This window comes from Hydrogenophaga sp. RWCD_12 (genome assembly GCF_046604225.1).
Taxonomy (GTDB): Bacteria; Pseudomonadota; Gammaproteobacteria; order Burkholderiales; family Burkholderiaceae_C; genus Hydrogenophaga.
Map to the genome: position 1 here is coordinate 388,340 of NZ_JBKIXC010000002.1, position 54,468 is coordinate 442,807.

56 protein-coding genes and 1 tRNA gene (2 of these 57 only partly in view) are annotated in these 54,468 nt (G+C 66.4%); 42 read left to right on the forward strand and 15 right to left on the reverse strand.

Features of this window, described 5'->3' with window-relative positions; genetic code table 11:
• Both ACLIJ1_RS08915 and ACLIJ1_RS08920 read left to right on the forward strand, forming a co-directional pair.
• Positions 1–1,958, forward strand: the 3' portion of a protein-coding gene (locus ACLIJ1_RS08915; RefSeq protein WP_411365157.1) for a methyl-accepting chemotaxis protein. The gene continues 295 nt to the left of window position 1, outside the view; only the last 1,958 of its 2,253 coding nucleotides appear in the window; its start codon lies off the left edge, out of view; the stop codon is at positions 1,956–1,958.
• Between the two features lie 26 nt (positions 1,959–1,984).
• Positions 1,985–8,200, forward strand: a complete 6,216-nt coding sequence (locus ACLIJ1_RS08920; RefSeq protein WP_411365158.1) for an Hpt domain-containing protein — start codon at positions 1,985–1,987, stop codon at positions 8,198–8,200.
• A 39-nt stretch (positions 8,201–8,239) separates the two neighbouring features.
• Here ACLIJ1_RS08920 and ACLIJ1_RS08925 read toward each other — a convergent pair whose 3' ends face one another.
• Positions 8,240–9,712: a cryptochrome/photolyase family protein gene (locus ACLIJ1_RS08925; protein ID WP_411365159.1), complete on the reverse strand. Its 1,473-nt coding sequence runs from the start codon at positions 9,710–9,712 to the stop codon at positions 8,240–8,242.
• Between the two features lie 69 nt (positions 9,713–9,781).
• On the opposite strand from ACLIJ1_RS08925, the gene ACLIJ1_RS08930 reads away from it, so the two are divergent.
• Genes ACLIJ1_RS08930 through ACLIJ1_RS08960 form a run of 7 tightly spaced genes read left to right on the forward strand, consistent with a single transcriptional unit; the run spans position 9,782 to position 15,471 of the window.
• Positions 9,782–10,372, forward strand: coding sequence for a YqgE/AlgH family protein (locus ACLIJ1_RS08930; protein WP_411365160.1), 591 nt, complete (start codon positions 9,782–9,784; stop codon positions 10,370–10,372).
• Positions 10,369–10,776, forward strand: a complete 408-nt coding sequence (gene ruvX / locus ACLIJ1_RS08935; protein WP_411365161.1) for a Holliday junction resolvase RuvX — start codon at positions 10,369–10,371, stop codon at positions 10,774–10,776. The genes ACLIJ1_RS08930 and ruvX overlap by 4 nt, the downstream gene beginning before the upstream one ends.
• Entirely contained in the window at positions 10,773–11,288 is a 516-nt protein-coding gene (pyrR, locus tag ACLIJ1_RS08940) for a bifunctional pyr operon transcriptional regulator/uracil phosphoribosyltransferase PyrR (RefSeq protein ID WP_411365162.1), read from the forward strand. Before ruvX ends, pyrR begins: the two co-directional genes overlap by 4 nt.
• Positions 11,242–12,246: an aspartate carbamoyltransferase catalytic subunit gene (locus tag ACLIJ1_RS08945; protein ID WP_411365163.1), complete on the forward strand. Its 1,005-nt coding sequence runs from the start codon at positions 11,242–11,244 to the stop codon at positions 12,244–12,246. Before pyrR ends, ACLIJ1_RS08945 begins: the two co-directional genes overlap by 47 nt.
• Positions 12,243–13,388 carry a histidinol-phosphate transaminase gene (hisC, locus tag ACLIJ1_RS08950; RefSeq protein ID WP_411365164.1) on the forward strand — a complete coding sequence of 382 codons (1,146 nt, stop codon included), beginning with the start codon at positions 12,243–12,245 and terminating at the stop codon, positions 13,386–13,388. The genes ACLIJ1_RS08945 and hisC overlap by 4 nt, the downstream gene beginning before the upstream one ends.
• Positions 13,385–14,722 (forward strand): dihydroorotase, encoded by a 1,338-nt coding sequence (locus tag ACLIJ1_RS08955; protein WP_411365165.1) that lies wholly within the window; start codon positions 13,385–13,387, stop codon positions 14,720–14,722. The genes hisC and ACLIJ1_RS08955 overlap by 4 nt, the downstream gene beginning before the upstream one ends.
• Positions 14,719–15,471, forward strand: coding sequence for a lysophospholipid acyltransferase family protein (locus ACLIJ1_RS08960; RefSeq protein ID WP_411365166.1), 753 nt, complete (start codon positions 14,719–14,721; stop codon positions 15,469–15,471). Before ACLIJ1_RS08955 ends, ACLIJ1_RS08960 begins: the two co-directional genes overlap by 4 nt.
• A gap of 6 nt (positions 15,472–15,477) precedes the next feature.
• Here ACLIJ1_RS08960 and ACLIJ1_RS08965 read toward each other — a convergent pair whose 3' ends face one another.
• Positions 15,478–16,125 carry a glutathione S-transferase family protein gene (locus ACLIJ1_RS08965; protein ID WP_411365167.1) on the reverse strand — a complete coding sequence of 216 codons (648 nt, stop codon included), beginning with the start codon at positions 16,123–16,125 and terminating at the stop codon, positions 15,478–15,480.
• 111 nt (positions 16,126–16,236) lie between these two features.
• Here ACLIJ1_RS08965 and ACLIJ1_RS08970 point away from each other — a divergent pair, with 111 nt between their 5' ends.
• The 14 genes from ACLIJ1_RS08970 (at position 16,237) to ACLIJ1_RS09035 (ending at position 27,361) form a co-directional block, all read left to right on the forward strand.
• Positions 16,237–16,620 (forward strand): DUF2946 domain-containing protein, encoded by a 384-nt coding sequence (locus ACLIJ1_RS08970; protein WP_411365168.1) that lies wholly within the window; start codon positions 16,237–16,239, stop codon positions 16,618–16,620.
• A 60-nt stretch (positions 16,621–16,680) separates the two neighbouring features.
• Positions 16,681–17,331 (forward strand): SCO family protein, encoded by a 651-nt coding sequence (locus tag ACLIJ1_RS08975; protein ID WP_411365169.1) that lies wholly within the window; start codon positions 16,681–16,683, stop codon positions 17,329–17,331.
• 40 nt (positions 17,332–17,371) lie between these two features.
• The gene (locus ACLIJ1_RS08980) at positions 17,372–17,848 is read left to right on the forward strand and encodes a copper chaperone PCu(A)C (RefSeq protein WP_411365170.1); all 477 of its coding nucleotides are present in this window, start codon (positions 17,372–17,374) and stop codon (positions 17,846–17,848) included.
• A gap of 35 nt (positions 17,849–17,883) precedes the next feature.
• Positions 17,884–18,291, forward strand: a complete 408-nt coding sequence (locus ACLIJ1_RS08985) for a DUF2946 family protein (protein ID WP_411365171.1) — start codon at positions 17,884–17,886, stop codon at positions 18,289–18,291.
• A gap of 78 nt (positions 18,292–18,369) precedes the next feature.
• Positions 18,370–19,005, forward strand: a complete 636-nt coding sequence (locus ACLIJ1_RS08990) for a hypothetical protein (RefSeq protein WP_411365172.1) — start codon at positions 18,370–18,372, stop codon at positions 19,003–19,005.
• Positions 19,002–20,408 (forward strand): PepSY-associated TM helix domain-containing protein, encoded by a 1,407-nt coding sequence (locus ACLIJ1_RS08995; protein WP_411365173.1) that lies wholly within the window; start codon positions 19,002–19,004, stop codon positions 20,406–20,408. Before ACLIJ1_RS08990 ends, ACLIJ1_RS08995 begins: the two co-directional genes overlap by 4 nt.
• 44 nt (positions 20,409–20,452) lie before the next feature.
• A complete protein-coding gene (locus ACLIJ1_RS09000) occupies positions 20,453–20,950 on the forward strand; it encodes a copper chaperone PCu(A)C (RefSeq protein WP_411365174.1) in 498 nt (165 codons plus the stop codon).
• Between the two features lie 11 nt (positions 20,951–20,961).
• Positions 20,962–21,459 carry a copper uptake system-associated protein gene (locus tag ACLIJ1_RS09005; protein WP_411365175.1) on the forward strand — a complete coding sequence of 166 codons (498 nt, stop codon included), beginning with the start codon at positions 20,962–20,964 and terminating at the stop codon, positions 21,457–21,459.
• A 20-nt stretch (positions 21,460–21,479) separates the two neighbouring features.
• Positions 21,480–22,604: an ABC transporter substrate-binding protein gene (locus ACLIJ1_RS09010; protein ID WP_411365176.1), complete on the forward strand. Its 1,125-nt coding sequence runs from the start codon at positions 21,480–21,482 to the stop codon at positions 22,602–22,604.
• A complete protein-coding gene (locus ACLIJ1_RS09015) occupies positions 22,604–23,680 on the forward strand; it encodes a FecCD family ABC transporter permease (RefSeq protein WP_411365177.1) in 1,077 nt (358 codons plus the stop codon). Before ACLIJ1_RS09010 ends, ACLIJ1_RS09015 begins: the two co-directional genes overlap by 1 nt.
• Positions 23,677–24,471 (forward strand): ABC transporter ATP-binding protein, encoded by a 795-nt coding sequence (locus ACLIJ1_RS09020; protein ID WP_411365178.1) that lies wholly within the window; start codon positions 23,677–23,679, stop codon positions 24,469–24,471. The genes ACLIJ1_RS09015 and ACLIJ1_RS09020 overlap by 4 nt, the downstream gene beginning before the upstream one ends.
• Before the next feature lie 48 nt (positions 24,472–24,519).
• Complete coding sequence (locus ACLIJ1_RS09025) at positions 24,520–25,128, forward strand: Crp/Fnr family transcriptional regulator (RefSeq protein WP_411365179.1); 609 nt, start codon at positions 24,520–24,522, stop codon at positions 25,126–25,128.
• A 41-nt stretch (positions 25,129–25,169) separates the two neighbouring features.
• Positions 25,170–26,216 carry a 6-bladed beta-propeller gene (locus ACLIJ1_RS09030; RefSeq protein ID WP_411365180.1) on the forward strand — a complete coding sequence of 349 codons (1,047 nt, stop codon included), beginning with the start codon at positions 25,170–25,172 and terminating at the stop codon, positions 26,214–26,216.
• Positions 26,217–26,398: 182 nt separating this feature from the next.
• Complete coding sequence (locus ACLIJ1_RS09035; RefSeq protein WP_411365181.1) at positions 26,399–27,361, forward strand: cytochrome c3 family protein; 963 nt, start codon at positions 26,399–26,401, stop codon at positions 27,359–27,361.
• A 42-nt stretch (positions 27,362–27,403) separates the two neighbouring features.
• Here the strand turns inward: ACLIJ1_RS09035 and ACLIJ1_RS09040 are convergent, their stop codons facing one another.
• On the reverse strand, positions 27,404–28,522 hold the full coding sequence (locus tag ACLIJ1_RS09040) for an ABC transporter ATP-binding protein (RefSeq protein WP_411365182.1): 1,119 nt from the start codon (positions 28,520–28,522) through the stop codon (positions 27,404–27,406).
• Between the two features lie 34 nt (positions 28,523–28,556).
• On the opposite strand from ACLIJ1_RS09040, the gene ACLIJ1_RS09045 reads away from it, so the two are divergent.
• Positions 28,557–30,167, forward strand: a complete 1,611-nt coding sequence (locus ACLIJ1_RS09045; RefSeq protein ID WP_411365183.1) for an ABC transporter permease — start codon at positions 28,557–28,559, stop codon at positions 30,165–30,167.
• A 640-nt stretch (positions 30,168–30,807) separates the two neighbouring features.
• Here the strand turns inward: ACLIJ1_RS09045 and ACLIJ1_RS09050 are convergent.
• The 5 genes from ACLIJ1_RS09050 to ACLIJ1_RS09070 all read right to left on the reverse strand — a co-directional run bounded on the left by ACLIJ1_RS09050 (position 30,808) and on the right by ACLIJ1_RS09070 (position 35,174).
• Positions 30,808–30,882, reverse strand: a tRNA-Arg gene (locus ACLIJ1_RS09050).
• Positions 30,883–30,936: 54 nt separating this feature from the next.
• Positions 30,937–32,868 carry a YhgE/Pip family protein gene (locus tag ACLIJ1_RS09055; RefSeq protein ID WP_411365184.1) on the reverse strand — a complete coding sequence of 644 codons (1,932 nt, stop codon included), beginning with the start codon at positions 32,866–32,868 and terminating at the stop codon, positions 30,937–30,939.
• A 13-nt stretch (positions 32,869–32,881) separates the two neighbouring features.
• The gene (locus tag ACLIJ1_RS09060; protein ID WP_411365185.1) at positions 32,882–34,069 is read right to left on the reverse strand and encodes a vWA domain-containing protein; all 1,188 of its coding nucleotides are present in this window, start codon (positions 34,067–34,069) and stop codon (positions 32,882–32,884) included.
• A 21-nt stretch (positions 34,070–34,090) separates the two neighbouring features.
• Positions 34,091–34,315 (reverse strand): hypothetical protein, encoded by a 225-nt coding sequence (locus tag ACLIJ1_RS09065; protein WP_411365186.1) that lies wholly within the window; start codon positions 34,313–34,315, stop codon positions 34,091–34,093.
• 4 nt (positions 34,316–34,319) lie between these two features.
• Positions 34,320–35,174, reverse strand: a complete 855-nt coding sequence (locus tag ACLIJ1_RS09070; protein WP_411365187.1) for an AAA family ATPase — start codon at positions 35,172–35,174, stop codon at positions 34,320–34,322.
• 127 nt (positions 35,175–35,301) lie between these two features.
• Here ACLIJ1_RS09070 and ACLIJ1_RS09075 point away from each other — a divergent pair, with 127 nt between their 5' ends.
• Positions 35,302–35,970 (forward strand): c-type cytochrome, encoded by a 669-nt coding sequence (locus tag ACLIJ1_RS09075; RefSeq protein ID WP_411365188.1) that lies wholly within the window; start codon positions 35,302–35,304, stop codon positions 35,968–35,970.
• Positions 35,971–36,031: 61 nt separating this feature from the next.
• Here ACLIJ1_RS09075 and ACLIJ1_RS09080 read toward each other — a convergent pair whose 3' ends face one another.
• A complete protein-coding gene (locus tag ACLIJ1_RS09080) occupies positions 36,032–36,469 on the reverse strand; it encodes a DUF1841 family protein (RefSeq protein ID WP_411365189.1) in 438 nt (145 codons plus the stop codon).
• Between the two features lie 38 nt (positions 36,470–36,507).
• Between ACLIJ1_RS09080 and pcaF the strand changes: the two genes are divergently transcribed.
• The 4 genes from pcaF to ACLIJ1_RS09100 all read left to right on the forward strand — a co-directional run bounded on the left by pcaF (position 36,508) and on the right by ACLIJ1_RS09100 (position 39,646).
• Positions 36,508–37,710, forward strand: a complete 1,203-nt coding sequence (pcaF, locus tag ACLIJ1_RS09085) for a 3-oxoadipyl-CoA thiolase (RefSeq protein WP_411365190.1) — start codon at positions 36,508–36,510, stop codon at positions 37,708–37,710.
• Positions 37,707–38,468, forward strand: coding sequence for a sulfite exporter TauE/SafE family protein (locus ACLIJ1_RS09090; RefSeq protein ID WP_411365191.1), 762 nt, complete (start codon positions 37,707–37,709; stop codon positions 38,466–38,468). Before pcaF ends, ACLIJ1_RS09090 begins: the two co-directional genes overlap by 4 nt.
• 30 nt (positions 38,469–38,498) lie before the next feature.
• Positions 38,499–39,116 (forward strand): ParA family protein, encoded by a 618-nt coding sequence (locus tag ACLIJ1_RS09095; protein ID WP_411365192.1) that lies wholly within the window; start codon positions 38,499–38,501, stop codon positions 39,114–39,116.
• Positions 39,117–39,190: 74 nt separating this feature from the next.
• On the forward strand, positions 39,191–39,646 hold the full coding sequence (locus ACLIJ1_RS09100; protein WP_411365193.1) for a MaoC family dehydratase: 456 nt from the start codon (positions 39,191–39,193) through the stop codon (positions 39,644–39,646).
• A 12-nt stretch (positions 39,647–39,658) separates the two neighbouring features.
• On the opposite strand, the gene ACLIJ1_RS09105 is transcribed toward ACLIJ1_RS09100, so the two are convergent.
• The 3 genes from ACLIJ1_RS09105 to ACLIJ1_RS09115 form a co-directional block, all read right to left on the reverse strand.
• Positions 39,659–39,946, reverse strand: coding sequence for a hypothetical protein (locus ACLIJ1_RS09105; RefSeq protein ID WP_411365194.1), 288 nt, complete (start codon positions 39,944–39,946; stop codon positions 39,659–39,661).
• Positions 39,947–40,142: 196 nt separating this feature from the next.
• Positions 40,143–40,616: a tRNA (uridine(34)/cytosine(34)/5-carboxymethylaminomethyluridine(34)-2'-O)-methyltransferase TrmL gene (trmL, locus tag ACLIJ1_RS09110; RefSeq protein WP_411365195.1), complete on the reverse strand. Its 474-nt coding sequence runs from the start codon at positions 40,614–40,616 to the stop codon at positions 40,143–40,145.
• Positions 40,617–40,720: 104 nt separating this feature from the next.
• Positions 40,721–41,431 (reverse strand): phosphoribosyltransferase family protein, encoded by a 711-nt coding sequence (locus ACLIJ1_RS09115; protein ID WP_411365196.1) that lies wholly within the window; start codon positions 41,429–41,431, stop codon positions 40,721–40,723.
• 69 nt (positions 41,432–41,500) lie between these two features.
• Between ACLIJ1_RS09115 and ACLIJ1_RS09120 the strand changes: the two genes are divergently transcribed.
• From ACLIJ1_RS09120 to ACLIJ1_RS09150, 7 genes are all read left to right on the forward strand, one after another.
• Positions 41,501–42,409, forward strand: coding sequence for a methyltransferase domain-containing protein (locus ACLIJ1_RS09120; protein WP_411365197.1), 909 nt, complete (start codon positions 41,501–41,503; stop codon positions 42,407–42,409).
• Between the two features lie 276 nt (positions 42,410–42,685).
• Positions 42,686–43,840 carry a cytochrome c oxidase subunit II gene (gene coxB / locus ACLIJ1_RS09125; RefSeq protein WP_411365736.1) on the forward strand — a complete coding sequence of 385 codons (1,155 nt, stop codon included), beginning with the start codon at positions 42,686–42,688 and terminating at the stop codon, positions 43,838–43,840.
• A 40-nt stretch (positions 43,841–43,880) separates the two neighbouring features.
• Complete coding sequence (gene ctaD / locus ACLIJ1_RS09130) at positions 43,881–45,509, forward strand: cytochrome c oxidase subunit I (RefSeq protein WP_411365198.1); 1,629 nt, start codon at positions 43,881–43,883, stop codon at positions 45,507–45,509.
• A gap of 7 nt (positions 45,510–45,516) precedes the next feature.
• On the forward strand, positions 45,517–45,630 hold the full coding sequence (locus ACLIJ1_RS09135) for a cytochrome oxidase small assembly protein (protein WP_411365199.1): 114 nt from the start codon (positions 45,517–45,519) through the stop codon (positions 45,628–45,630).
• A 21-nt stretch (positions 45,631–45,651) separates the two neighbouring features.
• Entirely contained in the window at positions 45,652–46,269 is a 618-nt protein-coding gene (locus ACLIJ1_RS09140; protein ID WP_411365200.1) for a cytochrome c oxidase assembly protein, read from the forward strand.
• Entirely contained in the window at positions 46,266–46,475 is a 210-nt protein-coding gene (locus ACLIJ1_RS09145; protein WP_411365201.1) for a DUF2970 domain-containing protein, read from the forward strand. Before ACLIJ1_RS09140 ends, ACLIJ1_RS09145 begins: the two co-directional genes overlap by 4 nt.
• A gap of 64 nt (positions 46,476–46,539) precedes the next feature.
• On the forward strand, positions 46,540–47,421 hold the full coding sequence (locus tag ACLIJ1_RS09150) for a cytochrome c oxidase subunit 3 (RefSeq protein ID WP_411365202.1): 882 nt from the start codon (positions 46,540–46,542) through the stop codon (positions 47,419–47,421).
• Positions 47,422–47,479: 58 nt separating this feature from the next.
• Here the strand turns inward: ACLIJ1_RS09150 and ACLIJ1_RS09155 are convergent, their stop codons facing one another.
• Positions 47,480–47,731 carry a twin transmembrane helix small protein gene (locus ACLIJ1_RS09155; RefSeq protein WP_411365203.1) on the reverse strand — a complete coding sequence of 84 codons (252 nt, stop codon included), beginning with the start codon at positions 47,729–47,731 and terminating at the stop codon, positions 47,480–47,482.
• Between the two features lie 68 nt (positions 47,732–47,799).
• Here ACLIJ1_RS09155 and ACLIJ1_RS09160 point away from each other — a divergent pair, with 68 nt between their 5' ends.
• From ACLIJ1_RS09160 to ACLIJ1_RS09180, 5 genes are read left to right on the forward strand one after another with little or no spacing between them, the layout of a single operon-like run.
• Positions 47,800–48,537 (forward strand): SURF1 family protein, encoded by a 738-nt coding sequence (locus ACLIJ1_RS09160; RefSeq protein ID WP_411365204.1) that lies wholly within the window; start codon positions 47,800–47,802, stop codon positions 48,535–48,537.
• On the forward strand, positions 48,518–49,204 hold the full coding sequence (locus ACLIJ1_RS09165; protein ID WP_411365205.1) for an SCO family protein: 687 nt from the start codon (positions 48,518–48,520) through the stop codon (positions 49,202–49,204). The genes ACLIJ1_RS09160 and ACLIJ1_RS09165 overlap by 20 nt, the downstream gene beginning before the upstream one ends.
• 9 nt (positions 49,205–49,213) lie before the next feature.
• Complete coding sequence (locus ACLIJ1_RS09170) at positions 49,214–50,368, forward strand: COX15/CtaA family protein (protein ID WP_411365206.1); 1,155 nt, start codon at positions 49,214–49,216, stop codon at positions 50,366–50,368.
• The gene (gene cyoE / locus ACLIJ1_RS09175) at positions 50,365–51,270 is read left to right on the forward strand and encodes a heme o synthase (protein WP_411365207.1); all 906 of its coding nucleotides are present in this window, start codon (positions 50,365–50,367) and stop codon (positions 51,268–51,270) included. Before ACLIJ1_RS09170 ends, cyoE begins: the two co-directional genes overlap by 4 nt.
• 2 nt (positions 51,271–51,272) lie before the next feature.
• Positions 51,273–51,875, forward strand: a complete 603-nt coding sequence (locus ACLIJ1_RS09180) for an SCO family protein (protein ID WP_411365208.1) — start codon at positions 51,273–51,275, stop codon at positions 51,873–51,875.
• Between the two features lie 13 nt (positions 51,876–51,888).
• Here ACLIJ1_RS09180 and ACLIJ1_RS09185 read toward each other — a convergent pair whose 3' ends face one another.
• A complete protein-coding gene (locus tag ACLIJ1_RS09185) occupies positions 51,889–52,917 on the reverse strand; it encodes a CDP-6-deoxy-delta-3,4-glucoseen reductase (protein ID WP_411365209.1) in 1,029 nt (342 codons plus the stop codon).
• 96 nt (positions 52,918–53,013) lie between these two features.
• Between ACLIJ1_RS09185 and ACLIJ1_RS09190 the strand changes: the two genes are divergently transcribed.
• On the forward strand, positions 53,014–53,958 hold the full coding sequence (locus tag ACLIJ1_RS09190; protein ID WP_411365210.1) for an SDR family oxidoreductase: 945 nt from the start codon (positions 53,014–53,016) through the stop codon (positions 53,956–53,958).
• Here ACLIJ1_RS09190 and ACLIJ1_RS09195 read toward each other — a convergent pair.
• On the reverse strand, positions 53,944–54,468 hold the 3' portion of the coding sequence (locus ACLIJ1_RS09195) for a calcium/sodium antiporter (RefSeq protein WP_411365211.1). It continues 483 nt past the right edge of the window; 525 of the gene's 1,008 nt are visible here — the last part of the coding sequence; its start codon lies beyond the right edge, outside the window; its stop codon occupies positions 53,944–53,946. The two genes, ACLIJ1_RS09190 and ACLIJ1_RS09195, sit on opposite strands and share 15 nt — an antisense overlap.

The window sequence follows — 54,468 nt, forward strand, 5'->3', positions numbered from 1 at the left end:
TCGTCCTGAACAAGACTGAGAAGCTGGGTCAGCAGGTGGCGGCCAGCGGTCAGGCGCTGATGCAGTCGCAACGTTTGGCCAAGAGCGTGTCGCAGGCACTGGTGGGCAATCCGGCGGCCTTCTCCGAGGTGAAGGAAAGCGCCAATGTGCTGGCCCGCAACGTGCGCGGCTTCAAGGATGGCGCCACCGAGATCGGCCTGGCGGCACTCGGACCGGAATACGAATCGCAGCTGGGTGAGTTGATGCCCAAGGTGGATGGCGCGGAGCGCAACGCCAACGTCGTGCTGTCACAGCAGAAGATCCTGACCCAGGTGGGTGATGCCCTTCGCTCGATCAACCGCCAGTCGTCCGATCTGCTCGAGATCGCAGAGACCGTGTCGTCGCTCAAGCTTCAGTTGGGCGCTCCGCCGACCGAAATTTCCGCGTCCGGTCAGTTGGTGATGCTGACGCAGCGCATCGGCAAATCGGCCAACGAATTCCTGACGATGGAAGGCGTGAGCCCCGAGGCCGTGTTCCTGCTGGGCAAGGACTTGAACACCTTCAAGGAAATCGCGGAAGGCCTGCTCAATGGCAGCGCCGAACTTCGGCTGAAGTCCACCAGCGACGCACAGGTCCGCGAACGCCTGGAAGCGCTGCTCAAGCTGTACGAGCAGACCCGCACCGACGCCGGCGCAATTCTGGGCAACCTGCAAGGTCTGGTGGCCGCCCGCGAAGCTCAGGCAGCCGTGATCTCCGACAGCGAACCCCTGCGTTCCGGTCTGGAAAAACTGCAGTCGCAGCTGTCTGCAGGTTCGGGTCTGGGGGGTATCGAGCTGTTTGCCATGATCGGTTCGGCGCTGTTTGCGCTGGCTTGTGGCGCCGCGCTGGCCTACGTGCAGCTGCTGGAAAGCCGCCAACGTCAGCTGATCGCCGAAGGCCAGCGGGTCGCGGCGGAATCGCAGCAGCAGGATGCCAAGCGCGTGAACGATGCCAACCAGGCGGCCATTCTCCGACTGATGAACGAACTGCAGACGGTGGCCGAAGGCGACCTGACGCAGGAAGCCACCGTGACCGAAGACATCACCGGCGCCATCGCCGACTCGGTGAACTACACGGTGGAAGAACTGCGCTCTCTGGTGGGCAACGTGCAGGCCACGGCCACGCGGGTTGCACAGACGACGTCGGCGGTGGAAAGTACCTCGACCGAACTGCTGGCAGCGTCCACCGAACAGCTGCGTGAAATCCGCGAAACCGGCCAGTCGGTGCTGGACATGGCGCAGCGCATCAACCAGGTGTCCGGTCAGGCCCAGGAATCGGCCCGTGTGGCGCGTTCTTCGCTGCAGGCCGCAGAGTCCGGTCTTCAGGCGGTGCAGGATGCCATCGGCGGTATGAATGCCATCCGTGACCAGATCCAGGAAACTTCCAAGCGCATCAAGCGACTGGGTGAATCGTCGCAGGAGATTGGTGAAATCACGGAACTGATCTCGGACATTACCGAGCAGACCAACGTGCTGGCCCTGAACGCCGCCATCCAGGCCGCGTCCGCCGGTGAAGCCGGTCGCGGCTTCTCGGTGGTGGCGGAAGAAGTGCAGCGGCTGGCCGAACGCTCCGCAGATGCCACGCGCCAGATTGCGGCGCTGGTGAAGGCAATTCAGACCGACACGCAGGACGCGGTGGCCGCCATGGAGCGCTCCACGCAGGGTGTGGTCGAAGGGGCCAAGCTGTCCGACAACGCCGGTACTGCGCTGTCCGAGATCGACCGCGTGTCGCGCCGGCTGGCCGAACTGATTGAGCAGATTTCGAACGCGACACTCCGTGAAGCCGAATCGGCCAACGAGGTGGCCGGCAACATCCAGCACATCTTCGCCGTGACGGAACAGACCGGTGAGGGTACGCGCTCGACCGCAGCGCAGGTGCGTGAACTCTCCGCGATGGCTGAAGAACTGCGGCAATCGGTGGCCCGATTCAAGATCGCCTGACCGCGGTCCGGCAGACCCGACACATCATGCTCGACACCCATTCCGAAGGCCCGGCACCCGACCACACCCTCAGCGACCTCGGGCCGCTGGCGTGGGTGTTCGAGGAGCTTCGCAAGTCGCTGGACAGTGCCAACAAGGCGATCCGGCGGTTCATTCGTGAAACGGAACAGGCCCGTCACAGCGACCTGGAAGCGGTCGACCCCGGCTCGCTGCGCGTCGCACGCCAGCAATTGCATCAGGCCGTAGGTGCCCTGGAGATGGTCGGTCTGGCGGCGCCCGCGCAGGTGTTGCGTGGTATGGAAGCGGCCGTGCAGCGTTTCGTGCAGAAGCCGCTGTCCTGCACCGACGACGCCGCAGGCAAGGTGGAGCGTGCCAGTTTTGCACTGATCGAATACCTGGAAGCCATCCTGAACAACAAGCCGGTGCCGCCGGTGGCGCTGTTCAGCCAGTACCGCGAGGTACAGGAACTGGCCGGGGCAGAGCGGGTTCATCCGGCCGATCTGTGGAGCCTGGAGCAGCGCGGCATCGAGGTCGCTGCACCGGCCGATGTCAAGCCCATGCAGGTGAGCCCGCAGATCCGCTCACTGTTTGATCGCGTGGTCCTGTTGCTGGTCAAGTCGCACAGCCCGGCGGCGGCCGCGCAACTGGCTCGCATGAGCGCCGGACTTGCAGCTGGCGCGGATACGCCGCGCGTGGCCACGTTCTGGCGCATTGCAGCCGGCTACTTTGAAGCCGTCGCTCAGGGGCTCGTCACCGCCGATGTGTATGTCAAGCGGGCTGCCTCGCGCATCCTGCTGCAGCTGGCCGGCCTGATGCAGGACAAGTCGAAGAACGAAGTGTCCGAGACATTGCTGCACGACCTGCTGTTCTTCTGTGCCCAGGCTCGCCCCAAGGAGGGTGTGGCAGCGCCGAATCTGACGGCGGTGCGCGAGGCGTTCGGGCTGGCGGATTCGGTGGGCGTCGATTACCACAAGGCCACGCTCGGCCAGTTTGATCCGGCCCTGCTGGTGCAGGCCCGTAAGCGCATCAATGCCGGCAAGGAGTCCTGGTCCCTGCTGGCCGGTGGTGATGTGTCGCGCGCGCGTTCCGTGCTCGACCAGTACAGCCTGATTGCCGATTCCCTGCTGCGCCTGCATCCGGCCAGCGGTGGGCTGGCCCGGGTTCTCGTTCGCGCCGCTGAACAGGTCTCCCGCAACCCCGCCAACCTCAAGCCCGAGTTGTCGATGGAGGTGGCCACGACCACGCTCTATCTGGAAGCCACGTTCGAGGACTTCGATCCGAACGATCCGTTGCTGGCGGATCGCACGCAGATGCTGGCGGACCGCCTGGACAAGGTGCTGGCCGGCGAACCCGCGCAGCCTCTGGAACACTGGATGGAACAGCTCTACCGCCGGGTTAGCGACCGCCAGACGATGGGCAGTGTTGTCGGGGAACTGAAGGTGTCGCTGGGCGAGGCGGAAAAGTCTCTCGACCAGTTCTTCCGATCGCCTCGAGAGAAGGCCGGGCTGCATGTGGCGGTGTCGCAGCTCGTGCAGATGCGTGGTGTGCTGTCGGTGCTGGGTCTGGACCAGGCGGTGCAGACCGTGACGCGCATGCGCTCGTCGGTTGAACAGATTCTCGACACCGAGGTGGACGAGGTGCAGGCGCGTGAGGCGGGCACCTTCCTCCAGCTGGGCAACAACCTCAGCGCGTTGAGCTTCCTGGTGGACATGCTCAACTACCAGCCTGCTCTGGCCAAGAAGCTGTTTGTGTTCGACGAAGCGTCGGGCGAGCTCACGCCCTTGATGGGACGGGTTGCTACCGAACGTCCTGCTGCCGCCAAGGTCGCCTCGAAGGCGCTCGGAGAGAGTGTGCAGCGGGTGGTCGAAGACGCACAACGTGACGTCAACCTGGCCGAGTTGTCGGAACAGCTCGGAACGCTGGCCGATCAGGCTTCCCTGGCCGAACAGGAGGGCGTCGCCAAAGCCGCACGCGAGGCCGCCCAGGCGGTGGTCGGAACCGATGCCGAAGCGGGTGCCCAGGCACTGGTGGGATTGGCACAGACGCGCTCCAACGAAGCACCTGTGGTCGCGCCGGCACCGGCGGACGACAGCCTGGACGAAGAGGACGATTTGCGCGACATCTTCCTGGAGGAAGGTCGCGAGGTGGTGGGCAACGGCTTGGTGGCGCTCGATGCGCTGAATCTGGAGCCGGGCAACCTGGAGCAGCTGACGACCCTTCGGCGTGCTTTCCACACCCTCAAGGGCAGCTCGCGCATGGTGGGCCTCAACGAGTTCGGGGAAGCGGCCTGGGCCATGGAGCAGGTGCTCAATGGTGTGCTGGCCGAGCAGCGCCCCGCCGAAGCGCCCATGCTGGCTCTGTCGCGCGAAGCGATGGAAGCTTTTGGTCGCTGGGTCGAAGACATTGCATCCCAGCAGGATGCCCACTGGCAAGCCCAGGCTTTCCGCAACAGCGGACAGGCCTGGCGCGACGAGCATCGCTACCTGCCGCTGGCGCCGGTTGCGGAGACCGTCGAATCGGACGAAGTCATCGCGGAAGCCTTCGACATCGAGGTGGGGGCTGACGCAGAGGCCGAGACTCCGGTCACGATCACGGTCGAAACGCCGGACGCGGTGGCGCCGTTGCACGACGTTCCGGTCGAGTTCGCCGAAACCTCGCCTCTGGATCTCCCATTTGACGATCTGCCGCCGAGCGATGCGGCGGTGTCGTCGCGTGTCCCGCTGTTGTCGAACATCGATTTTGCCGAACTGGAAGACATTTCGCAGGCTGCACATGCGACCGAGCCGGTGCCGCCGGCGTTGAGCGATGTGCCCGAGCTCGAAGAGGTCGAGGCCGACGATGGTCCACCGTCGATCTTTGACGAGATCTCTCTCGACACAGAGGCCGAGCTGCCGCAGGCGCGGGATCTGCAGGACTCGGTGCCTGGCCCGTTGTTTCATCCGGACCGTCCGGACAGCGTCCTGGTGGTGCCGCCTGAAGCGGCGGCCCATGCCCAGCCCGAGTCGACAGAGCCGCAGGAGTGGTCGCCGGAGATCGAGGCGGTTGCGGAAGCAGTGCCCGCGGTTGAAGAGGCTGAGGCGCCGGCAGCGGAAACCGATGCCGAACCGGAAGTGGTTGCACCGTTGGCGCAGGAGCCAGAAGCGGAAGCTGAGCCCTCCGGTGCCGAGGGCGACATGCCCGACGAGCAGACCCGTGTGATCGGACCTCTGCGCATCGGTATCCGCCTCTACAACGTCTATCTCAACGAAGCCGACGAGTGGTCGCGCCGCCTGTGCACCGTGCTGTCCGAATGGGCGCTGGAGCACCATGTTCCCCTGCCGGACCAGGCAGAGGCCTTGGCCCATTCGCTGGCGGGCAGTTCCGCCACGGTGGGCTTCCAGCCGCTGTCCGAGATCGCACGTGCTCTGGAACATGCGCTGGAGTTCGTGGGCTCGCACCAGCGCGCCGGGCAGGCAGCCAACGCCGATCAGGCCCAGTTGTTCGAAGCCGCGGCGGAGGACATCCGCCGCCTGCTGCACCAGTTTGCTGCCGGCTTCTACAAGGAGCCCAACGCCGACCTGCTGGCCCGTCTGATCGATCAGCTGCACCAGGCGCCCGTTTCCCTGGTGTCGGACGAGATCGCTGATGCGGAGGATTTGAGCGAAGCGATCGAGGTGGCCGAATCCGACCCGTCGCTGGACATCGAGCTCAACACGCAGTGGGGTACCGAAGCCGAAGGCGAAACCGAATCCGAACCGGACACTGAGGCCGAAGCCGAAGCCGAGCCGGAAACCGTGCTGTCTCCTCTGGAGACCGTCGAGGAGTTGCGCGGACCCGCGCAGGACATCGACGACGATATCGATGCGCTCGACACGATCGATGCCGACCTGTTCCCGATCTTCGCGGAAGAAGCGCAGGAACTGTTGCCGCAGCTTGGTGGCGCGTTGCGCCAGTGGATTGCCCGTCCCGACAATGGCAGCGCCCGGGCGGAGGTGCTGCGCAACCTGCACACCCTCAAAGGCAGCGCCCGCCTGGCCGGCGCGCTGCGGTTGGGCGAAATGGCGCACCGCATGGAGACGTCGGTCGAGCGGCTGGGTTCCGATGCCCTGCAGGCCGCGGACCTCGACCCGCTTCAGGTTGCATATGACGCCCTGAGCGCCCGCTTTGAGCTGCTGCGCAACACCGATCCGAGTTCGCACGGTGTGTTGCAGACTGCGCCTGAGATCAGCAGCGATGCGCGCACCGAGCCCGTCGTTCCTGCGGTGGTGGCCGAGCAGCCAGCGGTCGCTCCGGTCACCCCCGTCGAGGCTGAACGGCCCGTGGCTGCGCCACTGGTGTCGACCTCGGGCGGTCTGACCGGGCTGAGTCTGCCCCAGGCACCGGTGCCGGTGCAGCAGCGCATGGCCGCGGCCGTGCGGGTGCGACCGGAACTGCTGGACCGGCTGATGAACCAGACCGGCGAAGTGATGATCACCCGCTCGCGCATGGAGTCGCAGCTGGTCACGCTGCGCGGATCGCTCAAGGACCTCACGGGCAACCTGGACCGCCTGCGCCACCAGCTGCGCGACATCGAGTTGCAGGCCGAGACGCAGATGCAGTCGCGGCTGGCACAGGCCCGGGACGCCGACCTGTCGTTCGACCCGCTGGAGTTCGACCGGTTCACGCGCGTGCAGGAACTCACCCGCATGATGGCCGAGTCGGTCAACGACGTGGCAACCGTGCAGCGCAACCTGCAGCGTGCGGTGGAATCGACCGAAGACGGGCTGGTGGCACAGGCACGCCAGACGCGCGAACTGCAGCGCGACCTGCTGCGCACGCGCATGGTGGAATTCGAAGGCATCTCGGAGCGTCTCTACCGCGTTGTGCGGCAGGCCTCCAAGGAAACCGGCAAGCAGGTGCGGCTGGACATCACGGCCGGTCACATTGAAATGGACCGCGGCGTGCTCGACCGGATGACTGCCGCGTTCGAACACTTGCTGCGCAACAGCGTCGTGCACGGCATCGAAACGCCCGAGCAACGCTTGGCACTGGGCAAGCCCGCAGAAGGCCGCATCGACGTGCGCCTGGCGCAGGAACTCAATGACGTGTCGGTGGTGTTCCAGGACGATGGCGCAGGCATTGACCTGGCGCGTCTTCAGGAAAAGGCCAAGGCCCAGGGTGTGGTCGACAAGGCCGCCAAGCTCAGCGACGATGACGCGATGCAGCTGATTTACACGCCGGGCCTGAGCACCGCCAGTGAAGTGTCATCGCTGGCTGGTCGCGGCGTCGGCATGGACGTGGTGCGCAACGACGTGGTGGCGCTGGGCGGACGCATCGAGACCCAAAGCCGCGCCGGGCAGGGCACCGGCTTCAAGCTGGTGCTGCCGTTGACCACCGCGGTGACGCAGGTGGTGATGCTTCGCGCGGGCGCGCTGACCATCGGTGTGCCGTCGACGCAGGTCGAACTGGTGCGCCGCGTCAGCGCTGATGAGCTGGGGCAGGCCTACACGAAGAAGACGCTCACCGTTGGTGGTGAGGAAGTGCCTTTCTACTGGGCTGGTGCGCTGTTGCAGTCGTCGCCGCAGTCGCAGGAAGCGCAGGCTCGCACACTGCCAGTGGTGATCTTCCGAAGCGCCGCACAGCGTGTTGCCATGCACGTGGACGAAGTGCTGGGTAACCAGGAAGTCGTGGTGAAGAACCTTGGTCCGCAGTTGTCCCGCCTGCCGGGTCTGGCGGGCATGTCGGTGCTGGCCTCGGGTGCGGTGGCGCTGATCTACAACCCGGTGGCGCTGGCCACCGTGTACGGCGCACAGGTGCAACCCTGGGTCGAAGGCCAGATGCACCTGGCGGCCGGCGCTGCGGCGCAGGGCGATGCCGATCTGCCGCTGGAGATGGCGGTCAACGCGGTGCCGCTGGTGCTGGTGGTCGACGATTCGATCACCGTGCGCCGCGTCACTCAGCGTTTGCTGCAGCGCGAAGGCTACCGCGTGTCGCTGGCGGCCGACGGCCTGCAGGCGCTCGAGCGGCTGCAGACGGAACGTCCGGCGGTGGTGCTGTCGGACATCGAAATGCCGCGCATGGACGGCTTCGATCTGGTGCGCAACATCCGCAACGATCCGCGTCTGGCGGGTCTGCCGGTGATCATGATCACTTCGCGCATTGCCGAAAAGCACCGCGAACATGCGCGTGAACTGGGTGTGGACCACTACCTGGGCAAGCCATACGCAGAAGACGAGCTGCTGGCGCTGATCGCCAGCTACACGCAGGCGGCTGCGAACGCCTGATGTACCGGCCCGGTGCCGCCTGGTTGGCGGCACCACCGGTCACCTGTTTTTCACCACCCCGTAGCGCTCCAGCGTCTTTTCGCGTGCCAGGGCGTGGTCGACGATGGGCTCGGGATAGGTTTTCCCCAACGTGATGCCGGCAGCGACCAGCTCCAGCTCAGGCGCTTTCCAGGGCGCATGGATGGTGGCGTCGGACAGCTCCGCGAGTTGGGGCAGGTAGCGCCGGATGAACTTGCCTTGCGGGTCGAACTTTTCGCTCTGGGTCACCGGATTGAAGATGCGGAACCAGGGCTGTGCGTCGCAGCCGGTGGACGCGGCCCATTGCCAGCCACCGTTGTTGGCCGCGAGATCGAAGTCGATCAGCTTCTCGGCGAAGTAGCGTTCCCCCCAGCGCCAGTCGATGCCCAGGTCCTTGACCAGGAAGCTGGCCACCACCATGCGCAGGCGGTTGTGCATGTAGCCGGTCTGGTTGATCTGGGCCATGGCTGCATCCACCAGCGGGTAGCCGGTACGGCCCTCGCACCAGGCTGAGAATTGCGCCTGCGCGTGTTTGCCGTGCTCGAAGCGCACCTTGTCGTACTCGGGCCGGAAGGACTTGCCGACCACATGCGGGAAGTTGGCCAGGACCTGGTGGTAGAAGTCGCGCCAGATCAGCTCCGACAGCCAGGTGCTGGCACCCTTGATGTCCTGAAGGTGCATCTGCCAGGCCAGCGAGGCGAGCTGGCGGATCGACACGGTGCCAAAGCGCAGATGAACGCTGAGGTAGCTCGGCCCCTTGATCGCCGGGAAATCGCGGGCGCTGTCGTAGCGCTCGATCCGCTCCATGAAGTCCTCCACCAGCGCCTGCGCGCCGCTGGCGCCTGTGGGGATGGGAAGGCGCGACAGGTTGGTTGGCTCGAAGTCGATGTCCGACAGACGGGGTGGCGGGGTGTCCCAGGCCGGCGGCAGCGGGGCCAGTGAGCCAGCGTATTTCGCGACCGGATACGCCTTCAGATAGAACGGCTCTACCTTGCGCAGCCAAGCGTTCTTGTACGGCGTGAACACGCCGAAGGGCTGGCCGACCTGGGTCAGCACCTCGCGCCGCTCGAAGATCACATGGTCCTTTTGGCTGTGGAACATGATGCCGGCGTGGGCCAGCGCACCCAGCACCTGTGCGTCGCGCGCCAGGGCGTCCGGCTCGTCGTCGTGGTTGGTGAACACCGCCTGCACGTGCAGCTGCTGTGCCAGCTTCGGGATGTCATCCTGTGCGCGGGCATGGCGCACGATCAGCCCGGTACCGTCCTGGCCCAGGGCCTTTCCGAGCCCGCGCAGGGTGACGTTCAGCTCCAGCACCGAGGCGTGGATGAACTCCACCCGGCGGTCGGCCCGGGGCAACGGATCGAGGATCTCTGTGTCGAAGACGAACACGCACCAGACCTGTCGGCACTGCTTGAGCGCGTGGTACAGGGCCGCGTTGTCTTCTGCCCGCAGGTCGCGACGGAACCACATCAGTCCTCGGTCGTAGCGTGTCATCGGGGGGCGCTCGTGGTGGGAAGGGGTGTTCGGACCATGGCAGGAGAGGGGGCCGCTTAAAATTGCGCCATGTCTGCGGATTCTGCCCCGATCAATCTCACCAATCACTTTCTGATTGCAATGCCCGGGCTGAACGACGACCTGTTCGGCCGCAGCGTGGTGTTCATGTGCGAGCACAGTGAGCGCGGCGCGCTCGGACTGGTCATCAACAAGCCCAGCGACATCCTGCTGCCCAGCCTGTTCGAGAAGGTCGATCTGGCGCTGGGGCGAGACGATCTCATGACCCTGCCGGTCTTCCAGGGCGGTCCGGTGCAAACCGAACGCGGTTTCGTGCTGCACGAGGCCATCGATGCTGGCGAGGGTGAATCGGTGTATGCGTCCACCCTGGCCATCCCGGGCGGGCTGGAAATGACGACCTCGCGCGACGTGCTCGAAGCCATGGCGTCCGGCGCCGGCCCGCGGCGCGTGTTCGTGTCGCTGGGATATTCGTCCTGGGGGCAGGGGCAGCTGGAATCCGAAATCACCGAAAACAGCTGGCTGACTGTGGCTGCCGATCCGGCGCTGATCTTCGACACGCCGGTCGAGCAGCGTTACGAAAAGGCCATGGGTCTGCTGGGGCTGGCATCGTGGATGCTGTCGCCGGATGCGGGGCATTCATGACCGTGTTGGACGTTCCCGCCAGTTGCCAGACCTTCCTGGCCTTCGACTTCGGTCTCAAACGTACCGGCGTGGCCAGTGGCAACCGGCTGACGCAGACCGCAACGCCGCAGGCCACGATCGCCGCCGAAGGCGATGCCCGGTTTGCGAAGATCAGCGAACGCCTGAAGGAGTGGCAACCCGACGCCATCGTGGTCGGTGTGCCGTTTCATCCGGACGGTGCGCCCCACGAGAACACCGTGCGCGCGCAGAAGTTCGCGCGCCAGCTGCGCGGCCGCTATGGCCTGCCGGTGTTCGAGGTGGACGAGCGGTATTCGACCACCGAAGCGCACGCCCTGGGCGCGCGCGACGCCGATGCGGCCAGCGCCTGCATCATCCTGGAACAGTTTCTGAGGAGTCTGACGTGACCCAAACCATCCAGCTCGATGCCGAGCTGCTGTACGCCGAGCTGCGCGAGGGTGTGAAGGGCCTGATCGGCACCACGCCGCAGCCTGTGGTGCTTGCGGGCATCACCTCCGGCGGTGCGTGGCTGGCCGAGCGGCTGCAGCGCGATCTGGCGCTGCCCGGCGACGCTGGCGTGATTTCGTCGTCGATGCACCGCGACGATTTTGCGCAACGCGGCCTGTCGATTTCGGCCCAGACCGTGCTGCCCTATGAAGTCGACGGCGCTCACGTGGTGCTGGTCGACGATGTGCTCTATACAGGCCGCACGCTGCGGGCAGTGATCAACGAACTGTTCGACTACGGCCGCCCCGCGAGCGTGCAGCTGGCGGTGCTGGTCGACCGGGGCGGACGCGAGTTGCCGATCCAGGCCAACGTCTGCGCAGCGACCATGAACCTGCCCCGGAACCAGTCGCTCGAACTGGCGCGCGATGCCGACGGGCGCTTCCGATTCGTGCTGGAAACCAAGGAAAACTGACGTGGCGCGCAACCCCCAGCTGAACAAACACGGCGAGCTGATCCACCTGCTCTCCACCGAAGGGCTCTCCCGGGACATCCTCACCCGGATCCTGGACACCGCGTCCAGCTTCGTGAGCGTGAGCAACCGCGAGGTCAAGAAAGTGCCGTTGCTGCGCGGCAAGAGCGTGTTCAACCTCTTCTTCGAGAACAGCACCCGCACCCGCACCACCTTCGACATCGCGGCGACGCGCCTGTCGGCCGACGTCTACACCCTGGACATCGCACGCAGCTCGACCGCCAAGGGCGAATCGCTGCTCGACACGATCGCCAACCTGTCGGCGATGGCGGCCGACATCTTCGTGGTGCGTCACAGCGAGTCCGGAGCGCCCTACCTGATCGCCCAGCACGTGGCCCCGCACGTGCATGTGGTCAACGCCGGCGATGGCCGCCACGCGCACCCGACGCAGGGCCTGCTGGACATGTACACCATCCGGCACTACAAGAAAGACTTCAGCAACCTCTCGGTGGCCATCGTCGGTGACGTGCTGCACTCGCGCGTGGCGCGCTCCGACATCCACGCACTGACGACGCTGGGCTGCCCCGACGTGCGCGTGGTCGGTCCGCGCACCCTGGTGCCCAGCGACCTGTCCCAGCTGGGGGTGCGCGTCTGCCACACGCTGGAAGAAGGCATCAAGGACTGCGACGTGGTCATCACGCTGCGGCTGCAGAACGAGCGCATGAGCGGCGCGCTGCTGCCGTCGAGCCAGGAATATTTCAAGAGCTTCGGCCTGACCACCGAACGCCTGCGCTGGGCCAAGCCGGACGCGATCGTGATGCATCCGGGCCCGATCAACCGCGGTGTCGAAATCGAGTCGGCCGTGGTCGACGGACCGCAGAGCGTGATCCTGCCGCAGGTCACCTTCGGCATCGCCGTGCGCATGGCCGTGCTGGGCATCGTCGCCGGGAACGAGGCATGAGTCTGAAGCAGGACGCTGCCGCACGCGCGCTCTGGAGCCCCGCGGTGCGCGAGCTGCATGCCTATGTGCCGGGCGAGCAGCCACAAGGCACGGGCTGGATCAAGCTCAACACCAACGAGTGCCCCTACCCGCCGTCACCGCGTGTGCTGGAAGCGGTGCGCGAAGCGGCCGACGAGCGCCTACGGCTGTACCCGGACCCGACCGCACTGGCGCTGCGCCAGACCATCGCAAACCGCTTCGGCCTGGTGCCCGAGCAGGTCTTCGTCGGCAACGGCTCCGACGAGGTGCTGGCCCATGCCTTCTGCGCCTTGCTGCGCCACGGCCGGCCGGTGCTGTTTCCGGACGTCAGTTACTCCTTCTACCCGGTGTATTGCGCGCTGTACGGCATCGAACCGCAGCCGGTGCCGCTGGACGCCGACTTCTGCGTGCGGGTTGCCGACTACCGACGTGGCAACGGCGGTATCGTGTTGCCCAACCCCAATGCGCCGACCGGCATCGCGCTGCCCCTCACCGAACTGACGCAACTGCTGGAAGGCAATCCAGGCTCGGTGGTGGTCGTCGATGAGGCCTATGTGGACTTCGGCGCCGACAGCGCGGTGACGCTGATCGAACGGTTTCCGCAACTGCTGGTGGTGCGCACGCTGTCCAAGTCGGCGGCGCTGGCCGGGCTGCGGGTCGGCTTCGCGATGGGCCACACCTCGCTGATCGAGGCGCTGAACGTGGTCAAGGACAGCTTCAATTCCTACCCGCTGGACCGCCTGGCACTGGCCGGTGCCCAGGCCGCGATCGAGGACGACGCTTACCTCCAGACGCTGTCCGCGCGCATCACCGCCAGCCGCGAGTGGCTGGTGCAGCAACTCGGGGACCTGGGCTTCCGTTGCCTGCCCTCGAGCGCCAACTTCCTGTTCGCACGCCACGCCTGCGCGCGCGCGGCCGACCTGTTCGCTGCGCTGCGTGAGCGGCGCATCCTCGTGCGCCACTTCCGCCAGCCCCGCATCGACAACCACCTGCGCATCACCATCGGCACCCAGGCCGAGTGCGAGGCGCTGGTCGACGCGCTGCGTTCCATTCTTTCCAAGACCCCGGCCGGGACTGCCACCGCCGCCGGGGCATCGCCCACCGCGTCGATAGGCACACCATGAAGATCCTGATCCAGAACGGCCGCGTCATGGACCCGGCCAGCGGCCGCGACGAGCTGGCCGACATCGCGATTGCGGCCGGCCGCATCATCGCCATCGGCAACGTCGCGCCCGACTTCCACGCCAACCGGACCATCGACGCCGCCGGGCTGGTGGTCGCGCCCGGCCTGGTCGATCTCGCCGTGCGCCTGCGCGAGCCAGGCCAGGAACACGCCGGCATGCTGGAGAGCGAGATGGCGGCGGCGGCGGCCGGTGGCGTGACCTCGCTGGTCTGCCCGCCCGACACCGACCCGGTGCTCGACGAGCCCGGTCTGGTGGACATGCTCAAGTTCCGCGCCGAGAAGCTGCACCAGGGGCGCGTGTTCCCGCTGGGCGCGCTCACGCGCGGCCTCAAGGGCGAGGTGCTCACCGAGATGGCCGAGCTGACCGAGTCCGGCTGCATCGGCTTCGGACAGGCCGAGGTGCCGATCGTGAATTCGCAGGTGCTGCAGCGCGCGCTGCAGTACGCAGCCACTTTTGGCTACACCGTGTGGTTGCGGCCGCAGGACTTCTGGCTGGGCAAGGGCGTGGCCGCGAGTGGTCCGCTGGCCACCCGCATGGGTCTTTCTGGCGTGCCGGCGGCCGCCGAGACGATTGCGCTGCACACGCTGTTCGACCTGCTGCGTGGTGTGCACAGCGCAGCGCAGGCGGCTGGTGAAAAGGGCGTGCACGTGCACCTGTGCCGCATCAGCAGCGCGGCGGGGCTGGCGCTGGTGCGCCAGGCCAAGGCCGAGGGACTGCCGGTCACCTGCGACGTGAGCGTGCACAACCTGCACCTGACCGATGTCGACATCGGCTACTACGACAGCCGCGCGCGCCTGCAGCCGCCACTGCGCCAGCAGCGCGACCGCGAAGCCCTGCGCGCCGGTCTGGCCGACGGCACCATCGACGCACTGGTGTCGGACCACAACCCGGTCGACGCCGACGCCAAGGTGCTGCCGTTCGCCGAAGCCGAGCCGGGCGCCACCGCGGTGGAACTGCTGCTGGGGCTGGCGGCCAAGTGGGCGCAGCAGGACGGTCTGGGCCTGATGCAGGCGCTGGCCGTGCTCACCAGCGGGCCCCAGGCAGTGCTGGGCGGCGCGCTGGGCACGCTGCAGCACAGCGTCGGCCAGATCAGCATCGGTGGCGCGGCCGACCTCTGCCTGTTCGATCCGAACGCGAGCTGGGCGGTGGATGCGAGCGCACTGCGCAGCCAGGGCAAGCACACACCGTTCGAGGGCGCCGAGATGCCGGTGCGCGTGCGCACCACGCTCGTGGCGGGCCAGGTGGCCTACGAGGCGGCGCGGGCAGCGGCGTGAGCGCAGGGCGGCGGTCTGCACTGGCGGCGGGGTGGCGCATTCTGCGCGCCCTTTGGCACATCCTGCGCGGCGCGTGGACCATCCGCAGCGAGTTTGGCCAACTGACCCCGGACGCCACCGATCTGGTGGTGCGAGAGTGGACGCGGCGCATGCTCGACATCCTGGGCGTCACGCTGGTGGTGCGCGGAACACCCCCGGCGCACGGCCCCTTGCTGCAGGTGGCCAACCACATCTCCTGGCTCGACATCCTGGTCATGAATGGCGCGCGCCCTTCGCATTTCGTGTCCAAGGCCGACGTCAAGCACTGGCCGGTCGTGGGCACGCTGGCGACGGGCACCGGCACGCTCTACATCGAGCGCGAAAACCGGCGCGACGCCATGCGGGTGGTGCACCAGATGGCCGAACACCTGCGCGGGAAGGAAATCCTGTCGGTCTTTCCCGAGGGCACGACTGGAGATGGTCAGACCTTGCTGCCGTTCCATGCCAACCTGATCCAGGCCGCCATCGCGGCCGAGGCGCCGGTGCTGCCGGTCGGCTTGAGCTTTGTCGATGCCGAGACCGGCCAGCGCCACGACGGGCCGCTGTTCATCGGCGACACCACCTTGCTGCAGTCGCTGTGGAACACCCTCCGGTCCACCGGCGTGCAGGCGGTGGTGCACTACGGCGAGCCGCAGCGTGCGCAGGGTCGCGACCGCCGGACCTGGGCGCAGGACCTGCGCACCGCCGTCATGGCGCTGCGCGAGGGCTGACTTTCGTCACTTCGCTTTCGCGCGGGCCAGCAGCTGCTCGGTGTTGGACTTGCGGTCGGCGTTGACCTTCTGCACCGTCGGCCGTTCGCCGATTTGCTTGAGGTAGTCGCGCACCGGCAGGTCGGACAGCACGTCCTTGCCGTAGATGATCTTGCTGGCGCTGCTGACCAGCGGCAGGTGCACCGCTGCGCCGACGTCGGCCAGCGTGAAGTCGGCGCCGCCGATGAAGGGCGAGAAGCTGGTGAGCGTGGCAAACGCCGCGACATTCTTCGCCAGTTGCTGACCGGTTTTTTCCTTGGCAGCGTCGGAAACCTTGCCGCCGAAGAATGCCTCCGGGTACAGGTTGCGCGCGACCAATTCCAGGTGCAGTTCGATGAAGCGCAGCAGCTCGCGCGCCTTGGCCGCCGCGAACAGGTCGGCGGGCAGCAGCGGATGCTGCGGGTACTGCGCCTCCAGGTATTCGAGGATCACGGTCGACTCGCACAGCGTGCCTTGGTCGCTCTTGAGATACGGCACCTTGCCCAGCGGGCTGGCGGCGGTGTCGACTTCGCCGACCCAGGCCAGCTCTTCCTCGAAGGCGACGCCTTTTTCGAGCAGCGCGAGCTTGACCTTGTTGTAATAGTTGCTGGCGGAAAAGCCGCAGAGTGTCAGCATGGTGGTGTCTCCTGGAGTTTTGATGGGCGTCAAGATGTTAGGTGGTCTGGGGGTCCCTGCGTGGTCGCCCAGACGACGTCCTGCTAACATTGACGGATGTCACTTTTGCGCGTGAGACGCCGTTTTGTCGCCTGGCTGGCCATGTTGGCCCTGCTGGCGACTGCGCTCGCGCCTACCTTGACGCAGGCGATGGTGAGTGACGGCGAGCGCGACGGCTGGCTGCAGATCTGCAGCGTCAGCGGCATGGTCTGGGTCAAGGCGGACACTGCCTCTCCGGACGAACAGCAACCTGCCAGCGGATCGTCGCAAGGCGATGCTTCCCAGCACTGCGCCTGGTGCACCCTGCACGGTGGTATGGCAGGACTGCCCGCCACGGACAGCCCTTCTGCGCTGCCCGCGCGGTTCACCGAACTTCCCCCGGCTTTCTTCTTCGCCCCTCTGGCTGCCAGCGTATGGCAACCGGCCCAGTCGCGCGGGCCTCCGCAGACCTTCTGACGTCCATGCGTGGTGTGCCCGTTGCCGGGTGCACCTTGTGTTCACCGTTCAGGAGGCTCGATGCCTCGCACCTTTCCCGCTTCCCTTCTTGCGCTCCCGGAGCGTCGCCGGTTTTTCGCGCGATGTGCAGGCCTTTCCCTGATGGCGACGGTGCTGTCCGCGTGCGACCGCTCGCTGACCGCCAGCGAGGCCGCCCGTTTCCGGGGCATTGACATCACCGGCGCTTCGTACGGCCGCGACTTTTCACTGACTGATTTCCATGGTCAGGCCCGGCATCTTGCCGACTACCGGGGCAAGGTCGTGATGCTGTACTTCGGGTTTGTCCAGTGTCCGGACGTGTGCCCGACCGCCTTGACCCGTGCTGCTGCCGTGGTGCAGCGCCTGGGGATGGATGCCGCCAGGCTGCAACTGCTGTTCGTGACGGTCGACCCCGAACGGGACACGCCACCTCTGCTGCGCGAGTATCTGGCGGCGTTCGATCCTTCGTTTGTGGCGCTCACGGGCAGTGCCCAGCAGATCAAGGCCGCCGCGGACGAGTTTCGTGTCTTCTACAAGAAGGTGCCGACCGGCAGCAGCTACACGATGGACCACACCGCCCTGTCGTATCTGTTCGACCCGCAGGGGCACCTCCGGGTTGCCCTGCGCCACGAGCAGACGGTCGACGACTACACAGCAGACGTCAAGGCCTTGCTGGCCGAAGCTGGTGCCTGACGCTCACATCTTTCCTTTCCCAACCAACCGGAGTCATTCCATGAAACACCTCATTTCCGCCGCTCTCATTGCCCTCACTGCCAGCGCCTGGGCGCAAGGCACCGCTTCTGTCGATATCAAGGATCCCTGGGTGCGCGCCACCGTTGCCCAGCAAAAAGCGACTGGTGCCTTCATGCAACTGACCGCCAAGGCCGACAGCAAGCTGGTGGAGGCCAAGTCTCCCGTCGCCGGCGTGGTCGAAATCCACGAAATGGCGATGGACAACAACGTCATGAAGATGCGTCAGATCCCTGGCCTGGCGCTGCCGGCTGGCAAGGCGGTCGAGCTCAAGCCTGGCGGCTATCACGTCATGCTCATGGACCTCAAGGGTCAGGTCAAAGAAGGCGATGTGGTGCCGGTGACGCTGGTGTTCGAAGGCAAGGATGGCAAGCGTGAGACGGTCGAGGTGAAGGCGCCGGCCAAGCCGTTGAACAACATGCCCGGCATGGCCGCTCCCAGCGAGCACAAGCACCAGTGACCGATCGGCCGACAGGCTTGCACTGAGTCGAACCCATGTCGTTCCTGCACTGGCACCGCCTTGCCCGACGTTTGTCGGGCTGGCTGCTGGCCGCCTTGCTGCTGGCCACGCTGGCGCCCGCGATCTCGCGCGCGCTGGCGGGCGGACCGCCGCAGGACGGAAAAGACTGGGTTGAGCTCTGCACCTCGCAGGGCATGCAGCGGGTGCAGGTGGCCGCTGTTGCGCCCCATTCGCTGGCGGATCCATCGCAGCCCCAGTCCGGCGCGCTGGACCTCTGCGGGCATTGCTCCCTGGCTGCCGAGCGGTTTGCGCCGCTGCTGCCCACCCTGCCGGTGTTTGCCGTGGTGGCGACCCGTTGGGACCTCCCAGATCACCGTGAAGCGGTTTCGCTTTCTTCCTCTGGCCCGCAGCCTTCTGCGCGCGGCCCTCCTCTCCTGAGCTGATCGTTCGCCGGGCGGATCCCGGCGACCCGGATGCCGTCGCACCAGTGGCGGCCTCTTTCTTCAGTTTCAGGAGTTGTCATGTTGAAAATTTCCCCTGCGTCCGTCCGCGTCCGTGCCGGTCAGGATTGCCTTTTCAAGGCAGGCGAGTGTGGCTCCTTGTGGCGGGTGGTCGAAGGTACCGCGCGCCTGGACCGTGAAACCGGTCCTTCCCGTTTGCCAGTGCTGTTGGCGCTTCCAGGTGATCTGGAGGGCGTCGAGGCATTGTGTGACCAGCCCTACCAGTTCACCGCCAGCGCCTTCACCGATTGCCGGCTGGAGCGGGTGCCCGTGGCCAGCGAAGTCGAGCGTCAGGCGTTGTTGCGCCAGGCGCTGTTCCAGCAACAGATGCGCAGCCACGACATGGCCACCCTGCGCACCGGCAGCGTGCTCTCCCGCCTGGCCTGTCTGCTGCGTCTCATGGGGCTGCCCTGGCAGGGCGTCCACGCGGTGGATGAACAGCTGGCGGATGCTTTGCGCGCTGCGTTGCCGGCGCTGCGCGAACTGGCACAGATGGTCGATGCCAAGTCCGAAACGGTCTGCCGCGCGCTGGCGCAACTGCTGCCCCCCCGCAGCCGCAAGAGTGGACCCGCCCGTCTCAACCCGTTGCCGACCCTGTCACCCGTGGTGTTGGCGCCATGGGCATCTTCTTCCGCACCGCTGGGAGCCCTGGCATGAACACCGCACAGAAAGACGTTGCCTCTCCGCCCACGGTGTCGCTTGGCACCTTTCACCTGCTGGCCTGGCGCTGGCACTTCTACGCGGGCCTCTACGTCGTCCCGTTCCTGCTGATGCTGGCCCTCACCGGGCTGGTGATGGTCTTCTTCACCGGTTTCCAGAACCGGTTGGGCATGACCATCGACGTCGTGCCACAGGCCCAGACGGCGACCGTGGGAGCGCAGGCGCAGGCCGTGCTGGCCCGGCTGCCTGGCGCACAGCTGAAAGAGTACATCTCGCCCAAGAACGCCGGGGTACCCGCGTGGTTTGCGGTCAAGGTCGACGGCCATGTGGAGGCCGTGGCCGTGAATCCGTACACCTCCGAGGTCATCCGCACCGTGGACAAGGAGAACACGGTGTTCGCCTGGGCCGAGAAGATCCACGGCACGCTGCTGATCGGCGACGCGGGTGACTGGCTGATCGAGATCGCCGCAGGCCTGGGCATCGTGCTGATCGTGACCGGCGTCTACATGGCCTGGCCCCGCGCCGGTAGTGGCTGGCGCCAGGTGCTGGTGCCGGACCTGTCGGCCCGGGGGCGCGCCTGGTGGAAGTCGCTGCACGTCAGTGTGGCGTTCTGGATGGGCCTCGTCCTGACGTTCTTCCTGGTGACTGGCCTCTCGTGGGCCGGTGTCTGGGGCAGCAAGTTCGTGCAGGCCTGGAGCAGCTTCCCGGCGGCCAAGTGGGACGATGTGCCGAAGTCGGACGCGACCCATGCCGCCCTGGCCACCCCGGGCCTCAAGGAAGTCCCCTGGGGGCTCGAACAGACGCCGCTGCCGGTGTCCGGTTCGGCCGCCGGCAAGCCGGGACTTCCCGCAGGTCAGCCCGTCAACCTGGACACCGTCGACGCCTACGCGCGCTCGATCGGATTCGCCGGCCAGTTCCACATCGCCGTGCCGCAGGACGACACCGGTGTCTACAGCATCAGTGCCGACAGCATGAGCGGCGACCTGAGCAACCCGACCGGTGACCGCTTCTTGCACATCGATCGCCACACCGGCCGTGTGCTCGCCGAGGCCAGCTTTGCCGACTATTCGCCGATGGCCAAGTTCATGGCCGTGGGCATCGCACTGCACCAGGGCGACATGGGGCTGTGGAGCGCCTGGCTGAACGTGGTGTTTTGCCTGGCAGTGGTGTTCCTGTGCGTCAGCGGCATCGTGATGTGGTGGAAGCGGCGGCCGGCGAATGCGGGGCGCCTGGTGGCACCACGTGCACCCGCCGACGCTGCGCTGTGGAAAACGGGTGCGGTGGTGATGCTGGTGGTGGCGCTGGCGTTCCCGTTGTCGGGTGCGGTGCTGGTCGGCGTGCTTCTGCTGGACGGTTTGCTGTTGTCCCGCCTGCCCGCACTCAGGCAGCGCCTGAATTGACCCTGCGATGACCCTCTGTCGCACAAATTCGGAGAGAAAACCAGATGAACAAAAGACATGTCCTCCTGATGGCTTGGGCCGCCTTGTGCTCGGGGGGTGTCCTGGCCCACGACTTCAAGGCCAGCGACCTGCGCATCGACCACCCCTATGCCGTGCCATCCCGTCCCGGACTGACCACCGGTGGTGTCTATTTCCGCGGCATCCGCAACACCGGTGCGGTGGCCGACCGGCTGTTGTCGGCCAGCACGCCGGCGGCTGCGTCCGTCGAGATCCACCGCATGCAGATGGTGCAGGGAGGGCAGGGCGACGTGATGCAGATGCGTGCCGTGCCGGCGCTGGAGATTCCGGCTGGCGCCACGGTCGCGATGAAGCACGGTACGCCCGACGGGTACCACCTGATGCTGGTCGGCCTGAAGGCGCCGCTCAAGGATGGTGACCGGTTTGCGGTCACGCTGACTTTCGAGAAGGCTGGCACCCACGAGGTCAAGGTCTGGGTCCAGACCCCGCGCAGCCTCGACAACGATTCCACCCACAAACACTGAAGGAGACTTCCATGCATTCACGACGCCACTTCGCCACCATCCTGCTGGGCTCGCTGGCCGCATCCAGCGCGCCTCTCTGGGCGCATGAGGCCCATGGCGGCCCGGACGAACAGCAGATCACCCACGCGATGAAGCGCCAGTTCGACAAGCCGGAAGCACCGCTGAGCGTGGCGCCGGTGGTGGTGGTCGGCGATGCTGCTGTGGCCGGCTGGACCCAGCAGGGCAGGGGCGGTCGCGCGCTGCTGCGCAAGGAGAAGGCGGGCTGGAGCATCCACGTTTGTGCCGGCAAGGGCCTGACGCAGACCGATGTGCTCGAAATGTCCGGGCTACCCAAGGCACAGGCCGCCGACATGGCTCGTCTGGTCGCCAAGGCCGAGGGTGCGCTGACCGCCCAGCAGCGGGCCCTGTTCGATTCGTTTGAAGGCGTGCTCAAGGTGGGTGGCGAGGGCGCTGCTTCGCATGGGCATGGCCAGCATGCCGCGCCCGCAGCGCCTGCGCACAAGCACTGATGTTCCTCAAAGGAGTTCTCATGAACCTGTTGTCCGTCCGACGTCGCCACTGGGGCGCTGCCCTGCTGGCGCTGGCCAGCCTCATGGCCAGCACCGCCTGGGCCGCCACGATCGAAGTCACCGACGCCCTCGGCCGCAAGGTCAAGGTCAATACGCCGGTGCAGCGCGTGATCGTCAACTTCAACTACGAAGAGTTCACCGCCGTGGCCGGCAAGGAGGCCTGGTCCAAGGTGGTCGGCATCTCGCGCGTGCCCTGGGAAGGCTGGCGTCCGGTGATCTTCAAGCGCTACGCCGCGGTGATCCCCAACCTGCAGGCCATGCCCGACATCGGCCACTCGGACGACGGCACCTTCAGCGCCGAGAAGGTCATCGCGCTCAAGCCCGACGTGCTGTTCATGGCCGAGTGGACCTACAAGGCCATGCAGACCGCACGCGATCAGATCGAGGCCGCCGGCATTCCCATCGTGGTGGTCGACTACAACGCGCAGCTGCTGGAGCACCACCTGGCCTCGACCCGCGTGATGGGCAAAGTCATGGGCACCGAAGCCCGCGCCGAAGAACTGGCCCTGCTCTACGAGCGCCAGTACAAGGACATCATGGCTCGTGTGGCCAAGGCATCGGGTGGTACCAGGAAGAAGATCTATGTCGAGCTCGGCCAGGCCGGCGCCGACACCGTGGGCAACAGCTACAGCGGCACCATGTGGGGCAAGATCGTGACGCTGCTGGGGGCCGAGAACGTGGCCGACGGCAAGCTGCCCGGCCCCTGGGGACCGGTCAACGCCGAGGCAGTGATCGCGGCCAACCCCGACCTGATCTTCATCGCCGGCTCTTCCTGGGTGAACAAACCCAAGGCCGTGAAAACCGGCTACGAGGCGACCGCTGACATCACCCGCAGCTCGCTGGGGCCCTATGCCCAGCGCCCGGCCTGGGCCGGCCTGAACGCGGTGAAAAACGGCCAGGTGCATGCGATCGAACACGGGCTGTGCCGGACCCTGTTCGACTACGTGTCCATGCAGTACATCGCCAAGCAGCTCTACCCCGAGGCGTTCAAGGACGTGGACCCGGTGGCCAGCTTCAAGGCCTACCACGAGAAGTATCTGTCGGTTCCATACGCGGGCGTGTGGATGCTGGGCATCAAGCCCTGATGGCCTTGGCGACCGCCTCCGGCGGGCCGGTGACTCCGTCGACCGCACTCGTCCTCGCCTACCGCCGCACGTGGTGGCGGCGCTGGGCGCTGGCGGCCGCGCTGCTGTCGGTGGCGCTGGTCGGCTTCCTGCTCGACGTGGCCACCGGCCCGGCCTTCCTGCCGGTGGCCGCGGTGGCCCGTACCGTGGTGTTCGGCCAGGGACAGGACGCCAGCGTCACCGCCATCGTCTGGTCGATCCGGCTGCCGGTGGCCTGCACCGCGCTGGTGGTGGGTGCGGCGCTGGGCCTCTCGGGAGCGGTGATGCAGACCATCCTGCACAACCCGCTGGCATCGAGTTACACGCTGGGCGTCTCGGCGGGTGCGGGGTTCGGCGCCGCGCTGGTGATCGTGCTCGGCGCTGGCCTGCCCCGGTCCGACACGGTGAGCATCCCGGTCATGGCGATCCTGTTTGCGGCCCTGGCCTGCGCGGGGGTGTACCTGATCGGTGGGGCACGCGCGGCCACCGCCGAGGCCCTGGTGCTGGCCGGCATCGCGCTGCTGTTCCTGTTCCAGGCGCTCACGTCCCTGCTGCAACTGATCGCCTCGCCCGAGGCGCTGCAGCAGGTGGTGTTCTGGCTGTTTGGCAGCCTGCAGAAGGCGACCTGGACCAAGCTGGCGATCATGGTCACGGTGCTCGTCGCCGGTGTCGCGGTGCTGCTGCCGATGGCCTGGCGGCTGACGGCGCTCAAGCTGGGTGACGCGCGGGCCGAAGGTCTGGGCGTGAACGTGCGCGCGTTGCGACTCAAGTGCTTCGCAGTGATCTCGGCGCTCACCGGCGTGTCGGTGGCGTTCGTCGGCACCATTGGTTTCGTGGGCCTGGTGGCGCCGCACATTGCACGCATGCTGGTCGGTGAAGACCAGCGGGTGTTTCTGCCGGCCTCGGCGCTGGCGGGTGCGGCGCTGCTGTCGGTCGCCTCGGTGGCGAGCAAGACGCTGATGCCTGGCGCGGTGTTTCCGATTGGCATCGTTACGTCGCTGATCGGCGTGCCGTTCTTCGTGGCGCTGGTGCTGCGTTCCCGCAGGAGCCACTGGTGACGTTGAAGGCGCGACAGCTCTCGGCGGGATACCGCGGTCGCCCGGTGCTCGACGGCATCGACCTCACGCTGCAACCCGGGCAGCTGGCGGCGCTGGTTGGGCCGAATGGTTCGGGCAAGTCCACGCTGCTGAAGTGCCTGGCCGGCCTGCAGACGCACCAGGGGCAGGTCACCCTGACCGGCCAGCCTAGGCAATCCGCGCAGATCGGCTACATGCCGCAGGACCTGTCGGCAACCGCCGCGTTGTCGGTGCTCGAGGCGGTGCTGCTCGGGCGGGTGGGCCGCCTGCGCTGGCAGGTGGGCGACGAAGATCTGGCGGTGGCCGCAGCCGTGCTGCAGCGCCTGGGCGTCGACCATCTCGCGCAGCGGTACCTGACCGAGCTCAGCGGCGGGCAGCGGCAGATGGTGTTCCTGGCGCAGGCGCTGGTTGCACAGCCGCGTGTGCTGCTGCTGGACGAACCCATCAGCGCGCTGGATCTGCGGCACCAGCTGGAGGTGATGGACACCGTGCGCGCGCTGACGATCGAACGCGGGCTGGTCACCCTGGCCGTGCTGCACGATCTCAACGCAGCGGTCCGCCATGCCGACGACGTGGTGCTGCTGCACCAGGGCAGGGTCCTGGCGCAGGGTGCGCCTGGCGATGTTCTGACACCCGACGCGCTGCGTTGCGCGTTTCAGGTCGATGTGTGTCTTCTGCCGCAAGCCGATGGATCGGCCTGGATCGCGCCGCAGCCGTTCTCGAAGGCGGGATCGACAGACGGTCGTCGGCGCGTTGGAGGGCATGGCCCGTGAATTGCTTTGATCCGGCACTTTCCGGACAGCGGGTCCACGGAGGCAAACATGTCGGCGTTCACAGCGGCGGTGCTGGACAGAGCCAGCGCAGAGGTGGTTTTTCAGGCGGGTGAGCACGGCCCGCTTTGGCGGGTCTCGGAAGGTCTGGTGCGGCTCGATCGCCCCAGCGGCACCGCCGTGCAGGCGGTCCAGCTGGCATTGCCCGGCGACCTGATCGGCGTGGAAGCCCTCTGCGGCCAGCCCTACCGGCTCAGTGCCGTGGCCTTCACCGCGAGTCGCCTGGAGCGGATCACGGTTGATGACCGCAGCGTGGCGCGCGAGCCGTTGCTGCAGCAGGCCTTGCTGCAGCACCAGACGCGATGCCTGGACATGGCCGCCCTGCGCACGGGCACGGTGCCGCAGCGCATCGCGCACCTGCTGCGCCTGCTGGGGTTTGACCGCCAGCCGGAGCAGGGCGACTGCAGCGATTGCGCGCGCACCATCCGTCAGGCGCTGCCGACGCTGCGCGAGGTGGCGCAGATGGTCGATGCCAAGACCGAGACCGTGTGCCGCGCGCTGGCCCAGTTGCTGCCGCCGCGCAGGGAGCGCGCGGACAGTGCGCCGGCGGTGGACCGCTGCTGGCGCAACCACGCGGTGCGGATCGAGGCCCTGGTCTGAGCGCAGCCGACGGCGCGCCGAGGCGCCCGGAGTCCACAACGATGCCTTGCCGGCGCCGCTTCAACACGGCCTTGCTGGGCCTCGCGCTGGCCGGTTGCCAGTCCCGTCCGGCCGCGCCGGTGAAGGCCGCCGGACCGGTCGTGTGGCCGGCGCCGCCGGACCCGCCGCGCTTCCGGCACGAGGCGACGCTGCGCAACGCGGCGAGCGTGGCCGAGGGCTCGGGCGGCGCACTGATGCAGCGCCTGCTGACCGGCGACGACGCCTCGCGCAATACATTCTCCAAACCGATGGGTGTGGCGGCGCACCAGGGGCGCATCTTCGTCACCGACACCGAGGGGCGGCGCGTGTTCGTGTTCGATGTGCCGCGGCGCAAGACCTTCCAGTTCGGCTTTCGCCGCGAGGGCGCGCTGAAGATGCCCGCCGGCATTGCGGTCGACGCGCAGGGCACGGTCTACGTGGTGGACAGTTCGGCCCGCCGCCTGGTGGTGTACGACGCACTGGGGCTGTACCTGCGGCACATCGACGGCGACGACTGGGCGCACCCGACCGCGGTGGCCGTCAGCCCCGACGGCAATCGCATCTGCGTGGTCGACACCGGCCGCGTCGACACCGACAGCCATCGGGTCTATGTGCACGCCGCCGACGGCCGCCGCCTGCAGGTGATCGGCCGCCGCGGGGAGGCGGCCGGTGAGTTCAACCTGCCCACCGATGCGGCCTTGGCGCCCGACGGTACGTTGTGGGTGCTCGACGCGGGCAACTTCCGCGTGCAGGCGTTCGACCGCGACGGAGCGCCGCTGCGGCAGTTCGGCTCGGTCGGCAGCGGCCAGGGGCAGTTTGCGCGACCGCGCGGGCTGGCGGTGGATGCACGGGGACTGGTCTATGTGAGCGACGCCAGCTTCTGCAACGTGCAGGTGTTCCAGCCCGGCGGCGAGCTGCTGCTGGCGATCGGTGCGCGCGGCGAGCAGGACGCGCCAGGGCGCTACCTGCTGCCGTCCAAGCTGGCCTGTGACGAGCGCGGTTTCCTGTATGTGGTGGACCAGTATTTCCACAAGGTCGACGTGATCCGAGGGCTGGGCGAACCGGCCTGAAAACCTCCCGCTTCCGGGAACTGCTCCTCACTTCCGGGAAGCCTGGGGCGGCCTCGGGGCGCCTGGATGGCGGGCTTTTCTCTCACAGAGCGACCGTTCGTCGGCCGTGCCGCTAGGGGGCATGTCTTTTGCGAAGTCTGCACATCGCGCTCGCGACACGACGGGTGCAGGAGGAGGCGCACATGCTGCAACGAGAGATGTTTTCTGTCGACACTCGACGCGGACGGTGGCACCGGATGGGCGTGCTGGTGTTCGGGTTGTTGGGCGCGCTGCTGCCGCTGGTGGCCCAGGCCGATGTCGACCGGCCCACGCGGTTCACCAACATCGGCAGCGTGGGCAACACGCGCCACAACCTGACCCAGCGGCAGGTCGCAGGCGGCGGCCCGGTGGGCACGACCATGGATTCGTTCCGCAACGACTACGCCGAGGTCTGCGTTTACTGCCACACGCCCCACGGTGCCAACAGCACCCTGCCGGCGGCGCCGCTGTGGAACCGCACGGTCAAGGCCACGACCTACCAGACCTACGACCTGCTCAATACCTCGAGCCTCTCGCAGCCGGTGTCGCAGCCCGGCGCGAATTCGCTGACCTGCCTCACCTGCCACGACGGTCAGACGGCGGTGGACTCGATCATCAACATGCCCGGCTCGGGCCGCTACCGCAAGGAGCAGGAGTTCTCGGAGAACACCGCCTTCCTCGACCAGTGGGTCAACCCGTCGGGCCTGAGCCCCAACGGCGACCACGCGCGCCTGTCAGACACCGGCTGCCTGGCCTGCCACTCGTCGACCGCCGGCCCCTCGGGCCGCAACGCGACCGACTTCGTGGCCTTCGCGATCGGCACCGACCTGCGCAACGACCACCCGGTGGGCATCCGCTATCCACTGGACGCCGGGCCGGGCTCCGACTTCAAGGACCCGCCGCGCAAGGAAACCCGCCTGGCCTTCTTCGACAGCAACGGCAACAACCGCGCGGACGCGTCCGACATCCGGCTCTACAACACCGGAGAGGGCTACGAGGTCGAGTGCGCGTCGTGCCACGACCCGCACGGTGTGCCCTCGGCCGGCCCGGGCTCGGTGTTCAACCCGACCTTCCTGCGCGTGAGCAATGTCGGCAGCGGCGTCTGCCTGACCTGCCACACCAAGTGAACGGGATCTGACGCGGTCCGGCGCTCTGGCCCGGCGCGCTGCTCAGGCCGCAGGCGGGCGCATCGCGACACCAGGCGCCGGGGGCGTGGACGCCGCTGCGCCGCGTGCGAACGTGACCACGTGGTCGACCTCGGCGCGGATGCCGATCCACTCGCCGACCGCGTGGTTGTGGTGCGAGGGCACGTGTGTCATCAGCGTCTCGCCGCTGGCCAGCCGCAGCGTGTAGAGGAACTCCGAGCCGCGGAAAGCCTTGCGCACGATCTGCGCCTTCACCGGCGCGTGGTCGTCGTGCACGATGTCGTCGGCGCGCAGCAGCACGTCGCACAGCCCGGCCTCGTAGGCCGAGGGCAACGGACATTCTTCAATGTCGAGCAGCGCGCCCAACGGGGTCTGCACCACGACCTCGCCGCCGTGCTGCTGGATCTGCGCCGGGGCGAACACGCCGTGGCCGATGAACTCGGCGACGAAGCGCGTGGCCGGCCGGTGGTAGAGCGCGTAGGCGTCGTCCCACTGGTGCAGCTGGCCCTGGTGCATCACGCCGATCACATCGCCGATGGCGAAAGCTTCGAGCTGGTCGTGCGTGACGAAGAGGGCGGTCGCGCCGGCCGCCTTGAGGATGCCGCGCACCTCGTGGGCCAGCCGCTCGCGCAGGTCGACGTCGAGGTTGGAGAACGGTTCGTCCAGCAGCAGCAGGCGGGGGCGGGGCGCCAGCGCCCGGGCCAGCGCCACGCGCTGCTGCTGGCCGCCGGAGAGCTCGTGCGGAAAGCGCGCCTGCATGCCGTCCAGCCCCACCAGCGCCAGCACCTCGGCCACGCGCTGCTCGCGTTCGCTGCGCGGCAGGGCGGCGATGCCGAAGGCCACGTTGCGGCCGACGTCCAGATGCGGGAACAGGGCGTAGTCCTGGAACACCATGCCGATGCGCCGCTTCTCGGCCGGCAGGTGGTGGCCGGCGTCGCTCACGGTTTCTCCGTCGAGCGTGATGCTCCCGCCGTGGGCGCGCTCCAGCCCGGCGACCGCGCGCAGCAGGGTGGTTTTGCCGCAGCCCGAGGGGCCGATCAGCACGCCGATGTCGCCCGCGCGCAGGCCCAGGGACACGCCGTCGACCGCATCGTGCGGCAGGCCGGGATATCGGACGCTCAGCTGGGAAACCTGGAGGAACATGGGTGGCAATTGTAGATGACTACAATTCTCATTTGTGTTGACTCGCTGGTGCACCACCCTTCTGCTGTTTCTGCTCGCGCTGGCATTGACCCTGCCTGTGCTGGCGCTGCTCGCCTCGTGGACGCAGTTCGACACGGCGGCGCGCCAGGTGCTGGCCGAGATGGCGCGCAGCGTGCTATCCGACTACGCGTTGACCTCGCTGCTGCTGTGTGTGAGTGTGGCGCTGGGGGTGGCGGTGGTCGGCATGGCCTCGGCCAGCGCGGTGACGCTGTTCGACTTTCCCGGTCGGCGTGTGTTCGAGTGGGCGCTGCTGCTGCCGTTGGCGATGCCGGCCTATGTGGTGGCCTACGCCTACACCGACTTTCTGCAGTTCAGCGGCCCGTTGCAGACCGCGCTGCGTGAGGGCTTCGGCCTGCGCGGGCGTGTCTTCCCCGAGATCCGCAACACCGCCGGTGCGGTCTGGGTCTTCACCTTCTCGCTCTATCCCTATGTTTACCTGCTGGCGCGCACGGCGCTGACCGAGCGCGCGTCGCAACTGATGGAGGCTGCGCGGCTCCTGGGCGCCCCGCTGTCGCGCCGCGTCCGCGAGGTGGCGCTGCCGCTGGCGCGCCCGGCGGTCGCGGCGGGCGTGGCGCTGGCGCTGATGGAGACGCTGGCCGACTACGGCGTGTCGAGCTACTTCGGCATCCAGACCTTCACCGCCGGCATCTACAAGGCCTGGCTGGCGATGGACATGCCACTGGCCGCAGCGCAGCTGGCGACCATGTTGCTGGCATTGGTGGCGCTGCTGCTGTGGCTGGAGCGGCGGGCGCAGGCGCGCATGCGTTTTGCCTCGCTGCGCGGGCAACGGGCGGGCAGTGTGGACGCGCAGCCGGTGCGGCTGCGCGGTGGCCGGGCGTGGATTGCGGTTCTGTCCTGCGGCTTGCCGATCCTGTTCGGCTTCGTGCTGCCGGTGCTGTTCATGCTGCGCCCCTTGCTGGGCGGCTGGGACGGCTTGCCCTGGACTTCGTTTGTCCAGTGGGCCGGCAACAGCGTGCGGCTGGCGGCCATCAGTGCGGTCGCGGCGACGCTGCTGGCGCTGGCCCTGGCTTTTGCGTTGCGCACGCGGGGGGACGGGTTCACCCGCGCGGTGGTGCAGCTGGCCAGCCTGGGTTATGCGGTGCCGGGGGCGGTGATCGTGGTCGGCCTGCTGCTGCCGGTTGGCTGGATGCAGAAAGCGGCACCGGACAGCGGGGTGGGCTACTGGATCACGGCCACGGTGCTGGGCATCGTCTGGGCCTACCTGGTTCGCTTCACCGCAGTGGCGCTGCAGTCGGTGCAGAGTGGCTATGCGCGGGTGCCGTCGAGCCTGGACGACTCGGCGCGCATGCTCGGCAGCACCGGCCTGGCACTGGCCTGGCGCGTGCATTGGCCGCTGCTGCGCCGTTCGACCATGGCCGCGGCCTTGCTGGTGTTTGTCGACGTGATGAAGGAACTGCCTGCGACCCTGGTGCTGCGGCCGTTCAACAGCGACACGCTGGCGGTGGTGGCCTACCAGCTGGCGCGCGACGAGCGCCTGGGCGAGGCCGCGTTGCCGGCGCTGACGCTGGTGCTGGTCGGCCTGGTGCCGGTGGTGATGCTTTCGCGAACGCTGCGGGCGCGCTGACCTGATCTGAGACGCCGGTCAGCCTGTACGTACGGCTTCTTTGCCTACTGACTGGTGAACCGCGGCATTCCGAAGAGCGCCCATCGTCCTAACTTGCGATGCGTGGCCTTCAGGGCAGACGTTCGCGGTGTACAGATACCGGACCAGGGCCAGAGTAGATCGTCATCTGGTCTGTCTGGCGCGTCACCTTCCAGGTAAGGCCTTGCTGAACCACGACGTAGTCACCAGGCTCTCCAGGCATCAAGAGCTCTTGCACCAGGAAAGCGCTCCCAAGAGGCGGAAAACGCAGCAGGGTGGGGGAGGGTGGCAATGTGGGCTTTTTCATGGACGGAATTCCTGAATGACCCCTGCGCCGACTGGTGTCAAGACCAGTTCTTTTTGAACCCTGCCCAAGGCCAGGCAGGGATGAGTGATGGGAAAGGATGTGGTCTAAAGCATCCTGCCTTGACTGCAAACTAGTACGAAAGAATTGCAGCCTACCGGATGTTTTCCGTGGGCGAAACCCCGGGAAAACCATGCATGGGCACATGTTCCGATCACTTGTTGGTCGGGGATGCGCGCACGTGGCGCGGGGTGCGGCGCAGCTGCCCGGAGACAAACAAAAAAGCCGGAAAACGGTGAGTTTTTCCGGCTTTCGGTGTGGTACCACCAACAGGAATCGAACCTGTATCTAGCGCTTAGGAGGCGCTCGTTCTATCCATTGAACTATGGCGGCAGGGGAAGCGGCCGATTGTAAGTCGGCGCGTGTGGCCGGCCTGCTGGCCACGCCTCAGACATCCAGTGCCGGACGGTGCGCCGCTTCGTCCACGAAGCGCCAGCGCCCAACGAAGCTGGCGAGCACAAAGGCCCCCAGTCCGAACAGCATCACGATGCCTACCGACTGCAGCCACTGGCTGTCGAAGGCGCCGAACATGCTGGCCCGCACGCCGCGCACCACCCAGGTGAACGGCAACCAGGGATTGATCTCCCGGAAGAAGTCGCTGCTCAGCTCGATCGGCACCACGCCACCGGCCGACGACAGCTGCAGGATCAGCAGGATCAGTGCCACCGCCTTGCCCGCATCGCCGAACGCGCGCACCAGCGCCATGATGATGAGCAGGAAGGTCAGCGCCGCGGTGACCAGGGTCAGCGCCAGACCCGGCAGGTGCAGGATGTGCATCTGCAGCAGGAAGGCCGCCATCATCACCACGACCAGCGCCTGCACCGTCACGATGCCGCCCAGCAGCATCAACTTGCCTGGCAGCCGCGCCGCAGGTGACAGGCTGGCCGCCGCGCCCGGCAGCATGCGCAGGTGGAAGATGAAGGTTGTCATGACCGCGCCGAGCCAGACCGCGACCGGCAGGAAGTTCGGCGCGAAACCGCTGCCATTGTTGGCGACCGGGGCATCGATCTGAATCTCGGGTTGCACCGACACCGCCAGTCCCTTGGCCGTGCCGCCGAGCGTGTCGATGTGTGCCGGCAGGCTGGCGCTGAGCAGGTCCAGCCCGCCAGCCAGCTGACGCGAACCGTCGGCCAGTTGCGTGATGCCGTGGCTCAGGTCCTGCGATCCCTTGCGCGCGGCGTGGCCGCCGTCGGCCAGGGCGTCGAGTTTCGCGTCGGGCGGAAGTGCACTGGCCATGGTGCCAATGCCGGCGGACAGTGCACCCATGCCGTCGGCCAGCGCCGACACCCCCTTGTCCAGCGCCTGTGCGCCTTCCTGCAACTTCGCCTGACCCTGGCGCGCGCTGCGCAGGCCCTGGGTCAGCTGCTCGGCGCCGCCGGCCAGTTGTTGTGCACCCGCCGAGACCTTGCCACCCACCAGCGGAATCGACTGCGTCTCTTCCTTCATGTGCAGCGCGCCTTCGGACAGCTTCTGAGAACCTGCTTCCAGCTGCGCCAGCCCCGACGACAGTTCGGCGTGGCCGGCCGACAGCTGCGAGGCACCCGACTTGAGCGCCTGCAGATCCTGCGCTGCGGGCTTGCGTGCGTCCATGGTGCGGATGCCCGCGCCCAATTGCTTCATGCCGCTGGTGAACTGGCCGATGCCGGTGTCCAGCGTGCCCTGGCCGGTGGCGAGCTGCCTGGCGCCGCGGTCGGCCTGCTGCAGTCCGTCGCGCAGGGTGTGGGCGCCTTCCTGCAGTTTGCCAACGCCATCGCGCAGCCGCGACATGCTGTCGGCAGCGCCGGCCGAAGCGCCGAGCACCAGCGCCCAGCGCTTCTCGTTCAGTGTCTCGTTGACCTGGTGGCCCAGCTCGGCGGCGAAGCGGCGCGCAAACCCGGCGCCGGTGTAGTTGTTGCCCTCGGACGCGTAGACCACCAGCTTGCCGCCGCCGGCCTGCTCGCCGGGCACGGCATGGGCACTGAAGTCGGCCGGGATGATGAGCGCGAACAGGCTGCGCCCGGCCCGCACATCGCGCCGGGCCGTTTCCTCGTCCTGCGTTTCGGTGAAGCCGAACATGCGGCGGGCCTGCAGCGTCTTGACCAGCTCGTCGCCAAGGTCGACATGCTGCCCCTTGTAGTCGATGCCCTGGTCCAGGTTCACGATCAGCGCGGGCAGCGCCGCGGTGCGGCTGGACGGGTCCCAGACCGCGCTGAGGTAGATCAGCGCGTACAGCGCCGGGATGAGCACGATGCCCAGCACCGACAGGCGCAGCTTGGGGAAACGGCGGAACAGTCCCGCCTCCATGGCCGCAATCGACCACACATCGCGGAACAGCCGCATCGGGGAATCCTCGTTATTTGCTGAGCAGTCGCATCGTGTCCTCCAGACCCTTGAGCGTCAGCGGGTGCATGCGCTGGCCCATGAGCTGCTGGATGATGCTGATGCTCTGGCGGTACTGCCAGACGCCTTGCGGCTCGGGATTGATCCAGGCGAACTTCGGGAACGCGTGGGTCAGGCGCTGCAGCCACTCGGCGCCGGCCTCTTCGTTGTTGTATTCCACGCTGCCGCCGGGCTGCAGAATCTCGTAGGGGCTCATGGTCGCGTCGCCCACGAAGATCAGCTTGTAGTCCTTGTTGTACTTGCGGATGATGTCCCAGGTCGGGAACTTCTCGGCGTAGCGGCGCCGGTTGTTCTTCCACATGTAGTCGTAGACACAGTTGTGGAAGTAATAGAACTCCAGGTGCTTGAACTCGCTCTTGACGGCCGAAAACAGTTCCTCGACGCGCTGGATGTGCTCGTCCATCGTGCCGCCCACGTCCATCAGCAGCAGCACTTTCACGTTGTTGTGCCGCTCCGGAATCATCTTGATGTCCAGCCAGCCGGCGTTGGCGGCGGTGGAGCGGATGGTGTCCGGCAGGTCGAGTTCGAGATCGTTGCCCTCGCGCGCGAATTTGCGCAGGCGGCGCAGCGCGACCTTGATGTTGCGCGTGCCCAGTTCCTGCGTATCGTCGTAGTCGCGGTAGGCGCGCTGGTCCCAGACCTTCACCGCCGACTTGTTGCCGCCCTTGCCGCCAATGCGGATGCCCTGCGGGTTCTTGCCGCCGTGGCCGAAGGGCGATGTGCCGCCAGTGCCGATCCACTTGCTGCCGCCTTCGTGGCGCTCTTTCTGTTCTTCGAGCCGCTTCTGCAGCGTCTCCATCAGCTCGTCCCAGTCCATCTTGGGTGCGTTGGCGATCTGCTCGGCCGAGAGGATGCGCTCCATCTCCTGGCGCAGCCAGTCGGCGGGGATCGGCTTGGTGAAGTCGGCGATCAGCTCCACGCCCTTGAAGTAGGCGGCGAAGGCGCGGTCGAACTTGTCGTAGTGCTTCTCGTCCTTCACCAGCGCGGTGCGGCTGAGGAAGTAAAAGTCGTCCATGGTGCAGGCGTCAGGATTGGTCGGCCCGACCACGTCCGCCTTCAGCGCTTCGAGCAGCGTCAGGTATTCCTTGACCGAGACCGGCAGCTTGGCCGCACGCAGGGTGTAGAAAAAGTCGATCAGCATGGTGAAACCCTCCGTCGGACCTCAGTCCTTGGCCGCGTTGGCCGCACGCCAGCGCCGCGCGATCTGTAGCCCCAGCCCGCCACCCAGCCCCACGGCGATCACGGCACCGATGCTGCCGCTGCCGTAGCCTTCGGCAAACAGGTCGAAACCCAGCGCCCGCGCGATCCAGAAGGCCGCGAGCGCTCCGCCCACAAAGCCGATGGCATCGGAAAGGCCTTCCTTGAGCAGGCGGGAGGTGTCGCTCATGGGGTCAACGGTTTCGCTGGTTCATGAACACCAGCTTTTCAAACAGCGTGGTGTCCTGCTCGTTCTTGAGCAGCGCGCCCACCAGCGGCGGGATGCTGACCTTGCTGTCGGCGCTCTGCAGCGCTTCGAGCGGGATGTCTTCGGCCATCAGCAGCTTGAGCCAGTCCAGCAGCTCGCTGGTGGAAGGCTTTTTCTTGAGGCCCGGCAGGTTGCGCACGTCGTAGAAGGTCTTCATCGCCACCGTCAGCAGGTCCTGCTTGAGGTGAGGGAAGTGCACCTCGACGATCTTCTTCATCGTTTCCGCTTCGGGGAACTTGATGTAGTGGAAGAAGCAGCGGCGCAGGAAGGCGTCGGGCAGTTCCTTTTCGTTGTTCGAGGTGATGAACACCAGCGGCCGGTGCTTGGCCTTGACCAGCTCGCGCGTCTCGTAGCAGTAGAACTCCATGCGGTCGAGTTCGCGCAGCAGGTCGTTGGGGAATTCGATGTCGGCCTTGTCGATCTCGTCGATCAGCAGGGCGACCGGCTGGTCGGCGGTGAAGGCTTGCCAGAGCACGCCCTGCACGATGTAGTTGCGGATGTCTTTCACCCGTTCGGCGCTGTCGCCGGTGTTGAGCTGGCTGTCGCGCAGGCGGCTCACGGCGTCGTACTCGTAAAGGCCCTGCTGCGCTTTGGTGGTCGACTTGATGTGCCACTGCAGCAGCGGCATGTCCAGCGCCTGCGCCACTTCCTCGGCCAGCATGGTCTTGCCGGTGCCGGGCTCGCCCTTGACCAGCAGCGGGCGCTTGAGTGTGATGGCGGCGTTGACCGCGAGCATCAGGTCCTGGGTGGCGACGTAGTTTTCAGAGCCTTGGAACTTCATGGGGTGCAATGGTTGGCGCGGCCTGCAGGCCTGCGGATCAGGGTAATCAATAGGGCGGTTTTTGGGATCGAGTCTATATAATCGTCCATTGATTTTTATCAATCGTTCACTTCATTGTGCTTGCAAAATGACCCATTCGCTGACCTCGATCGCCCGTACCGTTGTCGCCGCGGCGACCCTTTTTGCAGCGATTCCGGCTGCTCAGGCGCAAGCAGTGACCGGCTCCGCCGATGCCGGCCAGAAGAAGGCCGAAATGTGCATCGGCTGCCACGGCATCAAGGGCTATCAGAACAGCTTCCCCGAGATCCACAAGGTGCCCAAGATCTCGGGTCAGTCCGACAAGTACATCATCTCCGCGCTGACCGCCTACAAGAAGGGCGATCGCAAGCATCCGTCCATGCGCGGCATTGCCGGTTCGCTGAGCGACCAGGACATGGCCGATCTGGCTGCGTTCTATTCGGCGCAGGCCGGCCAGGCGCCCGGTGAAACCGCAACCCCGGCGACCGGCCTGGCGGCCGAACTGATCCAGAAGGGCGCCTGCGCCTCGTGCCACGGCGCCAACTTCGCCAAGCCGATCGATCCGACCTACCCGAAGATCGCCGGCCAGCACGCCGACTACCTGTATGTGGCGCTCAAGGCTTACACGGTCGAAGGCCACAACGTGGTCGGCCGCGGCAACCCCATCATGGGTGGTGTGGCCAAGCAGTTCAAGCCCGCTGAAATGCGCGAACTGGCCAAGTATCTGGGCTCGCTCGATGGCGACCTGCAGACCGTGCCGCAGTCCCGTTTCCGCTGAAACTGGCGCCGAACCCGACAAAAAGCCGCTCATCGAGCGGCTTTTTTGTTGGCGCTTGCGGTCAGTCCTGCGTGGCGCGGCGGCGTACCTGATCGATGTAGGCGTGTCCATCGGGCGGGCGGCCCGAGCGCTGGCTCTCCCAGACCATACGGCCCAGGCACTCCATCACCTCATGGTGCGCCTGGTGCAGGTCACCGCGGCGAGCGGCCAGCAACTCGACAGCCTGGCGGATGCCCGGGGGCTGGTCGATGCTGCACTGTTCGCTGACCGACAGATGCATCGACAGGTGCAGGAACGGATTTTCCTGCGTGCCATCGCCCGGCTGTCCCAGCTGCGCCAGCGCGGCGTCGACGTCTGAAAAAGCGGCGTGGTACTCGGGATGCTCGGCAATCCACTGGCCGGCCAGCATCTCGATCGCTTCCATGGCCTCGCCAGCTTGCTGTTTGGCATGGACGGAACAGAAGAAGCGCCGGACATCGGCTTGGGACGGACTGAACATGGATGCATTATCCTGCATGTCTTTGAAGGAGACATCCCATGCCACAGGCATTCATCTGCGACGCGATCCGTACCCCCTTTGGCCGCTACGGCGGCGCCCTGTCCTCCGTGCGCACCGACGACCTCGGCGCCATTCCGCTCAAGGCGCTCATGGCGCGCAACCCGAATGTGGACTGGGAGGCCGTGACCGACGTGCTGTTCGGTTGCGCCAACCAGGCCGGTGAAGACAACCGCAACGTCGCCCACATGAGCAGCCTGCTGGCTGGCCTGCCGCTGGAAGTGCCCGGCGCGACCATCAACCGCCTGTGCGGCTCTGGCCTGGACGCCATCGGCACCGCAGCGCGCGCCATCAAGGCCGGCGAAGCAGGCCTGATGATCGCTGGCGGCGTCGAAAGCATGAGCCGCGCGCCTTTCGTCATGCCGAAGGCCGAAAGCGCGTTCTCCCGCAACAACGCGGTCTATGACACCACCATCGGCTGGCGCTTCGTCAACAAGCTGATGAAGGAAAAGTACGGCGTCGATTCGATGCCCGAAACGGCCGAGAACGTGGCGACCGACTTCAAGATCGAGCGCGAGGCCCAGGACCTGATGGCGTACAACAGCCAGCTGCGCGCGGTGGCGGCCATCAAGGCTGGCCACCTGGCGCGCGAAATCACCCCGGTCAGCATCCCGCAAAAGAAAGGCGACGCCCTGATCGTCGACACCGACGAGCACCCACGCGAGACCAGCCTGGAAGCACTGGCCAAGCTCAAGGGCGTGGTGCGGCCGGACGGCACGGTCACCGCCGGCAACGCCAGCGGTGTGAACGACGGTGCTTGCGCGTTGCTCCTGGCCGACGAGGCCACTGCCGCGAAAAACGGACTGACCCCCAAGGCCCGCATCGTGGGCATGGCCACGGCCGGCGTGGCGCCGCGCATCATGGGCATCGGCCCGGCACCGGCGACACAGAAAGTGCTGGCGCTGACCGGCCTGACGCTGGAGCAGCTGGATGTGATCGAACTCAACGAAGCCTTTGCGGCCCAAGGGCTGGCGGTGCTGCGCATGCTGGGGCTCAAGGACGACGATGGGCGCGTCAACGCCTGGGGAGGCGCGATCGCGCTGGGCCACCCGCTGGGCGCCAGCGGTGCGCGGCTGGCCACCACGGCAGTCAACCGCCTGCATGCCACCGGGGGACGCTATGCGCTGTGCACCATGTGCATCGGTGTCGGGCAGGGCATCGCCCTGGTGATCGAGCGCGTGTGACTGGTTTCCCCCTCATCACCGACCCCTTCTTCTACGCGGTCGCCATTCCGGCCGTGTTGCTGCTCGGTGTGAGCAAGAGCGGGTTTGGCGCTGGCTTCGGTTCACTGGCGGTACCAATGATGGCGCTGGCGGTGCCGGTGCCGCAGGCCGCGGCGATCCTGATGCCAGTGCTGCTGGTGATGGACCTGCTGGGCATGGCGGCGTTCCGCAACGACGTCGACAAGCCTCTGCTGAAGTTCCTGCTGCCCTGGGGGTTGGCGGGCATCGTCATCGGCTGTCTGCTGTTTCGCTTGCTGGATCACCGGCTGGTGGCGGGCATCGTGGGGCTGTTCACCCTGCTGTTCCTGGCGCAGCGGCTGATGTTTCCGCCGCGGGCAGACAGTCCGCCGCCGCGCTGGCTCGGCGCCCTGCTGACCGCGACCTCGGGCTTCACCAGCTTCATCGCGCACGCGGGCGGGCCGCCGATCAACGCCTATGTGATCCCGCTCAAGCTCAAGCCGTTGCTGTTCACCGGCACCATGGCGTTCTTCTTTTTCTTCATCAACCTGTCCAAGTGGATTCCGTACGCCTGGCTGGGGCTGCTGGACTGGCGCAACATGACGACCTCGCTGGCGCTGCTGCCTTTCGCGCCCATCGGTGTTCGTGTTGGTGTGCGCATTGCGCACAAGATCAACCAGACGCTGTTCTACCGCTTTGTCTACGGCGGAATGTTCCTGACCGGGGTCAAGCTGCTCTGGGACAGCTGGCCGTTAACATAGGTGCCGATCAAGGTTCCCGAGGAGGTAGACATGCCGGTGGTGGTGATCGCGAATCCCAAGGGAGGGGTGGGCAAGTCCACCCTGTCGACCAACGTGGCCGGTTACCTGGCCAGCAAGGGGCACGCCGTGATGCTGGGCGACGCCGACCGGCAGCAGTCGTCGGCGCTCTGGCTCGGCCTGAGGCCTCCGGCGGCGCGTCCGATCCGCTCCTGGGATATGACAGACGACCACGTGGGCAAACCGCCCAAGGGCACCACCCATGTGGTGCTCGACACGCCGGCGGGCCTGCACGGCACCCTCTGCAAGGAAGCGCTCAAGCATGCCGACAGGGTGCTGGTGCCGTTGCAGCCCAGCATCTTCGACATTTACGCCACCCGAGCCTTCCTCGACGAGCTGGCGCAGTCCAAACATGCCGGCCGTCTGCAGGTCGGCATCGTGGGCATGCGGGTCGACGCCCGCACCATCGCCGCGGACAAGCTGCACGAATTCGTGGATGGCCTGGGGCTGCCGGTACTGGGTTACCTGCGCGACACGCAGAACTACATCCACCTGGCGGCGCGGGGTCTGTCGCTGTTCGATGTGGCGCCCAGCCGGGTCGAGAAGGACCTGGAGCAGTGGCAGGGCATCTGCGCGTGGCTGGACAGCTGACGCGGTCCGGGTGAGCCGCAGGTGTCGCGGTGCCGACAGCGGCTTTCGGGTCTGACGACCTAGAGTCGGCGCCCATGAGACATTTCGACACCCTGCAAGAACTCGCGGCCTGCGTCGGCCAGGAAGTGGCTGTCAGCGACTGGGTCACCGTGACCCAGGAACAGGTCAACCGCTTTGCCGACGCCACGGGCGATCACCAATGGATCCATGTGGACGTGGAGCGTGCGCGTTCCGGCCCTTTCGGCGCGCCGATTGCGCATGGGTTCCTGACCCTGTCGCTGCTGCCGGTGTTTTTCGACACGGCGTTCGACATCCGCCAGGCTGGCATGGGCGTGAACTACGGGCTCAACAAAGTGCGTTTCACCGCACCGGTGCCGGTCGGCAGCCGGCTGCGTGCCCGCATGAGTCTGCTGACAGCTGAACCCATCGAGGGCAACGGCCTGCAGATGGCCTGGGCCGTGGCCATCGAGCGCGATGGTGCGGACAAGCCGGTGTGTGTGGCCGAGGCCCTGGTGCGCCGCTACCCCTGAGCGACCCCGTCCTCAACGGATGCGGACCAGCTGGCGCGGTTCGACCCAGCCTTCGAAGACGGCAATCAGCGCGTTGATGCGCTCGGCCGCCACGTTCTGGCTGTGCTGGTGGGAGATCAGCTGGTAGGCGTCGTTGCGCAGCATCCAGAGTTCCTGCGGCGTCTGGGTGTGTTCAATCTTGTGGCGCAGCCGGAACACGGGTACCCCATCGCAATCGGCCACGCACTGCAACAGTGCCGAGCGGATCGCCAGGATTTCTTTCAGGCTCGGCGACGATTTCACCGGCTTGCGCGGTGCCATCTTGCTTTTGAAGAGCCTGGTGAGGGTCGGAATCAAAATAACCTCCGGACTGCCCGGGTGGGCAGGTCGAAACCAATGGGGGTGTGAGGGGTTGGCCGCGCGCCAGCGTGTTGTGGCAGACCAGAGTGACCCAGTATTGTGGCCACGAAGGTCGTCGTTGTGTGGGGGGGCTGCTCCAGCCGGATGGTGAACTGCGTCACGGTTTTGTCGCTCCGAAACCCTGTTGCCGCCAGGCTTCGTAAACCAGTACCGCCACGGCGTTGGACAGGTTGAGGCTGCGCTGGCCTTCGCGCATCGGCAGCCTCAGCTGTTGTTCGGGGCCAAACTGTTCGCGGACGCTGGCCGGCAAGCCGTCGGTTTCCGAGCCGAACACCAGCCAGTCGCCTGCCTCGAAGTGCACCGAGAACGCGTCGCGGCGACCGCGGGTGGTCAGGGCAAACATGCGCTCGCGGGCGGGTTGTGCGGATGCAAGGAAGCTGTCCCAGTCGGCGTGGCGCTGCACGCTGGCGTACTCGTGGTAGTCGAGCCCGGCGCGCCGCATCTGCTTGTCGTCCATCGAAAACCCCAGGGGCTCGATGAGATGCAGGTGGGCGCCCGTGTTGGCGCACAGGCGGATCACATTGCCCGTGTTGGGCGGGATCTGCGGTGCGACCAGGACGACGTGAAACATGAGGACGTGACGCTGCTTCGATCAAGTAGCCGTTGCTGTTGCGGCCTTATCTTGTCCCCCTGTGCGGGCGCGATCATAAGCGCATATGGATGTTTCGTGCCCCGTCAGGGTGCGGTCGATTGATCGGCATCAGATGGCGTTCGCGCAAAGACCAGCGCGTGGACCTTGGCGCAGCCTGCTTGCCGCAGTGCAGTCGCTGCGTGCTCCAGCGTGGCGCCGGTGGTGCGCACGTCGTCGACCAGCACCACGCGGGCACCACGCAAGCGCCCGACCTGTGCCGGGTGGGGGGCGAATGCGCCCTGCAGGTTGGAGAGCCGATACGCGTTGGAGAGGCGGTGCTGGTCGGGTGCCTCGCCCAGGCGCACCAGCGCATCGCGCAAGGTGGGCAGGCCAGATCGGTGATGCAAGGCGCGACACAGCTCCCATGCCTGGTTGTAACCGCGCTCGGCAAGCCGTTGGGGACGCACGGGAACCGGCACCCACAAGGATTCCGCATCACACAGCGCGTTCGCCTGTGCAGCCAGCCACATCGGTCCGGCCAAGGTGTCTGCCCAGCCAGGCTCGCCCCGGAACTTGAAGCGTGCGATCAGCTGGTCCCACGGATAGCGGTAGTCGACCGCGGCTGCGCAGCGTTCAACCGCTGGAGGCATGGTCTGGCAAAGGCATTCGCCGCAGAGGCCGCTGGCGCCGGACATGGCCCGAGCGCATCGGGGGCAGCGTTGGATCACCGGCGCAAAGCGCTGCAGGCAGTCGGTGCACACCGGCTGCGCTGGCCAGCGGCCGCAAACCTGGCAGACCGATGGCAGAGACAGCATGGCGGCCAATATACTGGCGGCCCACCTGCTTGGCGGCCCTTCGGCTGCCGTGAAATCCCCCGTTTGTCCATGATCCCGACCGCCGAAGAAGCGCCTGTGCCCGGACTCGACCCTGTGGCCGCCCGGCGCTGGGCAAGGCTTCGGCGTGACACCAGCCCTTGGCTGCACGAAGAGGTGGCCCGCCGGATGATGGAGCGGCTGCAGTGGTTCCGTGATCCGCCAGCCAGCTGGCTGCACTGGGAGCCGGTGCTCGGCGGTCTGGAGGCGCACCGCCAGCTGGTCGAACGCCTGCCCGAGGCACAGGCGCACGTCTGGCTGGAAGACCAGGGTGCACTCGAACGGCTGGGCCTGGAGCCCGCCAGACGCGGTTGGGCCCGGCTGCTCTGGATGCGCCAGGGCAAAGGGCTGGCGCTGGGCAATGCCGACACCACCGTCGCGATGGTCTGGGCCAACATGGCGCTGCACCATGTGGCACATCCGCAGACGCTGCTGCGCCAGTGGCACCGCCAGGTCGAGGTCGGCGGGTTCCTGATGTTCTCCTGCCTCGGGCCGGACAGCCTGGCGGAGCTGCGCGCGGTCTACGCCCGGGAAGGCTGGCCCGCGCCGGCGCACAGCTTCACCGACATGCACGACTGGGGCGACATGCTGGTGCACGGCGGGTTTGCCGAGCCGGTGATGGACATGGAGCGCATCACGCTGACCTACAGCAGTGCGGCCGCCATGCTGGAGGAGCTGCGCGGTCTGGGCCGTAACCTCAATACCGAACGTGCGCCTGGGTCGCGCAGTCGTGGCTGGCGCCAGCGGCTGGAGCAGTCGATCGAGCGGTACGGCGCGCGTGCCGAGGATGGCCGCTTGCGGCTGAGCTTCGAGATCACCTATGGGCATGCCTTCAAGGCCCAGCCCCGTCCCGCCAGGGGTGACAGCCAGTCTGTCTCGGTCGACGACATGCGGGCCATGTTGCGTTCTCGCAAACCCTGAAAACGCCCGGATTCACAACAGTTCCGGCGGTACTGTCAGGCGGATCACACGCCTCGATCGCTACAATTGATATAAATCAAATCCGACTGCCTGTTTTTTCGGCAGCGATGGGTGCCGAAGCGTCAGGCTCTCACCCCGTTGTGGGTATTCCCTGAGAGGGCATCTAGGGGAATTTTGGTCTAATCGGATTGATATAAATCAACACTTATATTCGAGGCGTTCAACGTGAGTACGACAAGACAGACGGTTGATTTCCTGCGCCACTCTTCCGGCGGCCTGCGTGCAACGGCGTCAGCCTGGGTGCTGGGCTCTGCCGTCTGGGTGACCGAAGCGGCCCACGCGGTGAACGACCTGCCCGGCGGTCCTGCCGTCAATCAGTTGAACTTCGCGCCACCGGCGACCAAGATCGCCGAAGAGCAGCACTGGCTGCACTGGTTCATGATGGCCATCTGCACGGTCATCTTCGTGCTGGTGTTCGGGGTGATGTTCTATTCCATCCTCAAGCACCGCAAGTCGCTCGGCCACAAGGCGCAGGAACTGCCTGAGCCGATCTGGGTGGAGTTGGGCTGGACCATCGTGCCGCTGCTGATCGTGATCGGCATGGCGCTGCCGGCCACCAAGGTGCTGGTGGCCCAGAAAGACACCACCAACAGCGACCTGACCATCAAGGTCACGGGCATGCAGTGGAAGTGGGGCTATGACTACATCAAGGGAGAGGGAGAGGGCATTGGCTTCCTTTCCACACTCGACGTCGCCCAGCGCGAAATGTCCGCCAGCGGCAAGCCGCCGGCCACCGACGACTACCTGCTCAAGGTCGACCATCCGCTGATCGTGCCGGTGGGCAAGAAGGTCCGCCTGATCACGACCGCCAACGACGTGATCCACTCTTTCATGGTGCCGGCCTTCGGCATCAAGCAGGACGCCATTCCCGGCTTCGTGCGCGATACCTGGTTCCGGGCCGAGAAGACCGGCGACTTCTATGGCCAGTGTGCCGAGCTGTGCGGTAAGGAACACGCCTACATGCCCATCCACGTCAAGGTGGTGACCGCAGAGGAATTCACCAAGTGGGTCGAGGGCGAGAAGAAGAAGCTTGCCGCCGCCGCCGATGACCCGGCAAAGGTCTGGAACCTGGCCGACCTGGTCAAGCGTGGCGAAACTGTCTATGCCGCCAACTGCGTCGCCTGCCACCAGCCCAACGGCAAGGGTGCGGGCCCGATCAAGCCGCTGGACGGTTCGCCGGTGGTGCTCGACGCCGACAAGACCAAGCAGGTCGCGGTGCTGCTCAATGGCCAGAACAACGGTGCAATGCCTTCGTGGAAGCAGCTGTCCGACACTGAAATCGCCGCGGTGATCACCTACACCAAGAACAACTGGTCCAACAAGACCGAGCAGATCGTGCAGCCCGCCGACGTCGTCGCGGCCCGCAAATGAAACGCCCGCGGGTAGAAACCGATAAGCAAAGGAAACGATGATGAGCGCAGTTCTGGATCCCCACGACGTTCACGGGCACGACCATGACCATCACGACCACCACGCCCCGACCGGGTGGCGCCGTTGGGTCTATGCGACCAACCACAAGGACATTGGCACGCTGTACCTGATGTTCGCCTTCACCATGCTCATGGTGGGTGGCGTTCTGGCCTTGCTGATCCGTGCCGAGCTGTTCCAGCCTGGCCTGCAACTGGTCAACCCCGAGCTGTTCAACCAGCTGACCACCATGCACGGCCTGATCATGGTGTTCGGCGCGATCATGCCGGCCTTCGTGGGCTTCGCCAACTGGATGATCCCGCTGCAGATCGGCGCGTCGGACATGGCGTTCGCCCGCATGAACAACTTCAGCTTCTGGCTGATGATTCCTGCTGCGCTGATGCTGGTGTCCTCGTTCTTCATGCCTGGCGGCGCCCCCGCCGCCGGCTGGACGCTGTATGCACCGCTGACCCTGCAGATGGGCCCCTCGATGGACGCCGGCATCTTCGCGATGCACATCCTGGGCGCGTCTTCGATCATGGGCTCGATCAACATCATCGTCACCATCCTGAACATGCGCGCTCCCGGCATGACGCTGATGAAGATGCCGATGTTCTGCTGGACCTGGCTGATCACCGCCTACCTGCTGATCGCCGTGATGCCTGTGCTGGCCGGCGCCATCACCATGACGCTGACGGATCGCCACTTCGGCACCAGCTTCTTCAACCCCGCCGGCGGCGGTGACCCGGTGATGTACCAGCACATCTTCTGGTTCTTCGGCCACCCCGAGGTCTACATCATGATCCTGCCGGCCTTCGGCATCGTGAGCCAGGTCGTGCCCGCCTTCGCGCGCAAGAAGCTGTTCGGCTACGCCTCCATGGTGTACGCCACCGGCTCGATCGCCATCCTGTCCTTTGTCGTGTGGGCACACCACATGTTCACCACCGGCATGCCGGTGACGGGCCAGCTGTTCTTCATGTACTCGACCATGCTGATCGCCGTGCCCACGGGCGTGAAGATCTTCAACTGGATCGCGACCATGTGGAAAGGTTCGATGACCTTCGAGACCCCGATGCTGTGGGCTGTCGGCTTCATCTTCGTGTTCACCATCGGTGGGTTCACCGGCCTGATCCTCTCCATGGCGCCGATCGACATCAACTTCCAGGACACGTACTACGTGGTGGCGCACTTCCACTACGTGCTGGTGGCTGGTTCTCTGTTTGCCATGTTCTCCGGCGCCTACTACTGGCTGCCCAAGTGGACCGGTGTGATGTACAGCGAGACCCGCGGCAAGATCCACTTCTGGTGGTCGATGATTTCGTTCAACATCACCTTCTTCCCGATGCACTTCCTGGGTCTGGCCGGCATGCCCCGCCGTTACGCCGACTACCCGATGCAGTTCGCCGACTTCAACGCCATTGCATCCGTGGGCGCCTTCGCCTTCGGTCTGGCGCAGGTGTATTTCTTCTTCTTCGTGGTGCTGCCCGCCATGCGCGGCATTGGCCCGAAGGCGGTGCAGAAGCCCTGGGAAGGTGCCGAAGGCCTGGAATGGGAAGTGCCGTCGCCGGCACCGTTCCACACCTTCGAAAACCCGCCCAAGCTCGACGCCACCGCCACCAAAGTGATCGGCTGAGCCCGCCATGACGTCGCCCGAACAGAAGAAGCAAAACCAGCGCCTGGCGCTGATCCTCGCCTCGGTGGCGCTGGTGTTCTTCGTCGGGTTCGTCGGCAAGATCGTGCTGCTCGGCCACTGAGCCAAGCCTGGAACCACTGCAATGGGCCTGCGACGTGAAAACCTGAAGATGGTGGGCAAGCTTGGCGTGATTACGCTGGGCATGTTCGCCTTTGGTTACGCGCTGGTGCCGCTGTACAAGGCCATCTGCGAGGCGACAGGCATCAACGTGCTTGCACTTTCCGAGCAGGAGGTTCCGGGAGCGAAGACCAAGGCCGTCAACTCGCAGGTGGACCTGTCCCGCTCGATCACGGTCGAGTTCGATGTCAACGCGCGTGGCCCTTGGCACTTCAAGCCGGCGGTCCGTTCGCTGCAGGTGCATCCCGGGGAGCTGACCACGGTCATGTACCAGTTCCAGAACATCCAGAACCGCACCATGGCGGCGCAGGCCATTCCGAGCTACGCACCGTCACAGGCGGCCTCGCACTTCAACAAGCTGGAGTGCTTCTGCTTCAACCAGTACACGCTGGCGCCGGGCGAGAAGAAAGAGTGGCCTGTGGTGTTTGTCATCGACCCCAAGCTGCCCAAGAGCGTCACGACCATCACACTGTCCTACACCTTCTTCGAGGTCGGTGGCAAGGTGCCCGCCGCACCACAGGAGACGGCAGGGCAATCCATCCAGTTGCTGCCCGCTGCGGCACGCACCGGAGGTGCCGTGTGAGCGAGACGCCGGTGCATCAGCGAAAGGGCTCGGTGGGCGAAACGGTCAAGGCCGTGCTCTGGGGCTTTCTCGGTGTGCGGCGCAATGCAGACTACCAGCGCGATGTCGCCCGCCTGAACCCGATCCATCTGATGGTGGCGGGCGTGGTGATGGCGCTGCTGTTTGTCGCCACCCTCATCTTCATCGTCCACTGGGTGGCCGGCTGAGCCGGGCACCGACGGAATCCAGGCTTCTTTACATCCCTACCAGCGAAAGCACCCAGGAGTGAGCATGTCAGCAACAACACACGGCACGACGCCCTACTACTTCGTCCCCGGACCATCGCGGCATCCGGTGATGGCGGCCACAGGCCTGTTCTTCGTGATCCTGGGCGCTGGACAGTGGATCAACGGTGCCGACTGGGGCAAGTACTCGCTGGCGTTCGGCATGGCTTTCTGGCTGGTGGTGCTGTTCCAGTGGTTCAGTGAGTCGGTGTCCGAGAGCGAAGGTGGGCTCTATGGCCACAAGGTCGATCTGTCCTTCCGCTGGAGCATGAGCTGGTTCATCTTCTCGGAAGTGATGTTCTTCGGTGCCTTCTTCTCTGCCCTGTGGTGGGCCCGAACCCACTCGGTGCCGGCGCTGGGCAACATTGAGAACGCCCTTCTGTGGCCCGACTTCAGCGCGGTCTGGCCGTCCAAGCAGGCCGGCGCCACCGCATCGCCCGCCGGCATCGTCGAACCGTTCCAGACCATGGGCCCATTCTGGCTGCCCACCATCAACACGGCGCTGCTGCTGACCTCGGGCGTGACGCTGACCATCGCCCACCATGCGCTGCAAGCCGGCAACCGCGGCAAGACCATCGCCTTCATGTGGACCACGGTCATCCTGGGCATCATCTTCCTGTTCGTGCAGGGCTACGAGTATTCGCATGCCTACAGCGAACTGAACCTGAAGCTGTCCTCGGGCGTCTATGGCTCGACCTTCTTCATGCTCACCGGTTTCCACGGTTTCCACGTGTTTGTCGGCATGCTGATGCTGCTGTTCATCACGTTGCGTCTGCAGAAGGGTCACTTCTCCACCCAGAAACACTTCGGCTTCGAGGGCGCCGCCTGGTACTGGCACTTCGTGGACGTGGTCTGGCTGGGTCTGTACATCCTGGTCTACTGGATGTGACCAGCTGATCCACAGCGGAAACGGCGCCGTCAGGCGCCGTTTTCACGTGAGGACTTGCTCAGCGGCCCTGCAGCGGCAGGCCGGTCGGATGGATCCAGCCCATCCGGTAGCTCACCAGCACCAGGACAAACAGCAGGATCGAGAACCCGACCCGGAATGCGAGAGCGCGGGCCATGTGGTTCTTGCGCGGCACTTCGTTGCTGCCGTCCGGAGCGGAAACATCTTGGTTGCCGCCACGCATCATGAACACCAGCGCCGCCACGAGGCTGCCGAGGATTGCCACAAAGGCCACAATGACGAGGTAGGTCATGCGCCGATTATCCGCCCGCATCCCCGAGACCGAGTCCGTTCTTCCCCGATGACCCCCGTGTATTCCGCATGACTCCCCGCCTCCGTTTCTGGCTCGTGACCGCCGCCGCCGCCGGCACTTCGGCACTGACGGCGTCGATGGGCGTGTGGCAGCTCTCGCGCGCCGACCAGAAGCGCACCCTGGATGCGCAGATCATCCAGCGCAGCAGCCTGCCGCCGCTGGACGCGCCTGCGTTGCTTGCCGCGCAGGACCATGACGGCCAGCTGCAACGCCGGGTGGCATTGCGCGGGCGCTGGATGCCTGCGGCCTCCGTGTTCCTGGACAACCGTCCGATGGCCGGGCGCAGCGGGTTCATCCTGGTCACGCCGTTGAAACTGAGTGGCCAGCCGCAGGCCGTGCTGGTCCAGCGCGGCTGGGTGCCGCGCGATTTCCAGGACCGCAACCGCGTGCCCGAGGTGCCCACCACACCGGACGAAATCGAAATTGAAGGCCGGCTGGCCCCACCGCCAAGCCGGCTGTTCGACTTCGGCGCGGTGGAGAGCGGTCGCATCCGGCAGAATCTGACCATCGACACCGTGGTCCGGGAAACCGGCGTGCCGATGCCGGTGGTGTCGGTCCTGCAGACCGGTGCCTCAGCCGAAGGATTGCTCAGGGAGTGGCCCCGTTTCGAGGCCGATGTCCACAAACACCTCGGCTACGCCGCGCAATGGTTTGCGATGAGTGCTCTCTGTGCGGGCCTGTACGCGTGGTTCCAATTGATTTCCCCCCGTCGCCGACGCAGCTCCCATGGCCCAGATCCCCGATGAACCCCTGACCCTGACGGTGCACAGCCTGCCCCGTGCGGACGCTGCCGACCCCGCGGCCCTCACCCGCGCCGGCCGCTGGAAGATGCTGCTGCTGCTGCTCGTGTGTGCGTCACCGGTGGTCGCCTCGTATTTCACCTACTACGTGATCCGGCCCGAAGGGCGGCGCAACTATGGTGAGCTGATCGATCCCCAGAGGCCGCTGCCCGATCTGGTCGGCACCGATGTGGCCGGCCGCGCGGTGAACCTGCGTCAGCTCAAGGATCAGTGGCTGTTCATCAGCGTGGCCGATTCCGCCTGTGACGATGCCTGCCAGAAGCATCTGTACCTGCAACACCAGTTGCGCGAAACCCTGGGCAAGGACAAGGACCGCCTGGACTGGGTCTGGCTGCGCACCGGTCCGAGCGAACTGTCGGAACCCCTGAAGAAGGCCACCGCCACGGCGAACGTGTTGCGTGTGGATGCGGCAGCGCTGGCCTCCTGGCTGACACCGGCGGCGGGCCATCGCCTGGAAGACCACCTGTATGTGGTCGACCCGATCGGCAACTGGATGATGCGGTTCCCGGCCGACGCCGATTCCAAGCAGGTCAAGCGCGATCTGGACCGGCTGATGCGTGCCTCGGCGTTCTGGGACAAAGGTGGTCGCCCTGCGCCGGCCGCTGGTGGGTGACCGCTGGATATGGACGCTGTCTCTCTGGTCAACCTCTCTCCCGTCGTGCGCGTGATGCTCATGGGTGCGGTGATTGCACTCGGGCCGCTCTCGTGGATCTGGCTGCGGCACCGTCAGGCCAGTGGCGCGCAACGGCTGCGTGCCCTGACCCTGCTCACACTGTTCCTCACCTTCGACCTGGTGCTGTTCGGCGCCTTCACCCGCCTGACCGACTCCGGCCTGGGCTGCCCCGACTGGCCGGGCTGCTACGGCAGTGCCAGCCCGTTGGGCGCACATGCACCGATCACGGCCGCGCAACAGGCCATGCCCACCGGCCCGGTCACCCACTCCAAGGCCTGGATCGAGATGGTCCACCGCTATCTCGCGACCGCGGTCGGTGTGCTGATCCTGGTGCTGGCGGTAGCCAGCACGGTGGAGCGCCGCCGCCTGCGGGTCTCGCCCGCCTGGGCCTGGCTGACGCTGCTGTGGGTCTGTCTGCAGGGAGCGTTCGGCGCGCTGACGGTCACGATGAAGCTGTTCCCCGCCATCGTCACCCTGCACCTGTTGGGCGGACTGGTGTTGCTGGCGCTGTTGCGTGCGCAGGTGGTGGCCTATGACACCCGCCCTGAATCAGTTTCCGAGCCCCTGCCGCTGCACCCGACCACGCGCAGCGCGCTGCTGCTGGTGTATGGGCTGCTGTGGATGCAGATTGCGCTGGGTGGTTGGGTCAGCACGAACTACGCGGTGCTGGCCTGCGAGACCTTTCCGACTTGCCAGGGCGGCTGGTGGCCCACGATGAACTTCAGCGAAGGTTTCACCATCTGGCGCGCCTTGGGGATGAACGCTGAAGGGCAGCCGATCGACTTTTCCGCGTTGACGGCGATCCACTATGTGCACCGCCTGTTCGCCTATGTTGTGCTGCTGGCGCTGGGCTGGCTGTCGTGGCGCCTGTGGTCGGCGCCGGCCACGCGCCACCACGCGCGCTGGCTGCTGGCCCTGCTGTGGTGGCAGTTCGCGACCGGCATGAGCAACGTCGTGCTCGACTGGCCGCTCTTGTCGGCGGTGGGTCACACCGGCGGGGCGGCCGGGCTGGTGCTCGTGCTCACCGGCGTGTTGCTGGGCTCCCGCACCGCCGACGACACCGTCAGCGCTTCCAAATTCAATGTTTCCCGTCTGACCTCATGAGCTCTGCGTCCGCACCGACCGTTTCCGTGTTGCCTTCCGTCTGGCGGCAGTACAACGCGCTGACCAAGCCGCGGGTGATCCAGCTCATCGTGTTCTGTGCGCTGATCGGCATGGTGCTGGCAGTGCCTGGCCTGCCCAGCTGGGCACAGGTGCAGACGGCCGCGCTGGCCTGTCTGGGCATCTGGCTCGTCGCTGGTGCGGCAGCGGCCTTCAATTGTGTGATCGAGCAGCAGATCGACGCGAAGATGCGCCGCACCGCCTGGCGTCCAACGGCCCGTGGGCAACTGGGCAATGTGCAGACGCTGACGTTTTCGGCCGTGCTCTGCGCCGCGGGCTCGCTCATCCTGTACTTCTGGGTCAACCCGCTGACGATGTGGCTGACCTTCGCGACCTTCGTCGGCTACGCGGTGGTCTACACCGTGATCCTCAAGCCGCTGACGCCTCAGAACATCGTGATCGGCGGGGCTTCCGGGGCCATGCCACCGGTGCTCGGATGGGCTGCGATGACGGGCGTGGTGTCGCCCGAGTCGCTGATCCTGTTCCTGATCATCTTCCTCTGGACGCCGCCGCACTTCTGGGCGCTGGCGCTCTACCGTGTCGAGGACTACCGCAAGTCCGGCCTGCCGATGCTGCCGGTCACGCACGGCTCGGAATTCACACGGCTGCAGATCCTGCTCTACACCTTCGTGCTGCTGGCCGCCTGCCTGATGCCCTTCATCATGCGCATGAACGGCTGGTTCTACCTGATCGCCGCGCTGGCGCTGAGCGTGGGCTTCTGCTGGCAAGCCTGGGCGCTGTGGCGCAACTACTCCGACGCGCTGGCGCGCAAGACCTTCCGTTTTTCGCTCTGGCATCTGTCGCTGCTGTTTGCGGCCATGCTGATCGACCATTACCTTCCCTGACCATGAAACGCCGACACCTGATCTACCTGAGCCTGTGCAGTGCGTTGCTGGCCGCCTGTTCCGACAAACCGGCGGATGGCAGCGCAGGCGGTTTCTCCGGCATCGACATCACCGGTGCCGACTACGCCAACAGCTTCTCGCTCACCGACCACAACGGCCAGCCGCGCACGCTGGCCGACTTCAAGGGAAAGGCGGTGGTGATCTTCTTCGGCTACACCCAGTGCCCCGACGTCTGCCCGACCTCGATGAGCGAACTGGCGCAGGCCAAGCAGCTGCTGGGCAAGGACGGCGACAAGTTGCAGGGCCTGTTCGTCAGCATCGATCCCGAGCGCGACACGCCGGAAATCATGAAGGCCTACATGGGCAGTTTCGATCCGAGCTTCCTGGCGCTGTACGCCGCGCCCGACAAGCTGCCCGAAGTTGCCAAGAGCTTTCGTATCTACTACAAGAAGGTCGAAGGCAAGACCCCGACCAGCTACACCATGGACCACTCGGCCGGCAGCTACGTCTACGATGCGCAGGGCCGGCTGCGCCTGTACCACCGCTATGGCAGCGGCGCGCAGGCGCTGGCGGACGACGTGAAGAAACTGCTCGCGTCGTCCTGAGACGACGCTGAAATCACAGTTTGTCGCGCGCGCTGGTGAACGAGTCGGCGTAAAACGCTTCGTCGGGCAGGCCGGCAGCGGCGTAGTCCTTGCGGGCAGACTCGATCACGATCGGGGCACCGCAGGCGTAGACCTCGTGGCCCGAGAGGTCGGGCGTGTCATCCACCACGGCCCTGTGCACGAAGCCGGTCCGGCCAGTCCAGGCGTCTTCAGGCAGGGCGTCCGAGATCACCGGCACGTAGCGCAGGTTGGGCATTGCGGCGAGCTGCTCTTCGATCCAGGCGGCCTGGTACAGGTCGGCCGGGCGGCGGCCGCCCCAGTACAGCGTGGCCGGGCGCGTGATGTCCTTGTGGCGCATGTGCTCGACGATGGCCTTGATCGGTGCGAAGCCCGTGCCGGAAGCCAGCAGCACCATGGGCTTTTCGCTGTCCTCGCGCAGGTAGAAGCCGCCGTAGGGGCCCTCGACGCGCAGGATGTCTTTCTCTTTCATGGGGCCGAACACGTGGTCGGTGAACTTGCCGCCGGGCATGTGGCGGATGTGCAGTTCGACCACCGGGCTCGCAGCCTGCGTGTGGGGCGCGTTGGCCATCGAGTAGCTGCGGCGGTCGCCGTCGCGCAGCAGGAACTCGACGTACTGGCCGGCGTGGTACTGGAAGGTGTCGGCGGCGGGCAGTTGCAGCTTGAGCACGATCACGTCGTGCGAGGCGCGTTCCATCGACAGCACGCGCACCGGCATCTTCTTGATTGGGAAGGCGCCGGCCTCGGTCACCTGGCGCGATTCGATCACCACGTCGTCCTGCGCCACGCCACAGCAGGTCAGCACGTAGCCGGCGGCTTCTTCGGCGGCACTCAGCGCCTTTTCCTGGTGCGGGCCGTGGGTCACGGTGCCGCTGACCAGCTTGCATTTGCAGGAGCCACAGGCGCCATCCTTGCAGCCGTAGGGCAGGCCGATGCCCTGGCGGATACCGGCGGCGAGGATGGTTTCGCCGGACTCGGCGCCGAACTGGCGGCCGCTGGGCTGGACGGTGATGCTGAGGGTCATGGTGGAATCAGGCTACAGTGGTTTGCGTGAATGGGCGCTGAACGGGACACCGCCGGTGTCTGCGGGCAACCCGGCATTTTCTCAAATTCCAGTCTCATGGCTTTTCTTGGTGCTCTCCCCGCGCGCTTCCGTCGCGAACGTGTGCTGATCGTCGGTTGTGGTGATGTCGGACAGCGCGCGGCGCGCGTGTTGGGCAGCGGCGTGCGGACGCGCCTGCTGGCGCTGACGTCCACGCCCGAAAACGCGAACGCGTTGCGCGCGCAGGGCATCACGCCGCTGGTTGGCAACCTTGATCGTCCTGCCAGCCTGCAACGGCTTGCCGGGCTCGCGACCCGGGTGCTGCACCTGGCTCCGCCTCCGTCGGAGGGCCAGGCCGACTGGAAACGCGACGCGCGCACACAGGCCCTGGTGCGGGTGCTGGCCCGCCGCGCGCCGCCGCGCGCGCTGGTCTATGGTTCCACCACCGGCGTGTATGGAGACTGCGAAGGGCGCTGGGTCGACGAGTGCGCACCGAGCCGTCCGCAGACGCCCAGGGCCTGGCGCCGCGTCGATGCCGAAGCGTCGGTGCACGGGCTGGGGCGCGCCTTTGCGGTGAGAACCACCGTGCTGCGCATTCCCGGCATCTACGCCCCCGACCGGCCCGGTGGCACGCCGCAGGACCGGCTTCGGCGCGGCACACCAGTACTGCGCGCCGAAGACGACGTCTACACCAACCACATCCACGCCGACGACCTGGCGCGCGCCTGTGTGCTGGCGCTGTGGCGTGGCCAGCCGCAGCGCAATGTCAACGTGGTCGACGACACGCAGCTCAAGATGGGCGACTACTTCGACCTCGCGGCCGATCTGTACCAGCTGCCTCGGCCGCCGCGCGTCGCGCGCGAGTCCGCGGGCGACCAACTGCCTTTGATGCTGCTGAGCTTCATGAGCGAATCGCGCCGGCTGCACAACTGGCGGATGAAGAAAGAGTTGCGCCTGCGGCTGCGCTACCCGACCGTGGAGGAGGGCCTGCGTTCGATGGCTGTGGGATCAGCCCGGCCCTGAGGTGAGCAGCAGCGCGGCGGTGTGCAGCAGGTAGACGCCGACCAGCGCCAGACCGACGCTGCGGCCCAGGCGGGCCGGACTGTCGGCGTCGCGCGCCAGCCGGTACAGTCCCAGCGCCAGCGCAGCCATCACCAGCAGGTCACGCCAGAGCACCTGCACCGGCAGATCCATCGGTTCGATCAGGCCTGCAAGGCCCGCCACAGCCAACGTGTTGAACAGGCCGGCGCCGAGAATCTGCCCCAGCGCGATCTCGTGCTCGCCCTTGCGGGCTGCGACCATGCAGGTCGCCAGCTCGGGCAGCGTGGTGCCCAGCGCCACGACGCCCAGCCCCAGGACCAGATCGCTCACACCGAGCCAGACCGCGGTCTCGACCGCGCCCCAGACCAGCAGCATGGAACCGCCCACCAGGGATGCGGTGCCGGCCAGTATCGACAGCAGCGCACGCATCAAAGAGCCAGGCTGGCTTGCCATCTCGGCCCGGGTCTCAAGCGCCAGTGCGTCGTCGCCGCT

Bases quoted from the DNA above. Each gene is read 5' to 3' on its own strand.
- ACLIJ1_RS09055 (WP_411365184.1), bottom strand. From the start codon at position 32,868: ATGCGGCTGTTCCGCGATGTGTGGTCGATTGCGGCCATGGAGGCGGGA.
- ACLIJ1_RS09040 (WP_411365182.1), bottom strand. From the start codon at position 28,522: ATGTTCCTCCAGGTTTCCCAGCTGAGCGTCCGATATCCCGGCCTGCCG.
- ACLIJ1_RS09140 (WP_411365200.1), top strand. From the start codon at position 45,652: ATGGGCCTGCGACGTGAAAACCTGAAGATGGTGGGCAAGCTTGGCGTG.
- ACLIJ1_RS08955 (WP_411365165.1), top strand. From the start codon at position 13,385: ATGAAGATCCTGATCCAGAACGGCCGCGTCATGGACCCGGCCAGCGGC.
- ACLIJ1_RS09095 (WP_411365192.1), top strand. From the start codon at position 38,499: ATGCCGGTGGTGGTGATCGCGAATCCCAAGGGAGGGGTGGGCAAGTCC.
- hisC (WP_411365164.1), top strand. From the start codon at position 12,243: ATGAGTCTGAAGCAGGACGCTGCCGCACGCGCGCTCTGGAGCCCCGCG.
- ACLIJ1_RS09015 (WP_411365177.1), top strand. From the start codon at position 22,604: ATGGCCTTGGCGACCGCCTCCGGCGGGCCGGTGACTCCGTCGACCGCA.
- ruvX (WP_411365161.1), top strand. From the start codon at position 10,369: ATGACCGTGTTGGACGTTCCCGCCAGTTGCCAGACCTTCCTGGCCTTC.
- ACLIJ1_RS09025 (WP_411365179.1), top strand. From the start codon at position 24,520: ATGTCGGCGTTCACAGCGGCGGTGCTGGACAGAGCCAGCGCAGAGGTG.
- ACLIJ1_RS09000 (WP_411365174.1), top strand. From the start codon at position 20,453: ATGAACAAAAGACATGTCCTCCTGATGGCTTGGGCCGCCTTGTGCTCG.
- ACLIJ1_RS08990 (WP_411365172.1), top strand. From the start codon at position 18,370: ATGTTGAAAATTTCCCCTGCGTCCGTCCGCGTCCGTGCCGGTCAGGAT.
- ACLIJ1_RS09060 (WP_411365185.1), bottom strand. From the start codon at position 34,069: ATGCTGATCGACTTTTTCTACACCCTGCGTGCGGCCAAGCTGCCGGTC.
- cyoE (WP_411365207.1), top strand. From the start codon at position 50,365: ATGAGCTCTGCGTCCGCACCGACCGTTTCCGTGTTGCCTTCCGTCTGG.
- ACLIJ1_RS08985 (WP_411365171.1), top strand. From the start codon at position 17,884: ATGTCGTTCCTGCACTGGCACCGCCTTGCCCGACGTTTGTCGGGCTGG.
- ACLIJ1_RS09160 (WP_411365204.1), top strand. From the start codon at position 47,800: ATGACTCCCCGCCTCCGTTTCTGGCTCGTGACCGCCGCCGCCGCCGGC.
- ACLIJ1_RS09190 (WP_411365210.1), top strand. From the start codon at position 53,014: ATGGCTTTTCTTGGTGCTCTCCCCGCGCGCTTCCGTCGCGAACGTGTG.
- ACLIJ1_RS08920 (WP_411365158.1), top strand. From the start codon at position 1,985: ATGCTCGACACCCATTCCGAAGGCCCGGCACCCGACCACACCCTCAGC.
- ACLIJ1_RS09010 (WP_411365176.1), top strand. From the start codon at position 21,480: ATGAACCTGTTGTCCGTCCGACGTCGCCACTGGGGCGCTGCCCTGCTG.
- trmL (WP_411365195.1), bottom strand. From the start codon at position 40,616: ATGTTTCACGTCGTCCTGGTCGCACCGCAGATCCCGCCCAACACGGGC.
- ACLIJ1_RS09065 (WP_411365186.1), bottom strand. From the start codon at position 34,315: ATGAGCGACACCTCCCGCCTGCTCAAGGAAGGCCTTTCCGATGCCATC.
- ACLIJ1_RS09115 (WP_411365196.1), bottom strand. From the start codon at position 41,431: ATGCTGTCTCTGCCATCGGTCTGCCAGGTTTGCGGCCGCTGGCCAGCG.
- ACLIJ1_RS09120 (WP_411365197.1), top strand. From the start codon at position 41,501: ATGATCCCGACCGCCGAAGAAGCGCCTGTGCCCGGACTCGACCCTGTG.
- ACLIJ1_RS08975 (WP_411365169.1), top strand. From the start codon at position 16,681: ATGCCTCGCACCTTTCCCGCTTCCCTTCTTGCGCTCCCGGAGCGTCGC.
- ACLIJ1_RS09100 (WP_411365193.1), top strand. From the start codon at position 39,191: ATGAGACATTTCGACACCCTGCAAGAACTCGCGGCCTGCGTCGGCCAG.
- ACLIJ1_RS08980 (WP_411365170.1), top strand. From the start codon at position 17,372: ATGAAACACCTCATTTCCGCCGCTCTCATTGCCCTCACTGCCAGCGCC.
- ACLIJ1_RS08965 (WP_411365167.1), bottom strand. From the start codon at position 16,125: ATGCTGACACTCTGCGGCTTTTCCGCCAGCAACTATTACAACAAGGTC.
- ctaD (WP_411365198.1), top strand. From the start codon at position 43,881: ATGAGCGCAGTTCTGGATCCCCACGACGTTCACGGGCACGACCATGAC.
- ACLIJ1_RS08995 (WP_411365173.1), top strand. From the start codon at position 19,002: ATGAACACCGCACAGAAAGACGTTGCCTCTCCGCCCACGGTGTCGCTT.
- ACLIJ1_RS09005 (WP_411365175.1), top strand. From the start codon at position 20,962: ATGCATTCACGACGCCACTTCGCCACCATCCTGCTGGGCTCGCTGGCC.
- pcaF (WP_411365190.1), top strand. From the start codon at position 36,508: ATGCCACAGGCATTCATCTGCGACGCGATCCGTACCCCCTTTGGCCGC.
- ACLIJ1_RS09135 (WP_411365199.1), top strand. From the start codon at position 45,517: ATGACGTCGCCCGAACAGAAGAAGCAAAACCAGCGCCTGGCGCTGATC.
- ACLIJ1_RS09150 (WP_411365202.1), top strand. From the start codon at position 46,540: ATGTCAGCAACAACACACGGCACGACGCCCTACTACTTCGTCCCCGGA.
- ACLIJ1_RS09035 (WP_411365181.1), top strand. From the start codon at position 26,399: ATGCTGCAACGAGAGATGTTTTCTGTCGACACTCGACGCGGACGGTGG.
- ACLIJ1_RS09155 (WP_411365203.1), bottom strand. From the start codon at position 47,731: ATGACCTACCTCGTCATTGTGGCCTTTGTGGCAATCCTCGGCAGCCTC.
- ACLIJ1_RS09030 (WP_411365180.1), top strand. From the start codon at position 25,170: ATGCCTTGCCGGCGCCGCTTCAACACGGCCTTGCTGGGCCTCGCGCTG.
- ACLIJ1_RS09080 (WP_411365189.1), bottom strand. From the start codon at position 36,469: ATGTTCAGTCCGTCCCAAGCCGATGTCCGGCGCTTCTTCTGTTCCGTC.
- ACLIJ1_RS09105 (WP_411365194.1), bottom strand. From the start codon at position 39,946: ATGGCACCGCGCAAGCCGGTGAAATCGTCGCCGAGCCTGAAAGAAATC.
- ACLIJ1_RS08930 (WP_411365160.1), top strand. From the start codon at position 9,782: ATGTCTGCGGATTCTGCCCCGATCAATCTCACCAATCACTTTCTGATT.
- ACLIJ1_RS09075 (WP_411365188.1), top strand. From the start codon at position 35,302: ATGACCCATTCGCTGACCTCGATCGCCCGTACCGTTGTCGCCGCGGCG.
- ACLIJ1_RS09170 (WP_411365206.1), top strand. From the start codon at position 49,214: ATGGACGCTGTCTCTCTGGTCAACCTCTCTCCCGTCGTGCGCGTGATG.
- ACLIJ1_RS09165 (WP_411365205.1), top strand. From the start codon at position 48,518: ATGGCCCAGATCCCCGATGAACCCCTGACCCTGACGGTGCACAGCCTG.
- ACLIJ1_RS09185 (WP_411365209.1), bottom strand. From the start codon at position 52,917: ATGACCCTCAGCATCACCGTCCAGCCCAGCGGCCGCCAGTTCGGCGCC.
- ACLIJ1_RS09070 (WP_411365187.1), bottom strand. From the start codon at position 35,174: ATGAAGTTCCAAGGCTCTGAAAACTACGTCGCCACCCAGGACCTGATG.
- ACLIJ1_RS09180 (WP_411365208.1), top strand. From the start codon at position 51,273: ATGAAACGCCGACACCTGATCTACCTGAGCCTGTGCAGTGCGTTGCTG.
- ACLIJ1_RS08925 (WP_411365159.1), bottom strand. From the start codon at position 9,712: ATGACACGCTACGACCGAGGACTGATGTGGTTCCGTCGCGACCTGCGG.
- ACLIJ1_RS08945 (WP_411365163.1), top strand. From the start codon at position 11,242: ATGCCGACGGGCGCTTCCGATTCGTGCTGGAAACCAAGGAAAACTGAC.